The sequence below is a fragment of the Streptomyces sp. NPDC045022 genome, assembly GCF_056432605.1.
Window position 1 is genome coordinate 531642 of record NZ_JBWKIR010000002.1, and the last position, 57671, is coordinate 589312.

34 protein-coding genes and 2 pseudogenes are annotated in these 57671 nt (G+C 72.3%); 5 read left to right on the top strand and 31 right to left on the bottom strand.

Going from position 1 to position 57671, the window contains the following annotated elements:
* Positions 1-109: 109 nt before the first annotated feature.
* Complete coding sequence (locus AC07C1_RS05630; protein ID WP_478937094.1) at positions 110-1672, bottom strand: DUF4192 domain-containing protein; 1563 nt, start codon at positions 1670-1672, stop codon at positions 110-112.
* Positions 1673-1814: 142 nt separating this feature from the next.
* Between AC07C1_RS05630 and AC07C1_RS05635 the strand changes: the two genes are divergently transcribed.
* Positions 1815-3980, top strand: coding sequence for a RecQ family ATP-dependent DNA helicase (locus tag AC07C1_RS05635; protein ID WP_478937096.1), 2166 nt, complete (start codon positions 1815-1817; stop codon positions 3978-3980).
* A 265-nt stretch (positions 3981-4245) separates the two neighbouring features.
* Positions 4246-4866 carry a hypothetical protein gene (locus AC07C1_RS05640; protein WP_478937098.1) on the top strand — a complete coding sequence of 207 codons (621 nt, stop codon included), beginning with the start codon at positions 4246-4248 and terminating at the stop codon, positions 4864-4866.
* Positions 4867-5286: 420 nt separating this feature from the next.
* Here AC07C1_RS05640 and AC07C1_RS05645 read toward each other — a convergent pair whose 3' ends face one another.
* From AC07C1_RS05645 to AC07C1_RS05655, 3 genes and pseudogenes are all read right to left on the bottom strand, one after another.
* A complete protein-coding gene (locus AC07C1_RS05645) occupies positions 5287-5919 on the bottom strand; it encodes a hypothetical protein (protein ID WP_478937099.1) in 633 nt (210 codons plus the stop codon).
* 68 nt (positions 5920-5987) lie between these two features.
* Positions 5988-6689, bottom strand: a complete 702-nt coding sequence (locus tag AC07C1_RS05650; RefSeq protein WP_478937100.1) for a ribonuclease HII — start codon at positions 6687-6689, stop codon at positions 5988-5990.
* Between the two features lie 81 nt (positions 6690-6770).
* Positions 6771-7419: pseudogene (locus AC07C1_RS05655) on the bottom strand (TetR/AcrR family transcriptional regulator).
* 459 nt (positions 7420-7878) lie between these two features.
* On the opposite strand from AC07C1_RS05655, the gene AC07C1_RS05660 reads away from it, so the two are divergent.
* Positions 7879-8109: a DUF6269 family protein gene (locus AC07C1_RS05660; protein ID WP_478937101.1), complete on the top strand. Its 231-nt coding sequence runs from the start codon at positions 7879-7881 to the stop codon at positions 8107-8109.
* A gap of 55 nt (positions 8110-8164) precedes the next feature.
* Here AC07C1_RS05660 and AC07C1_RS05665 read toward each other — a convergent pair whose 3' ends face one another.
* Positions 8165-10264: an AfsR/SARP family transcriptional regulator gene (locus tag AC07C1_RS05665; RefSeq protein WP_478937102.1), complete on the bottom strand. Its 2100-nt coding sequence runs from the start codon at positions 10262-10264 to the stop codon at positions 8165-8167.
* 87 nt (positions 10265-10351) lie between these two features.
* A complete protein-coding gene (locus AC07C1_RS05670; RefSeq protein WP_478937103.1) occupies positions 10352-11374 on the bottom strand; it encodes a polyprenyl synthetase family protein in 1023 nt (340 codons plus the stop codon).
* Between the two features lie 660 nt (positions 11375-12034).
* Here AC07C1_RS05670 and AC07C1_RS05675 point away from each other — a divergent pair.
* Together AC07C1_RS05675 and AC07C1_RS05680 are read left to right on the top strand one after the other, a co-directional pair.
* On the top strand, positions 12035-14197 hold the full coding sequence (locus tag AC07C1_RS05675) for an MMPL family transporter (protein ID WP_478937104.1): 2163 nt from the start codon (positions 12035-12037) through the stop codon (positions 14195-14197).
* 67 nt (positions 14198-14264) lie between these two features.
* The gene (locus AC07C1_RS05680) at positions 14265-16223 is read left to right on the top strand and encodes an ABC1 kinase family protein (protein WP_478937106.1); all 1959 of its coding nucleotides are present in this window, start codon (positions 14265-14267) and stop codon (positions 16221-16223) included.
* A 78-nt stretch (positions 16224-16301) separates the two neighbouring features.
* Here AC07C1_RS05680 and AC07C1_RS05685 read toward each other — a convergent pair whose 3' ends face one another.
* The 25 genes and pseudogenes from AC07C1_RS05685 to AC07C1_RS05805 all read right to left on the bottom strand — a co-directional run bounded on the left by AC07C1_RS05685 (position 16302) and on the right by AC07C1_RS05805 (position 57647).
* Positions 16302-17546, bottom strand: a complete 1245-nt coding sequence (locus AC07C1_RS05685) for a cytochrome P450 (RefSeq protein WP_478937107.1) — start codon at positions 17544-17546, stop codon at positions 16302-16304.
* A 187-nt stretch (positions 17547-17733) separates the two neighbouring features.
* A complete protein-coding gene (locus AC07C1_RS05690; protein WP_478937108.1) occupies positions 17734-18279 on the bottom strand; it encodes a hypothetical protein in 546 nt (181 codons plus the stop codon).
* Position 18280: 1 nt separating this feature from the next.
* Positions 18281-18832: a DUF3995 domain-containing protein gene (locus AC07C1_RS05695; RefSeq protein WP_478937109.1), complete on the bottom strand. Its 552-nt coding sequence runs from the start codon at positions 18830-18832 to the stop codon at positions 18281-18283.
* Positions 18833-18911: 79 nt separating this feature from the next.
* Positions 18912-19766, bottom strand: a complete 855-nt coding sequence (locus AC07C1_RS05700) for a tryptophan 2,3-dioxygenase (protein WP_478937110.1) — start codon at positions 19764-19766, stop codon at positions 18912-18914.
* Positions 19767-19795: 29 nt separating this feature from the next.
* Positions 19796-20620 (bottom strand): ABC transporter permease, encoded by an 825-nt coding sequence (locus AC07C1_RS05705; protein ID WP_478937111.1) that lies wholly within the window; start codon positions 20618-20620, stop codon positions 19796-19798.
* On the bottom strand, positions 20617-21675 hold the full coding sequence (locus AC07C1_RS05710; protein WP_478937112.1) for an ATP-binding cassette domain-containing protein: 1059 nt from the start codon (positions 21673-21675) through the stop codon (positions 20617-20619). The genes AC07C1_RS05705 and AC07C1_RS05710 overlap by 4 nt, the downstream gene beginning before the upstream one ends.
* Positions 21644-28798: an amino acid adenylation domain-containing protein gene (locus tag AC07C1_RS05715; protein WP_478937113.1), complete on the bottom strand. Its 7155-nt coding sequence runs from the start codon at positions 28796-28798 to the stop codon at positions 21644-21646. Before AC07C1_RS05715 ends, AC07C1_RS05710 begins: the two co-directional genes overlap by 32 nt.
* Positions 28795-36699 (bottom strand): amino acid adenylation domain-containing protein, encoded by a 7905-nt coding sequence (locus tag AC07C1_RS05720; RefSeq protein ID WP_478937114.1) that lies wholly within the window; start codon positions 36697-36699, stop codon positions 28795-28797. The genes AC07C1_RS05715 and AC07C1_RS05720 overlap by 4 nt, the downstream gene beginning before the upstream one ends.
* Positions 36699-43079, bottom strand: a pseudogene (locus AC07C1_RS05725) (amino acid adenylation domain-containing protein); the annotation flags it as partial. The pseudogene AC07C1_RS05725 and the gene AC07C1_RS05720, both read right to left, overlap by 1 nt.
* A gap of 42 nt (positions 43080-43121) precedes the next feature.
* Entirely contained in the window at positions 43122-47072 is a 3951-nt protein-coding gene (locus AC07C1_RS05730) for an amino acid adenylation domain-containing protein (RefSeq protein ID WP_478937116.1), read from the bottom strand.
* A gap of 217 nt (positions 47073-47289) precedes the next feature.
* Complete coding sequence (locus AC07C1_RS05735; RefSeq protein WP_478937117.1) at positions 47290-47502, bottom strand: MbtH family protein; 213 nt, start codon at positions 47500-47502, stop codon at positions 47290-47292.
* A gap of 42 nt (positions 47503-47544) precedes the next feature.
* The gene (locus AC07C1_RS05740; RefSeq protein WP_478937118.1) at positions 47545-48168 is read right to left on the bottom strand and encodes a DsbA family protein; all 624 of its coding nucleotides are present in this window, start codon (positions 48166-48168) and stop codon (positions 47545-47547) included.
* Positions 48169-48217: 49 nt separating this feature from the next.
* The gene (fabG, locus tag AC07C1_RS05745; RefSeq protein WP_478937119.1) at positions 48218-48970 is read right to left on the bottom strand and encodes a 3-oxoacyl-[acyl-carrier-protein] reductase; all 753 of its coding nucleotides are present in this window, start codon (positions 48968-48970) and stop codon (positions 48218-48220) included.
* Between the two features lie 28 nt (positions 48971-48998).
* Positions 48999-49478 (bottom strand): 3-hydroxyacyl-ACP dehydratase FabZ family protein, encoded by a 480-nt coding sequence (locus AC07C1_RS05750; RefSeq protein ID WP_478937121.1) that lies wholly within the window; start codon positions 49476-49478, stop codon positions 48999-49001.
* The gene (locus AC07C1_RS05755; RefSeq protein ID WP_478937122.1) at positions 49475-49876 is read right to left on the bottom strand and encodes a 3-hydroxyacyl-ACP dehydratase FabZ family protein; all 402 of its coding nucleotides are present in this window, start codon (positions 49874-49876) and stop codon (positions 49475-49477) included. The genes AC07C1_RS05750 and AC07C1_RS05755 overlap by 4 nt, the downstream gene beginning before the upstream one ends.
* Positions 49876-50121, bottom strand: a complete 246-nt coding sequence (locus AC07C1_RS05760; RefSeq protein WP_478937124.1) for an acyl carrier protein — start codon at positions 50119-50121, stop codon at positions 49876-49878. Before AC07C1_RS05760 ends, AC07C1_RS05755 begins: the two co-directional genes overlap by 1 nt.
* Positions 50122-50160: 39 nt before the next feature.
* Positions 50161-51267, bottom strand: coding sequence for a beta-ketoacyl synthase N-terminal-like domain-containing protein (locus AC07C1_RS05765; RefSeq protein ID WP_478937125.1), 1107 nt, complete (start codon positions 51265-51267; stop codon positions 50161-50163).
* Positions 51268-51359: 92 nt separating this feature from the next.
* Complete coding sequence (locus AC07C1_RS05770; RefSeq protein ID WP_478937127.1) at positions 51360-51749, bottom strand: hypothetical protein; 390 nt, start codon at positions 51747-51749, stop codon at positions 51360-51362.
* A complete protein-coding gene (locus AC07C1_RS05775; RefSeq protein WP_478937128.1) occupies positions 51749-52156 on the bottom strand; it encodes a hypothetical protein in 408 nt (135 codons plus the stop codon). Before AC07C1_RS05775 ends, AC07C1_RS05770 begins: the two co-directional genes overlap by 1 nt.
* Complete coding sequence (locus tag AC07C1_RS05780) at positions 52157-52516, bottom strand: hypothetical protein (RefSeq protein ID WP_478937129.1); 360 nt, start codon at positions 52514-52516, stop codon at positions 52157-52159.
* Positions 52513-53484 (bottom strand): acyl-CoA thioesterase family protein, encoded by a 972-nt coding sequence (locus AC07C1_RS05785; protein ID WP_478937130.1) that lies wholly within the window; start codon positions 53482-53484, stop codon positions 52513-52515. Before AC07C1_RS05785 ends, AC07C1_RS05780 begins: the two co-directional genes overlap by 4 nt.
* Positions 53481-54329 carry an alpha/beta fold hydrolase gene (locus AC07C1_RS05790; RefSeq protein WP_478937131.1) on the bottom strand — a complete coding sequence of 283 codons (849 nt, stop codon included), beginning with the start codon at positions 54327-54329 and terminating at the stop codon, positions 53481-53483. Before AC07C1_RS05790 ends, AC07C1_RS05785 begins: the two co-directional genes overlap by 4 nt.
* A gap of 17 nt (positions 54330-54346) precedes the next feature.
* Positions 54347-55237: a beta-ketoacyl synthase N-terminal-like domain-containing protein gene (locus AC07C1_RS05795; protein WP_478937132.1), complete on the bottom strand. Its 891-nt coding sequence runs from the start codon at positions 55235-55237 to the stop codon at positions 54347-54349.
* Positions 55234-56385, bottom strand: a complete 1152-nt coding sequence (locus AC07C1_RS05800) for a beta-ketoacyl-[acyl-carrier-protein] synthase family protein (RefSeq protein WP_478937133.1) — start codon at positions 56383-56385, stop codon at positions 55234-55236. The genes AC07C1_RS05795 and AC07C1_RS05800 overlap by 4 nt, the downstream gene beginning before the upstream one ends.
* On the bottom strand, positions 56382-57647 hold the full coding sequence (locus tag AC07C1_RS05805; protein WP_478937134.1) for a beta-ketoacyl-[acyl-carrier-protein] synthase family protein: 1266 nt from the start codon (positions 57645-57647) through the stop codon (positions 56382-56384). The genes AC07C1_RS05800 and AC07C1_RS05805 overlap by 4 nt, the downstream gene beginning before the upstream one ends.
* Positions 57648-57671: the final 24 nt, after the last annotated feature.

The window sequence follows — 57671 nt, forward strand, 5'->3', positions numbered from 1 at the left end:
CGACGGCAGACGCCACACCCGCCAATCCCCGCCGTCAAACCACCGGCCTCCCCCACACCGACGAGTACTTGCCCGGCTGGGGGGCGGACCGCGCTCGCGTACTCCGTGGTCATCCCTCGCCCTCTTGCTCACGGTGACCGCTCCCCGTCGGGGCGCCGCTCGTCGTGCCGTCGGGCGCGTCCGCCGCGCGTGTGCGTGTGCCGCCCGTACTCCGCGTGCCGGGCCGCGGCGGTTCGGTGGCCGAGGGCCGGGGGCGGGAGCCGGTGGGCCGCCGCCGTGCGGCGGCCGGCCGACTGGTGCGAAGGCCGTCGCCCGCGTCCGCGGGCCGCACTCGGCGCCGTCGGCGCGGAATCGTCGCCGAGCCCGGTCCAGGACCCTGATCGTCCGCCGTCGGCGCATCCGTTCCGGGCGCCGGGGCCGCAGTTTCGGCAGGCTCGGTCCGAGCCTGCTCGGTCGCCGGTCCCGCATCCTCCAGGGTCTCCGCCGGGCTATGCCCCGAGCGGTCGGCGCGGAGGCAGCGGCGGATCGCCTCCGGGTCGAGGCCCTCGTTGCAGGCCTGGTGGAGCAGGCGCGCGAAAAGGTAATCGGGGTCCGCGCCCAGTGCCATGGCCAGTGCCTCGCGGGCCTCCAGTTCGTCGCCCGTCGACCAGGCGACCCAGCCGGCCAGGGTCAGTGGGGCGGCGGCATGCTCGCCGTACGGACCGACGCAGCGGCGGGCCACGGCGCGCCACAGCCGTAGGGCCGGGCCCGCCTCCTCGCCCTCCATCCACGCGGCCGCGCGGTCGCGGGTGGTGCGGTCCTGGAGTCCGAGAACGAGTGTCGCCGCCTCGTCGTGGCCGAGCAGGTCGTCGTCGCGCAGATCGGCCGGATGCGTGCCGGACACCGGTGCCGCGGCGGCGAAGCGGCGGATGATCCGCTCGGCGAGGGCGAGGGTCTCCTCCGCGACGTCCGCGCGGGCCGCCTCGTCCAGGATGCGGGGCACCAGGTTCATGCCGGCCGCGTCCAGGGCGATCTCCTGTTCCAGGGCCGCGGAGGTCTCCCAGGGGAGCAGCCTGGCGCGCAATTCCCTGAGTGTGCCGCGGACCTGGAGGCCGGCGTAAGTGGCCGCGGCGGCCAGCACGGAGGTGCCGGGCAGGCCCATCGGTGAGCCGTCCTCGGGGCAGCAGCCCTCGATCGGGCAGCAGTAACTCCAGAAGCGGCCGTCCGAGATGCACAGGGCCTCGATGACCGGCACATCGAGGTTGCCGCACTCGACGCGCAGTACGTGGGCCAGCCGCTCGAGTCGGCGCTTGACGTCGCGGCCCGACTCTCCCGGGGCCGGTTCCTGGCAGACGTAGGCCACCATTTGCTCCGGCCGGGCGCCGCGCCGCTCACTGCCGGTCACCAGTCCACGGGCCAGTTGCCGTGCGGCCGCCTCCCAGTCCTCCTCGCTCGCGGGGATGCCGAGCCTGGCCCGGCCGCCGAACCTGCCCTGGCCCTCGCGGTCGTGGAGGGCGACCAGCACCATGCTGTCCTCCGGACGGTAGCCGAGCAGGTAGGGCAGGGCGTCGGCCAGCTCGGCGGGGGTGCGCAGGGTGACCTGCGTGTCGTGTGCGGACGCTCCGGTCGACGGCTCCCGTCCCGAGATGTCGCTGTTTTCGAAGGGCCCGGTCGTTTCGCTGTGATTCGTCATGCGCAGACGATCTCGCGGATCTTGTGACTCCGCTTGGCCCTGTGGATAAGTCGAATCAGGGACACGACAAGGCTGTCGCGGTTGTCCACAGCCGCGGCCCGAGGCCGCCCGCTTGTCGGTCCCGTCCTGTTGTATGGACCGCATGGAGCACACGAGCAACGCGGACCTCCGGGCACGGGCCGACGCCGTCCTCGCCCGGCTCGTCGGGGATGCCACGGGCGCGGCACGGCTGCGCGAGGACCAGTGGCGGGCGATCGAGGCGCTGGTCGCCGACCGGCGTCGGGCTCTGGTCGTGCAGCGCACGGGGTGGGGCAAGTCCGCGGTGTACTTCGTGGCGACCTCGCTGCTGCGGGCCAGAGGAAGCGGGCCCACGGTGATCGTCTCGCCGCTGCTCGCGCTCATGCGCAACCAGGTGGAGGCCGCGGCCCGGGCCGGCATCCACGCGCGGACCATCAACTCCGCCAACACCGAGGAGTGGGAAGCCGTCCAGGGCGAGATCGCGGCCGGAGAGGTGGATGTCCTGCTCGTCAGCCCGGAGCGCCTGAACAACCCCGACTTCCGCGATCAGGTCCTGCCCAAGCTGTCCGCCGCGACCGGCCTGCTGGTCGTGGACGAGGCCCACTGCATCTCCGACTGGGGCCACGACTTCCGTCCCGACTACCGCCGGCTGCGCACGATGCTCGGCGATCTGCCACCCGGCGTCCCCGTGCTGGCGACCACCGCCACGGCCAACGCGCGGGTCACCGCGGATGTCGCCGAGCAACTGGGCACCGGCGGCACGTCGGACGCCCTGGTGCTGCGCGGGCCGCTGGACCGGGAGAGCCTGAGCCTCGGCGTGCTGCGGTTGCCGGACGCCGCGCACCGGATGGCCTGGCTCGCGGACCATCTGGGCGACCTGCCGGGATCCGGCATCGTCTACACGCTCACCGTCGCCGCCGCTGAGGAGGTCACCGCGTTCCTGCGGCAGCGGGGGCACGTCGTCGCCTCGTACACGGGCAAGACGGAGAACGCCGAGCGCCAGCAGGCCGAGGACGATCTGCTCGCCAACCGGGTGAAGGCGCTGGTCGCCACCTCGGCGCTCGGTATGGGGTTCGACAAGCCCGATCTCGGTTTCGTGGTCCACCTCGGTTCGCCCTCCTCCCCCATCGCCTACTACCAGCAGGTGGGCCGGGCCGGCCGGGGTGTCGAACACGCCGAGGTACTGCTGCTGCCGGGCAAGGAGGACGAGGCGATCTGGGAGTACTTCGCCTCATTGGCCTTCCCCTCCGAGGACCTGGTCCGGCGCACCCTGGACGTTCTCGCCCGGGCGGACGGCCCGCTGTCGCTGCCCGCGCTGGAGCCCCTTGTCGAGCTGCGCCGCTCCCGGCTGGAGACCATGCTGAAGGTCCTCGACGTGGACGGAGCGGTGCGGCGGGTCAAGGGCGGCTGGATCGCGACCGGGCAGCCGTGGTCGTACGACACCGAGCGCTACCGCTGGGTCGCCCGGCAGCGCGCGGCAGAACAGCAGGCGATGCGCGCCTATGCGTCCACCACAGCGTGCCGGATGGAGTTCCTGCAGCGCCAGCTGGACGACGAGGGTGCCAAACCGTGCGGCCGTTGCGACAACTGCGCGGAGCCGCGTTTCACCGCCGACATGTCCACGGCGGCGCTGGACGCCGCGCGGAGCGACCTGGGCCGTGCCGGAGTCGAGGTGGAGCCCCGTCGCATGTGGCCGACCGGCCTGCCGGTCATCGGCATCGACCTCAAGGGCCGCATCCCGGCCGGGGAACAGGCCTCGCAGGGGCGGGCTCTGGGGCGGCTTTCGGACATCGGCTGGGGCAATCGACTGCGCCCCCTCTTCGCGCCCCAGACACCGGACGCTCCCGTACCGGACGACGTGGCGCGAGCCGTGGTCGACGTGCTGGCCGACTGGGCCAGGGGCCCCGGCGGCTGGGCCTCCGGCGCGACCGATGCTCCGGCCCGGCCGGTGGGTGTGGTCACCATCGCCTCGCGCACCAGGCCCCGCTTGATTCAGTCCCTGGGCGCCCGGATCGCCGAGATCGGCCGGCTGCCCCTGCTCGGCTCCGTGGACTACGCCGAGGACGTGCCCCGGGTGCCGCGCAGCAACAGCGCGCAGCGGCTGAAGGCCCTCGACGGTGCGCTGACGGTGCCGCCCGTCCTCGCGTCGGCGCTCGCCGAGGCCCAGGGGCCCGTCCTGCTGGTCGACGACTTCACGGAGACGGGGTGGACTCTCGCGGTCGCGGCACGCCTGCTCAGAAAGTCCGGCGCGCGGGGGGTGTTGCCACTGGTCCTCGGCGTTCAAGGATGACCTTGCGACCGCTGGTGGCAACCGAACGTGAGGTGACCCGACGCCCCAGGCGTCGGCAGCCGTTCCGGTGGGTAGGGATATAACCCCCGCACCATCAGATAAGCGGCGGTGGCGCCAATTGCTCGTTGCCGCATCCCAGTTCGGCAGGAAGAATTGAGATCCGCTCCCCGTACGGCTCGTCCGTGATCCGGCTGGGCTTCACTGCGGTGCGCGCTCCCCCGAATCCGACCTCGCCCGCAGTGGGCGCGTAGCCGAAGGGAGAAACGTGACCTTCGGATTCGCCTCGTCCTCGGCGGCATCCTTGTCGACGTCCGCGTCCGCCGCCTCCGCCAGTCGCCTGCTCGAGCCGGCGGAGTGGGCTGCCGCCGGAATCCCCCTGCTGCGCAACCCCCGTGAGGTCGTCAGTGGGCTGCACGCCCGTCATCACCCGCAACCGCAGACGGCGATCGTGGCCGTCCTCGATGCGGACGAGCGGCTGTGTGCCAGCGCCTCGTTCACACGCCGTCCCGCCCCTGCCGACGGCTGGATGTTCCGCAACGCGCTTCTGGACCAGTTGCGCCGGGTCATTCCGCACGACCTACGACGCCGCACACCGGTGCGCACGGCCGTACTGCTCTACTGCCGTGAGGGCGACGGGCGTTGGACGGAGGAGGACGGGGCCTGGATGTGGGGGCTGCGCGACGCCTGCACGCTGCACGGGCTGCGGTGCGGGGCGTACATCACGCTGACCCATGAGGGCTGGCAGGTGCTGGGCGAGGGACGTGGCGGGCGTCGGCCCAACGCTTTGTCCGCGCCGGAGCCGTTCGCCATGTCGCAGGCACCGCCCCTCACCCCCCGTACCGGAGGGCCGGTCTCCGAGGTCCTGCGCCGCGCGGCAGCACGCTGAAGAGACGGCACCGGGGCAGGACACCCGCACGGCCGTCCGCGCCGCCAACCGGCCTGCGCGCAGCGGAACCGCTCTCCGGCCGCCGCACCACAGGGCGTGCCCGATCGGGGCGCCGAGGAGCACGGGTCGGCTCCTGCAGGGTGTCCCGTGGCCGTACGAGATCCACTCTCGGAGTGCCCGGCGTACGACTGACACGGGCACGGCTCAGGGCCCGGCCTCGGTGGGCGCCGGCGCGTCGGCCTGCGCCGGTCCGCCGGCAACCGCCGCTCTCAGCTCCGCCGCTCTCCCGGACTGCCGGAGAGCCACCCCGCGAGTGAGGCAGTCACCGGCGGATCGGCGCACGCCGAAAGCCGCACCGTGCGGAAACCCGGCCGGCGCGGCTCCTACGTCACCCCGGTGCCCCGAGGTGCCGTACGCGGCTCAGACGCCGACGCCCAGCACCGAGTTGATCTGCTGCGGGTCGCCGCAGACGATCAGCAGCGCACCGGCCCGGGAGTGGGCCAGCGGGAGGGCGGCGGCAGCGGCGGAGGCGGGGCCTCCGTTGACGGCCACGACGACCACGGGGCGGGTCCCGGCGCGCGAGGCGGCGGTTGCGTCCGCGTAGAAGACGTCGTCACCGGCGTCGTGCTGCGCCCAGTAGGAGGCTTCGCCGAACGACAACTCGTGCTCGGCCCACGGGTGCGGGTCACCGGTGGTGAGCACGAGCAGGTCGCCGGGGGCACGACCCGAGTCCAGAAGCAGGTCCACCGCCTCTTCCGCGGCGTCGAGCGCGCCCTCGGCGGAGGCCGGGATCAGCTGGATCTGGGGGCTCGCCGCAGGTGCGGCGGGAGCGGCCGGGCCGGACAGGCCCGGCTTGGCCGGAGTCACGTCACGCGGCGTGCGCTGCGCCGGCGGCGTGGGCCGCTGGGGGCCGGGACGACCGGGGCGGGACGGAGCCGCGGGGCGGGGGCCGGGTACGGGGCGAGGGGTCGGCGCGGTGCGGCCGCTGGCCGCGGTGGCGCGGGGACCCTGGGCACTCTCGTGAATCTGAGGCTCCTCGGGAATGAGAGGCATGAGCTGATATTTATCAAACGTTGGTGCGGCGCGGATGGCCGGGTGGCACATCAGTGCGAGCGGAATCGTCAGAAGTCGAAGCCGAGCTGACCCTCGATTTCCGGAACGCTTCCGTCCGCCCAGCTGCGGACCTTCTTGAGGTGCCGCCACTGAGGCAACGCATCAAGATACGCCCACGACAACCGGTGATGCGGGGTGGGCCCCCGCTCCGCCAGTGCGGCCTTGTGCACGGGCGACGGATACCCGGCGTTGTCCGCGAATCCGAAGTCTGCATGGTCGACGCCCAGTTCGGCCATCATTTTGTCGCGCTGAACCTTGGCGATCACCGACGCCGCCGCGACGGCCACACACGAGCGGTCACCCTTGATCACCGTGCGCACCTGCCAGGGGGCACCGAGATAGTCGTGCTTCCCGTCGAGGATCACGGCGTCGGGCCGGGCCGGCAGAGCGTCCAGGGCACGGACTGCGGCGAGCCGGAGCGCGGCCGTCATCCCCAGGTCGTCTATCTCCTCGGGGGAAGCATGCCCGAGCGCGTAGGCAGTCACCCATGTCCGCAGGATCTCGGCCATTGCCGTACGGCGCCTGATCGTCAGCAGTTTGGAGTCGGTGAGGCCCTCCGGGGGCCGACGCAGGCCGGTGATCGCCGCGCAGACGGTGACGGGTCCGGCCCAGGCGCCGCGCCCCACCTCGTCGACACCGGCAATGAGCTTCGCTCCGGTCGTGGCGCGCAGCGAGCGCTCGACGGTGTGAGTAGGTGATTCGTACGGCATGGCGCCCTTAGGGTACGCCGCCGGGATCGTCACGCGACACCCCGGTCGCCCGTCCCTTACCGAGATCGCCGGCCCGGACCGTCAACCGCCGTGGGGACGCAGCAGCGGGAGCATCGGCTGGCCGATCATCTCCTCGAGCTCCCGGTCGCTCCATTCGCTTGCGCACACTTTTGATCGGTACGCCATCATGGCCGGGATGACGTCGAAGACATAGCCGTTCGCCGCGTCCGAGCGGACCTCCTGTCGCTCTATGCCGCGCGATGACCTCGCGGAGCAGCTCGACAGTCGGCTCCACGACCCCTCCGACGATCACGCCCTGGAAACGTTGCGCTTGCACTTGATCGCACTTGTGAATCACCACGCGCAGCGCGGCACCGGGAGCCGAGTACATGATCTGCCGCATTTGCCGGCACAGGGTGAGGAGATCCGCACGTACACTCCGGAGGTCCGGGGCCGCCTCGACCCGGGGCAGTCCGGCCTCCAGCGCGTCCGCGAGGAGATCCTCCTTGGACGGCCAGCGGCGGTAGACCGCGGCCTTGCCGGTCTGGGCGCCGGCCGCGACGCCCTCCCTACACCGACTGAGCCCGAACGACCGGCCGCCGATATCGAAGACGCCCAGCGTCGCATGGGAAACGCCCCTGACCGCTGGAGACCAGCAGCGGTCGCAGGTGGCGCGACGGCCACGCAGCGGACGCCTGCGCACTTCGGGCGCCAGCCCCGGACTGGACATGGTGCCGGTGGTCCAGGTGTCGTAGACGAGCATCACGTTGTCGCCCGGCAATGCCGTTCCCGGCGGGTTCGCCGAGGCATACGACGGCGAGCAGCATGGTTCCCGATCTGCTGCACGCGATGATCAAGACGTTTGCCGATGCCCTCATGTCGGCAGAGGCCAGCGCTCTGGCCATCCCGAGCTACGGCATGGCGGTTGCTTCCCGCCACACGATCGCGGACCTCTACGACACGAAGCGCCGCCACAGCGCGGCTGGCGGCAAACCGCCCGTCGAGTTCGCCCCCAGACCGGTCACGAAGACAGGGCCGCATGACCAACGTCTCCACGCGACCAGGGGATCGGCAATCCGTACTTCCTCTGTATCCGTGCGTACAGACGGTCTGGATATCGCGTACAGCGCTCTGTGCGAGGGTGCGGGCATGAGTTCCGGTATGGGCCCGGAACCGCGAGGAGGCCAAGTTGTTCGACGAGCAGGTCCCCCTGCCTCAGGTCCATCACCCCCTGGAGACGCTGAAGGAGATCGAGAACAACGCGACACTCGACCAGGAGTCGCTGCTGCGTGACGTCGACGCACCCTGGGCGAGTCTCCTGACGGCCTTCGTGGACACGCTGAACGAAATGGCGATGCGACAGACCGGTCACATCGCCGGGTACGGCTTGGACGAGGGGCACGCGGGCGGTTGCGGTTGACGAGGGGGCACCGGCGGCAAGTGGAGGCGGTACGCGTGTGCGGGCGCCCGGCGCGTCAGCCGACCCGGCCCGGGGGCAGGGGGCTGACCGTCGCCCACGCCTGCCGGTGCCGCCTCGCGTAGAGCCGCACCAGCGACGGCAGCCGGTAGCTCGCGGGGCCGTCAGGCCTGGTGACGTCTTCGGGCCGGACTTGCAGGAGCTGGGTGTCCACCAGTTGTTCCAGGAGTTCCTCTGCGTCGTCGAGGGCGTGGCCGAGCAGGGGGGCCGCGTGCGCCGCGGTGAAACAGCTGAGGCCGGCCGACGCGAGCACATGAAGGGCGGTCGCCGCGCCCTCGGGAAGCAACTCCAGCGCCAGGCACATGCCCCGGGTGACGTCCAGGCATCCGATGCGCAGTTCCGCGAGCCTGCGCGCCTCCTCCGCCAGTCGGTCGGCGAGCCGGGCGACGGACCAGTGCGGGCGGGCGGCGAGCCGGGCGCCGGCGATGCGCAGCGCGAGCGGTAGCCGGTCGCAGAACTCGGCGACACGCAGCGCCGCTTCGGGTTCGGCGGCGAGCCGCTCCGCGCCGGCCACCGAAGCGAGGAGCGCCGCCGCCTCGGCCGGGGCCATCGGGCCGAGACGGACCAGCCGTACCGCGTCGAGTGAGGCGAGCGCGGGGTGCACGCCGGTGACGACCGTGCGGCTCGCCCCGCCGCCCGGCATCAGAGGGCTCACCTGGAGGTCGTCGGCGGCGTTGTCCAGGACGATGAGCATGCGGCGGCCGGCGACGAGGGTACGGAAGAGCTGTACGCGCTCGTCCGTCCCGGCGGGCTGTCGTTCCGCCTCGGTGCCGAGGGCGCGCAGGAACCAGCCGAGCACCTCGTGCGGGCGGCGGGGGCGGCCTTCCGCGGTGCGCATGTCCGCGTACAACTGCCCTTCGGGAAAGTCCCGCCGGCATCGCTCGGCGACCCACAGGGCAAGCGACGAGGTGCCGGTTCCGGGCGGCCCGGTGATCACGACGTCGCGGCGGTCGCGCAGTGCGGCGGCAACCGTCCGCGCCGCGTTGGTCCGACCGATGAGGTCCGCGGACGCCGCCGGCAGCAGGGCGGGCACCGGTGTGCGGCCTGCGGCCGCGGAGGCCGCGGGCACGGTGGACTCCGCCTGCAGGTGTCCGGCATCGGTGGTGGGGTACGCGGCCGCCGCAGGATCGTCCGGGCCGGCGTCGGCGAAGTGTGTCACGGAGGGGGCGGCAGCACGGAGGGTCGCGTCGGGCAGGGCTGGTGCCGTGAGTGCCCGGCGCGTCACCACCGCCCGATGAACCGACATCGCGGGCCCGGCCGGCGTTCCGGGCGCGGCCGGGCGCCCTGCCGGACCTGCGGCGCCCTCCGGATCGCCGGCCGCCGGCCCGCGCACCGCGATCGCCGGGCGTTCGGGGGCCTCGGGGCCCGGTAGGGTGCCCGTGAGGATGCTCTGGTGGAGGGCGTGGAGTTCGGGGCCCGGGGCGATACCGAGGTCCTCGCCGAGGAGACGGCGGCCGTTGTCGTAGACGGCCAGTGCGTCGGCCCGGCGGCCGCTGCGGAACAGGGCGGTCATCAACTGACCGCGCAGCCGGTCGCGCAGCGGATGGCCGGCGACGTGCCCGGTCAGGCCCGGGACCAGGTCCTCATGGCGGCCGAGAGCGAGCGCCGCGTCGATGTGGTGTTCCACTGCCGTCAGACGCGCCTCCTCCAGGCACGGCCCCTGCGTGGCGGCGAGTCGCTCGGTGACGCCGCCGAGGGCCGGCCCGTGCCACAGTGCGAGGGCGCCTGCGAGGCTGCGCTCGGCCGACGCGTACCGGCCGCTGCGCAGCGCCGCGCGGCCCTCCTCGACAAGTCTCCGGAAGGTCTCCCAGTCGAGGGTGGCGCGCCCGAGCTCCAGGCGGTAGCCGGTGCCCTGCCGGGTGAGGCCGGTCTCGGGTCCCAGTCGGGTACGCAGCCGCGACACATACGTGTAGAGCCGGCTGGTGCCGCCCGCGGGCGGGTCCGCGCCCCAGAGCAGGTCGGTCAGCGCCTCGTCCGTGACGACCCGACCGTGCGCGATCACCAGAGCGGCGAAGGTGGCCCGCTGCTTGGCCCCGTCGAGCGGGACACAGCGCCCGTCGCGCTGGGCGCTGACAGGACCCAGAATCCTGAACTCCATGGTGAACACCCCCCCGTTGGCGGGTTCGCTGCCACGACGCCGGGTGCCGTGCGCTGCCGCACGGTCGCCGGCGGCAGGGCGACCCGGTCAGCTGCTTCGCACGGCCACGTAGTCGCACAGCGCCAACAACGCATGCCGGGCGGGAAGTTCTGGCAGCGGGCCGAGAGCCGCCCGGGCAAGGTCGAGGCGGCGGTGCAACGCGGCCTCGCTCTCGGCGAGCGCAGGCGAACGGGCGAAGAGTTCCAGGGCGCGGGCCGCGGACTCCTCCGGTACGGGTCCCGCGGCGAGCAGTTCTCGCAGTTCCGCGTCCTGCGGGTGCCCGCCCGCCAGGGCCAGCAGGACGGGGAGCGTGGGCACGCCCGCCAGCAGGTCCCTGCCGTGTTCCTTGCCGCTGGCCCCGGCCGTGGAGCACATGTCGAGGAGGTCGTCGGCGATCTGGAAGGCGACGCCCAACTCCTCGCCGAACCCGGTCAGCGCTGCCACGTGCTCCTCGGGCGCGCCGGCCTGCAGAGCGCCGATGCCCAGGGACATCGACAGCAGGGCCGCCGTCTTGCCCGACAGCACCCGGAAATAGTGATCGACCTGGCCCTCGCCCTCCGTCGGCCCGGTCAGCTCCAGGAGCTGCCCGGCGACCAGGCGTTCCGCGGTCGCGGCGTGCAGGAGAAACGCGGCGGGGCTGAGGTCGGCGGCCATCCGGGCGCCGCGGGCGAGCAGCCAGTCGCCGCTGAACACGGCGGTCGGGGCGCCGAACCGGGCGTGAACGCTGGCCACCCCGTGCCGCAGGGGGGCATGGTCCATGACGTCGTCGTGGTGCAGGGAGGCGATGTGAACCAGTTCGGCGACGACAGCCGCCTCGGTGACGCCCGCGCACCAGGGTGTGCCGAACTCGGCGCCGAGCAGGACGAGCAGCGGGCGCAGCCGCTTGCCTCCGGCGCGGGCCAGGTGCCCGGTCGCCTCGGCGATCCGTGGGTCGGCGGTGTCCTGTGTGGTGGCAACGAGTAGCTTCTCGGCCTGTTCCATACCTGCCCGCAGCCGTCTGCCGAGGTCGGGACTGTCCAGGGCGAGGCGCTCGACAAGCCCTGCTTCCCTAGGGAGTGGGACGTCTGCCACAGCCATGGGAATACGTCGCACACTCATGGGCACCTTTCCGGGACACGGTGGAGCACTGCGCTCTCCCTACATCCGGGCGACAACTCTCCCCCTCGCCGACGAAAGTCCTCAACGGGCCTGACATCAACGTGCCATCGCGGCGGAAGGCGCCGGTCGGGCCCGTAGCCCCTCCTTCCTGCCGCACCGCCGGCCGCCGGATCGCGGGCCGGGACCCGCTCGGCGACGTGCGCCCCGCCACGCCCGGGTGTCCCGCCCGGTGCCTTCCGCCGCGCGGCCAGACCCGAGCCGTACGCACCCGCCGGGCGGCTGGCAGATAGCTGCCAGCCACCACCGTCGGACGCACCGGACCTGCCTAGACTCGCCCGCACCCCCACTCGCACCAACCCACCGGAGGTGCTCCCCCCACGGAGCCGCCGGGCGTTTTCCGCGGACCGATCACGAGCCGGCCCTGAGCCCCACCGCGGATTCCGCTTGGCCGGGCCCGACAGGCTCCGACCCACAACCCGCCGGCCGGGATCCTTGCGCTCAGTCGCCGTCGAGTGCCGCGACGCATTCCACAGCCGTGGCGCCGGCTCAGCGGCGTGTCCCGTACGAGGACACCGGACGCCGCACCCCCAACCGCCCGGCAGCACAGATTTCACACGTTTGCTAAGGAGTCCCATGTTCGGACGGATCGGACAGGCTGTCGTCCGCCGCCCCTGGTTGACCATCTCCGCCTGGATTGTCGCTGCGGTCGCGCTGGCCGTCTTCGCCCCCCAGCTGAAGTCGACCAGCGACCAGGCCGACTTCCTGCCCTCGCACTACGAGTCGGTCCAGGCAGAGAAGATCCAGGAGAATGCATTTCCGCACAACGAACAGCCCGCGGCCATCGCGGTGTTCGAGCGGTCCGACGGCACCACGCTGAAGAAGGCGGACCGCGAGGAGGTCGTCAAGGTCTCCGCCGGCCTCCAGCGCCTCGGCATCAACAAGATCAAGCAGATCGGGACCAGCCCGGACGCGATCTCCCCGAACGGTGAGATCGCGCTCTCCAGCGTCATAGCGACCACCAAGGACGCCTACGACCCGGGTCTGATGGACTCGGTCAAGAAGCTTCGCGAAGAGGCGAAGTCGATGCTCAAGGGCAGCGACCTGAAGGTCGGCTTCACCGGTTCGGCCGCGAGTGCGCTGGACGCGAAGGAGTCCTCCGGCGACACCGACTCGATGATCATGTCGGCCACCCTGCTCCTCATCATCCTCCTGCTGCTGATCATCTTCCGCAGCCCGCTGATCGCGGTGCTCCCTGTGGTGATCATCGGCCTTGCCTTCATGGTCGCCACCGGCCTGATCGCCACCGCCGCCGAACTCGGCGGTCTGAAGGCCGACGACTCCATCTCCGCCATCCTCATCGTGGTGCTGTTCGGCGTCGGCACCGACTACATCCTGTTCCTGCTCTTCCGCCACCGTGAACTCCTGCGCCAGGGCCAGGAGCCCAAGCAGGCCATGGTCAACGCGGTCAGCCTGGTCGGTGAGACCGTGGCATCCGCGGCCGGCGCCGTCATCGTCGCCTTCCTCGCGCTGTTGCTGTCCACCATGGGCATGCTCCGCACCATGGGCCCTTCGCTCGCCATCTCCGTCGCGGTGGCCCTGGCCGCCGGGCTCACCCTGGTGCCCGCCGTCTTCTCGCTGCTCGGCACCAAGGCGTACTGGCCCTCCAAGTCCTGGAAACGGCAGCCGAAGAACGTTCTCGCCGGCCGCGTCGCCACCCTCGCCTCCCGGCGCCCCGGTGCGGTCGCCGCGGTCACCGGCGGGGTCCTTGCCGTGCTCGCCGTGGGTGTGCTCGGCTTCCGCGCCGAGTTCGACACCACCAGCTCGCTGCCGTCCAGCCTTGAGTCGGTCAAGGCGATGCAGGACATGCAGCGCGGCTTCTCCGCCGGACAGTCCGACCCGACCACCATCTACCTGCGGGGGGACGGCGACGCGAAGCTGGCGCAGAGCCAACTGGCGGCGTTCGGCAGTGCGGTGAGCAAGGTCGAGGGGGTCGGCCACGTCTCCCCCGCCCTGATCGGCAAGGACGGCACGGTCGCCGAGTACAACGTGATCCTTGAGTACAAGCCCTCCAGTGACAAGGCCATCTCCCTGGTCTCCGGACGGCTGCGGGACACCGCCCACCGGGCCGCGCCCGAGGGCACGTCGGCGGTGATCGGCGGCACCACGGCGGTGCTGGCCGACATCCGGACCGCAGTGGACCACGACTACAGGGTCGTCTTCCCGGCAGCCGGCATCGCCATCATGATCATCCTCGGGCTGCTGCTGCGCAGCGTGGTCGCCCCGCTGTACCTGATGGTGTCTGTCGCGCTCGGCTTCGGCGGCACGCTCGGCGCCACCGTCTGGCTGTTCCAGGACGGCCAGGGCAAGGACGGGCTGCTCTTCACGCTGCCGGTGATCGTCTACCTCTTCGTGGTGGCGATCGGCACCGACTACAACATCCTGATGGTGAGCCGGCTGCGGGAGGAGATCCGGCGGGGCAGCGCCCCGCGGGAGGCCGCCGCACGGGCCATCGCCGCCTCGGTGCCGACCATCGGCGCGGCCTCGGTCATCCTGGCCGGGACCTTCGGCGTACTGATGCTCGCCAAGAACACCATGCTCCAGCAGATGGGCTTCGCGGTCGCCTTCGGCATCCTGCTGTCCGCGTTCGTGATGGCTATGCTCCTGGTGCCCGCGCTGACCACCCTGCTCGGCCGCCGCGCCTGGTGGCCAGGACACAAGCCAGGCACGGCCCCCGTCGAACCCGTGGGAGCGCCCGGCGGCCACGACGCCGACCGTCCGCTCGTCCGGAACACGTGATCCCACCGAGAGGAGGGCGCCGCCCGGTCCCCGCCGCGGAAGCGGGGACCGGGCGGCGCGCGCATGCATGGAACTCACCCTGTTCCTGATCGTCGCCGCCGCCACGCTCGTCGTCTCCGTGTCCCTCCTGTCCGTCGGAGCCCGGCGGCTGCTCGGCCTGAGAGTCGGCAAGACCCGCGCCGCATTCGCCAGCCTGGCCGCCGTGGGCGCCAGCGCCCTGATCGGCTCTGCCATGGGCGAGGCCCGCCACACGCCCCTGGTCTCCGTGCAGATCGGTCTGACGCTGCTGGCGGCGGTCGGCTTCCTCGCACTGTCCGAGGCGGTGGTGCCGTCCGGTTCCCTGTCCGGGATGGTCCGCTGGCCCCGCCAGATACGCGACCGGCTGGCCCGCACTCGCCGCTACGGCCAGCTGAGCCGGATCGCGATGCGTCACGGTCTCGGCGACGCGCTGCGCGGCCGGGGTCTCAAGGGCCCCGAGGCGACGCTGGAGCGGGCACACCTCGCACGGCGACTGCGGCTCGCCCTGGAGGACGCGGGCGCCACCTTCGTCAAGCTCGGCCAGGTGCTCTCCACCCGCTACGACCTGCTGCCGCCCGAGTTCGTGACGGAACTCACCAAACTCCAGCACCAGGTGACTCCCGATCCCTGGGAGGAGGTCAAGCAGGTGCTGACGGCGGAGCTCGGCGACGAACCCGAGGCGTTCTTCGCGGAGTTCGACCCCGAACCGGTCGCCGCCGGCTCGATCGCCCAGGTGTACCGGGCCCGGCTCGCCACCGGCGAGGATGTCGCTGTCAAGGTGCAGCGGCCCGGCGCCCAGGCGGTGGTCGACCTCGACGTCGACATCCTGTTCCGGATCAGCCGCAAGATCGAGGAGACCACTTCCTGGGGCCGGGACTTCGGCACCCTCGACCTCGCGGAGGGTTTCGCCCTCTCCCTGCACGAGGAGCTCGACTTCCGCATCGAGGCCCGCAACATGGCCGCGATACGGGCCGTCGCCCAGAGCCCCGAGCAGCGATCCGGGGTGCACATGCCCCACGTGTACGAGGAGCTGTCCGGCAAGCGGGTCCTCGTCCTGGAGTGGCTGGCGGGCACGCCACTCAACGGGGCCGACGACACCATCGAGGAACACGGCCTGGACCGCGCCAAGCTGGTCCGGCAGCTCATGGAGTGCATCCTCGAACAGATCATGATCGGCGGGGTGTTCCACGCCGATCCGCACCCCGGCAACATCATGCTGCTCCGGGACGGCGAGCTTGGGCTGCTCGACTTCGGCTCGGTGGGCAGGATCAGCCGGGTGCTGCGGGAGGCGCTCGGCCAACTGCTGCTCGCCATCGACCGCGGCGACCCGCTCGCGCTCTCGGACGCCCTCCTCGAACTGGTCGACCGGACCGAGGACACCGACGAGCGGCTCCTGGAGAGGAGTCTGGGCCGCTTCATGGCCCGCCACCTCACCCCCGGCACCCGGCCGGACAGCGAGATGTTCTCCGACCTGTTCCGCCTGGTGGCCCGGCACGGTCTGACGGTGCCGCCGGAGATCGCGGCCACCTTCCGCGCGCTGGCCACCCTGGAAGGGGCGATGACGCAGCTCAGTCCCGGGTTCGACATCATCGCCGAGGCGCGAACCTTCGCGTCGGCGCAGATGCAGCACAAGCTGCGGCCCGAGTCCGTCGGCCGCGCCCTCGTCGAGGAGGCACTGACCCTCGCCCCCGTGCTGCGCCGGCTGCCACGCCGTATCGAGCGGATCACCGGCAACCTGGAGCAGGGCAAACTCGGTGTCCAGGTCAGGCTGCTCGCCGACCCCAGGGACCGGCACTTCGTCCGCAGCCTCGTGCACGACGTGGTGCTCGCCTTCCTCGGTGGGGTCACCGCCCTAATCGGAGTGATGCTGCTGGACAACGACCAGGGTCCACGGCTGGGTCACTCGCTGACGCTCTACCACCTCATGGGTTATCACGTGCTGCTGGTCAGTTCCGCGCTGGTGATCCGCGTGATGTTCCACGTCTTCCGCGCACCGAGGCGCCGGTAACGGCCGGACACGCACCCACGCACGTCGAGACGCCCGCGGCTCACCGGCACAGTGCCGGTGAGCCGCGGGCGTGGTCGTTCAGGCGGAGCGCAGGGACACGGGCGCGCTGCTGTATCCGTACAGGAAGTTGGAGTACACCCGCTCGGCGGTGCCCCGGGGCTCGACGCTCGCCACCATCTCGCGCAGCGAGGACAGCAGTGCTTTCAACTCCGCGCGGCCGAGGAAGGCGCCCAGGCAGAAGTGCGGGCCGAAGCCGAGGGTCGCGTGCTTGTTGGGGGTGCGGGCCAGGTCGTAGCGGCGGGGGTCGGCGAAGACGGTCTCGTCGAAGTTGGCGGAGGTGTTCCACAGTGTGACGATGTCCCCCGCCGGGATGGTCCGGCCGCCGATCTCCACGTCCTCCTTGGCCCGGCGGCCGAAGTGCATCGCCGGCGTGGTCCAGCGCAGCACCTCCTCGGTGGCGCTGTCGACGGTGACCTCGCCCGCCTTGAACGACCGCCACTGCTCGGGGTGTTCGATGAAGGCGAGGATCGTGCCGATGGAGGCCATCCTGCTGGATTCGTCACCACCGATGATGAGGCTGTAGCAGTTGAAGACGATCTCCTCCTCGGTCAGCGGGCGCCCCTCGATCTCGGCGGTGGCGAGGGTGCTGACGACGTCGTCACCGGGCTTCTTGCGGCGGTGGCGGGCCAGGTCGGAGAAGTACAGCAGGATCTCGTTGCGGGCCAGCCAGGCGTCCTCGGGGCTGCCGTCGCTGTTGTCCGCGCTCAGCACCTGCTTGTTCCAGTCGAGCAGCGGCTGCCGGTCCTGCGGGGGCACCGCCATCAGGTCGCAGATGGTGCCCATCGGGATGTGCTCGGCGATCGCCTCCGCGTAGTCGAAGCTCTCCCGGTCGAGGACCTGGCCGAGCAGGTCCCGGGTGCGCTTGTTCACCTGCTCCACCACATGGCTCAGGGCGCGCGGCGAGAACGACTTGAGCATCAGGGTGCGGATGGCACGGTGACGTGCGCCGTCGCTGACGGCCAGCATCTTGCCGGCTGCCGAGTCGCCGCCCTGCAGCAGGGTGGCGAGTACGTTGCCACGCTCGGAGGTGAAGCGCGCGTTGTCCTTGTAGACGGCCACCACGTCGTCGTAGCGGGTGAGGGCCCAGAACGCCGGCTTGCCGCCGGTGGGCCGGTGGTGGTGGACGGGCCGCTCGGTGCGGAAGCGCTGCCACAGGTCGTGCAGCCCGTCCGCGGTGTCGGTCACGAAGGTGCGGGGATCGGTGAGGTCAACGGCGTCCAGGTCGCCGTTCAGGGCGGGGACGGTGTCGGTGCTTGTGGTCATCTCGGCGGTTCCGGTCTCGTCGACGGTCGGTGACTGGCTTGTGGGGCTTGCGACTTGTTCGCGCCGCCAGGACCGGGCGGCCTGTTCCGTGGTGCGCCAGGTCCTGTCGTCAGCCTCCTGCCGTCCGCCCGCTCGGCAGAGCGGGCATCGCGACGCGAGGCTGGGGAAGGGAGTGTGCGGACACCCCCTAGGGCCGGGCCGCCTGTTCCTCGGCGCGCCGGCGGATGCCGTGCAACCACTCGCGGCGGATCAGGCCACTGGGCAGCCGGATGAGCGCCCAGTAGCGGGCGAAGCGGCGCCGGGCCACCTCGTCGGTGCTGATCACCCTGGTCTCGGTGGTCAGCCGCCCCTCGACGACCCGGAAGTCGAAAGCGACCTTGTAGTGGCCGGGGCGGTCGAAGGCGGCGAAGGCCTCGCCCAGCGGTTCGGCGAGGGTGGCCGGGCCCTTCGGCTCCTCGATGGACACCACCGCACCGATCACCAACTGGTCTTCGTCGCGATGGAGTTCGGTGAATCCGCCATGGGTCATGGAGGTGATGAAAGGCTCGTTCGCCTTGTCGCGTTTGGTCCCGAAGGAGCCGAACATCAACATGGCGTGGCACAGCGGCAGATCTCGCCACCTCGTCTCCTCCACCGCCCGCAGCACCCGCTCGCACGGCGCGCGCACCGCCACGTCGTGCCGCTCCCGGTGGTCCCAGCGGGGCAGGAGTCGGTCCAGTGCCCGGTCCGCCATGTCAGGCCACCTCTGCGTGTATGGCTCCGTAGGAGCGCCGGGTGCGCCGCTGGAAGCCGCGCGCGAGGAAGGTGAACAGGATCCCGCCGAGCATCCAGTACGGCTCGTACACGAGGACGCTGAAGCGCTCGTCGCCGGTCAGCGGCTTGTCACGCTGCCCGGTGAGGAAGACGGCCAGATCCACCATGCTGGGCGCCGAGTGGCAGATCATCAGCACGGCGCAGAACCAGGCGCCGCCCAGGACGAACCAGCGGGGGAAGGCCATGCCCCAGTCCTGCACCAGGGCGAGCGCGCCGACGGCGCCCACCAGGTTCATCGGGATGGCGATCAAATCGATGACGAACAGCGGCTTGTTGTCGACCAGGGACTGGTGGGGCGGCAGCCCCAGGGTTCCGCCCAGCGCCCAGTAGGTGTGGAACCCGGCGAACACGGTCATCCACAAGCAGGCGACGAAGCCCGTTCTGCGCTCCCACGTCCGCGCGGGCCGGGACCGGCGAGCCCGCTCGGCCACCAGGGTCCAGAGGCGGTCGCGTGCCGTGAGCGTGTTGTGCATCAGATTCCCATCGGAGTGAGGAGTGCCGGACAGTGCGGGCGGGCCGGCCGCCCGTGTGCGACCGGCCCGCCCCACCCTGTCAGCTTTGCAGGCCGGATCCGTGCCCCATGGGGCAACCGTAGGCGGCCTCGCCCTGCGGGCCGGTGGCCGGCTCCTCCTCGGGTGCCGCGTGCACGTGGCTGCGCGCGTCGTGCAACTCGGGGAAGAACCACTTGTCCAGAGTGGAGCGGAGAAACTCGGAGCCCGAAGTGCCGCCGCTGCCGGGCCGGGTGCCCAGCGCGCGGATGACGAGGAGCCAGTGCTGGTAGCGCCATCGGTGGAAGAGGGCGTCGTACTCCAGAAGGTCCTCGGCGGTGTCGCGCAGCTCGTCCACCAGCAGGTCGGGCCCGAACAGCTCCTCGGGGGTGAGCCCGCGGCGCTGGAGGACCTGGGTGAAGACGTCGTGCAGGCTGGGCTCCTGGAAGCGCAGCTGCAGCCGCTCCCGCTCCGCGGGGGTGGCTCCGGGCAGGTTGAGGTAGCGGCGGTCGCGCATGCCGGAGAGCATCTCCAGCTCGCGGAACTGCACCGACTGGAACCCGCTGGACTCACCGAGGGCGCCACGGAACTCGTTGAAGCCGGCCGGGGTCATGGTGGTGAGCACGTCGACGTGATCCAGCACCAGCGAGACGATCCGTATCACCCGGCGCAGGCCCCGGCGGGCGTTCCCGAAGCGCTCCCCCGCCAGCGCCTCGCGCACCTCCTCCAGCTCGTGGAGCACGCACCGGAACCACAGCTCGATGGCCTGGTGAGTGACGATGAAGAGCATCTCGTCGTGGGCCCCGGTGCGCGGGCGCTGCAACGTCAGCAGCCCGGGAACCTCCAGGTACGAGCCGTACGACAGCGGTTCGACTTCGGCCTCGGCTCGTATGCGGGGTTCGACGGCGGTACTGGGCATCACGTGAGGTCCCCCCTCGGTCGTGCCGCTCAACGAGCTGCGGCAGTACGGTACTTGCGGACGGCCATGGGCGCGACGACCGCGAGGATGACGGCCATCCAGGCCAGGCTGAGCGGCACGGGGTGATCGGCCGGAAAGGAGTGCGTGGTGGTCGCCGAGGGGTTGCCCCACAGCTCGCGGCAGGCGCCGACCACGGAACTCAGCGGGTTCCACTGTGCGGCCACCGTCAGCCAGTGCGGCAGCCCTGTGAGCGGAATGAAGGCGTTCGACAGGAACAGCACCGGCATCAGAAGCAGCGACGGCACCTGCGAGGCGGTCGCGGGGTCGCCGACCGAGAGGCCGATGAGCGCCCCCAACCAGGCCATGGTGAAGCCGAACAGCAGCAGGACGCCGAACCCGGCGGCGACCTTCGCCGGGCTCTCGTGCGTACGCCAGCCGATGCCGAGGCCGACGGCCGCCATGGCGACGCAGCCGAGGGCGCGCAGCACGGTGTCGCCGAGGGTGCGGCCGAGGAGGACCGCGGCGCCCGACATGGGCAGCGAGCGGAAGCGGTCGACGAGCCCGTTGCGCAGGTCGTCAACGGTGCCGACGGCGGTGCCGGGGACGGCGCTCATGACGCCCTGGATGAAGATGCCCGCCATGATGAACTCGGCGTATCCGCCGTGCGGGACGTGGATGACGCTGCCGAACAGCACTCCGAAGAGCAGGACGAACACGGTCGGCAACAGCACCGCGTTGACCAGCTGGCCGGGCTTGCGCCGCAGGTGGCGCAGGTGCCGTTCGAAGCAGATCAGTCCGTCGCTCACCGCCGACAGCGGCCGCTCGCCCGCCATGGGCTGCGCTGTGGCGCTCATACCGCGCTCCTCTCGTGGGTCGGGTGCAGAGTGGGCGTGCCGGCCGGCGCGGGTGGTTTGCCTGCGCCCGCGCCGTCCTGGGCGCGCCCGGTGAGGCTGAGGAAGACGTCGTCGAGGGAGGGGCGGCGGACGGCGAAGTCCGTCACCGGCACCTGGGCGGCCCGCAGTGCGAGGGCGGCCTCGGTGACGTCATGCAGCCCGCCGACGACCGGCACGGACAGCGTGCGGCCGTCCTCGCTGGTCACCGGCATCGTGCGCAGGGCCTGAGCCAGGGCGGCGTGCGCGGTGGGCTGCCAGGCCGGGTCGGCGAGGCCGACCTCCAGGCGTTCGCCACCGACCGTGCGCTTGAGCTGGTCCGAGGTCCCGTCGGCGATCACCTGACCGGAGTCGATCACCACGATCCGGTCGGCCAACTCGTCGGCCTCCTCCAGATACTGGGTGGTGAGCAGCACGGTGACACCTGCGGCGACCTGCTCGCGGATCATCTCCCACAGGTCGAGCCTGCTCGCCGGGTCGAGCCCGGTGGTCGGCTCGTCGAGGAAGATCACGGAGGGCCTGGCTATCAGGCTGACCGCCAGGTCGAGACGGCGACGCATGCCGCCCGAGTAGGTGCCGGCGGGCCGGTCGGCTGCGTCGGTGAGGCGGAACCGTTCGAGCAGTTCGCTCGCCCGCCGCTTGGCCGGCCCCCGGCGCATCCGCTGGAGCATGCCCACCATCCACAGGTTCTCGGCGCCGGTGAGCGTCTCGTCGACGGCCGCGTACTGGCCGGTGAGACCGATGGAGCGCTGGACCTGCCGGCGGTCGCGCTGCACGTCGTACCCCGCGACCCGGGCGGTGCCCGCGTCGGGTTGGATCAGGGTGGACAGGATGCGCACCGTCGTGGTCTTGCCCGCGCCGTTCGGGCCGAGCACTCCGAGCACGGTACCGGCCGGGACGTGCAGGTTCAGGCCGCGCAGGGCCTCGTGGTCGCCGTAGCGCTTGCGCAGTCCCTCGGCTTCGATCGCCAGGTTCACTTTCAGCTCCTCACTCGCCGCGGAGTCGGTCCGCGACCACATGGCCGATCCGGGAGATCGGTTCGGGACGGGTCATCTCGTCGTGAGTGCAGGCGACTTCGTGGATCTCCAGTCGCCCCGTCACGTACGCCTGCCAGGACTGCACGCTCGGCGCTCCCGCGTCGCGCCCTTCCGTGGCGAGGAAATACAGCACGTCGCCGCGGAACTCGCCGGGCCGCAGAACGTCGCCGACGGCCTGGTTGTTCGCGGCGACCCGTTCGATCGCCGCCACGTGGCGGGCCTCCAGGCCGGCCAGGGCGTTCTCGCCACCGCTGAGCAGCTCGGCCACGGCGACGTGGTCCAGCCCGGTGCCGTCCTCGGCGGGCGCCTGACCGGTGAGCGAGGCGAGTTCGCGCAGGAACTCGTCGCCCTGGAACTCCGCGCGCCGGCGCCCGGTCGGGTAGGCGTCCATCAGGGCCAGCAGCGCGACCTCCTCGCCCTCGGCCTGGAGCCTGGTGGCCATCAGGTGCGCCACCAGACCGCCGAAGGACCAACCGAGCAGGTGGTATGGGCCCTCGGGCTGGATCCTGCGGATCTGTGCCAGGTAGTCGTCCGCCATCTCCTCAGGACCGGCCGGCAGTTCGCCGTGCCCGGTCAACCCGCGGGCCTGCAGAGCGTAGAGCGGCCGGTCGCGTTCCAGCGCGGGGACGAGACCGGAGTACACCCAGCCGACACCGAGCCCGGGGTGCACGCAGAACAGCGGGGGCAGGTCACCGCCGGCACGCAGCGGCAGCAGGACGTCCAGGGCGTCGTCGAGGGTGTCGGAGCCGAGCCGCGGTTCGAGGCGGGCGACCGTCGGGGCCTCGAAGAGGGTGCGGATCGTGAGGTCCGCGCCGAGTGTCTCGCGGATCCGGCCGGCCAGCCGCAGGATCAGCAGGGAGTGCCCGCCCAGTTCGAAGAAGTCGTCGTCGATGCCGACCGGTTCGGTACCGAGCACCTCGGCGAACAGCCGGCACAGCAGCTCCTCGCGTTCGGTGCGCGGCGCGCGGAACTCCCGCTCGGAGCTGAAGCCGGGCCTCGGCAGCGCGGGTACGTCGAGCTTGCCGTTGTGGGTCAGCGGCAGCTCCTCCAGGGCGACGAACGCGGCCGGGACCATGTACTCGGGCACCGACTCGGCGACCAGCGTGCGCAGTTCCTCCGCCCCGGGCACCGGGTCGCCGGTGACGTAGGCGACCAGGCGCTGGTCACCCGGGATGTCCTCGCGCAGCACCACCGCGGCCCGCCGCACGCCGGGATGCCGGGCGAGCACGGCCTCCACCTCGCCGGTCTCGATACGGAAGCCGCGCAGCTTGACCTGCCCGTCGGCGCGGCCCGCGTAGACGAGCTGGCCCTCGCGGTTCCAGTACGCCAGGTCCCCGGTGCGGTACATCCGGGTGCCGGCCGGCCCGAAGGGGTCGGCGACGAAGCGCTCGCCGGTGAGCGCGGCCCGGTCGAGGTAGCCGCGCGCCAGGCTGCGGCCCGCGATGTACAGCTCGCCCCGCACCCCCGCCGGCACCGGGCGCAGCCAAGCGTCCAGCACGTAGGCGCGCGTGCCGGCGAAGGGGCGCCCGATCGGTACCGGCCCGTCGGGCAGGTCCGCGCCCGGCTCGATGCGGTACTGGGTGCAGTTGACGGTGGCCTCGGTCGGCCCGTAGACGTTCACCACGGTGGTGCCGGGGCGACGGTTGCGGAATCCGGCGACGGCCTCCGCGCCCAACGCCTCGCCGCCGAGGAGGAGCTCACCGGAGGGCGTGTGCGCCTCGGGGAGGGTGGCGAGCTGCGGCAGGTGGCTCGGGGTGGCCTTCAGGAAGGTGACGTCGGTGCCGGGGTCCGGCGCGTCGTCGAGCGCGGCGAGCCGGACGTGGCCGCCGGTGACCAGCGGCGTGTACAGGGCGGTCACGGTCAGGTCGAACGTCACCGGGGAGTGCAGCAGCGCGGCCCCGGCGGCGCTCGGATAGGCGGCCGACGTCCAGCTCAGGTAGTCGGTGACCGAGCGGTGTTCGACCACCACGCCCTTGGGGCGGCCGGTCGAGCCCGAGGTGTAGATGAGGTAGGCGGGGTGCGCCTGCGCCAGCGGGGCGATCCGCTCCGCGTCAGTGAGGTCGGCGTCGCTCAACCCGGTGAACAGCATCACGGTCATCGAGTCGTCGGTCGTCTCGCGCGCCTCGCCGGCCGCCAGGGCGGCGAGGGTGTCGAGGTCGTCGAGCGAGTCGATCTCGTCGAGCAGCAGCCTCGGGGTTCCGTCGGCCGGCAGACCGGAGGCGGTGCCCGACTCGGTGACGACGAGCACGGGGCGGGCGTCGGACAGCACGAACCGGGTGCGCTGCACCGGGTGCTCCGGGTCGAGCGGCACATAGGCGGCGCCGGACTTCAGCACGGCGAGAAGGGCGACGACCAGGTCCACCGAGCGCGGCAGGCAGATCGCCACCGTCCTCTCGGGCCCGGCGCCGCGGGCCACCAGCCTGCGGGCGAGCCGGTTGGCGCGGGAGTTCAGCTCCTCGTAGGTCAGCCGCTCCTTGGCGGTGCTGACGGCGGTGTGCTGCGGGGTGCGCCGCACCTGGGCCTCGAACAGCTCGGGCAGGGTGCCCGTCGGGCCGCCGCTGCCGCCGTCGCCGTGGGCCAGCAGTGCATGGCGCTCGTCGCCGGTGAGCACGTCGAGGGTGTTCACCGGGGTGTCGGGGTGGTCGGTGGCGGCGGTGAGCAGGGTGCCCAGACGCGTGGCGAGCCGTTCGGCGGTGGCCGGGTCGAACAGCTCCGTGTTGAACTGCAGCACCCCGTCGATGCCGTCCGGGGTTCCCGCGGCGTCGAAGCGTTCCCCGAGGTGCACGGCCAGGTCGAACTTGGCCACCTCGGAGTCGGCGGCGTACGGGCTGGTCGTGGTGCCGTCGAGGTGGAAGTCGGCCTCGGCGTTGTTGTGCACCGAGAACAGCACCTGGAACAGCGGGTGCCTGGCCAGCGACCGGGTCGGATTGAGCACCTCGACCAGGCGCTCGAACGGCAGGTCCTGGTGTGCGTACGCGGCGAGGTCCGTCTCGCGTACGCGGGCGACCAGTTCACGGAAGGTGGGGGTGCCGGAGGTGTCGGTGCGCAGCACCAGGGTGTTGACGAAGAAGCCGACGAGGTCGTCGAGGGCGTCGTCGGTGCGTCCGGCGACCGGGGTGCCGACGGGGATGTCGGTGCCGGCGCCCTCCGCGGTGAGCACGGCGGCGAAGCCCGCCTGGAGCACCATGAACATGCTGGCCCGGGTGTCGTGGGCGAGCCGGGCGAGCCGGGCGTGCAGCCGGGCGTCCAGGGTGAAGCGGACGCCGTCGCCACGGTTGCCGAGCACGGCCGGACGCGGCCGGCTCAGCGGAAGCTCCAACTGGTCGGGCAGCCCGGCCAGGGTGCGCTTCCAGTGGGCGATCTGCTGGGCGGCGACGCTGCGTTCGTCCGCCTCGTCGCCGAGGAGGCTGCGCTGCCAGAGCGCGAAGTCCGCGTACTGCACCGGCAGCGGCTCGAAGCGCGGCGCCGAGCCTTCCCTGCGGGCAGCGTAGGCGGCGGCGAAGTCGCGAGCCAGCGGAGCCATCGACCAGCCGTCGGTGGCGATGTGGTGCAACACCAGGAGCAGCACGTGTTCTTCGGGACCGGTGCTGAACAGCAGGGCGCGCACGGGGAGTTCGCTGGTCAGGTCGAAGCCGCGGGCGGCCTCGGCGGCGATCAGCCGCTCCAGCTCGTCCTCGCCGGCGGAGGCGAAGGTGAACACGCTCCGGCCGCGCTCCAGCGGCAGCACCTCCTGGCGGGGCTCGCCGTCGGTGGCGGGGAAGACGGTGCGCAGCGACTCGTGCCGCTCCGAGAGGTCGGCGAGCGCGGTGTTGAGGGCGGCACGGTCGATGGTGCCGTGCAGGCGTATCGCGAGCGGGATGTTGTAGGTCGCGCTCGCGCCCTCCATGCGGTTGAGGAACCACAGCCGCCGCTGGGCGAAGGACAGCGGCACGGTCTCGGGCCGCTCGACGGCGCGCAGCGGCGGTCGGGCGCCGCCGGCGGCGACGATCCGCTGGGCCAGCTCGGCCGGGGTGGGCGCCTCGAACAGGGCGCGGATGGCGAGCTCCACGCCGAAGTCGGAGCGAACCCGGCTGACCAGGCGGGTGGCGAGCAGCGAGTGGCCGCCGAGCGAGAAGAAGCTGTCCTCCACGCCGACCGCGTCCAGGCCGAGGACATCGGCGAAGAGCGCGCAGAGTGCCTCCTCCTCCGGAGTCTCGGGAGCCCGGCCGCCGCTGGAGGCGGCCATCTCCGGCGCGGGCAAGGCCTTGCGGTCGACCTTGCCGTTGGGCGTGAGCGGGAACTCGTCCAGAACGGCGATGGCGGACGGCACCATGAACTCGGGCAGCACGGCGCCGATGTGCTCACGCAGCACCTCGGGTTCGGGACGCTGCTCGCCGGCGGCGAGCACGTAGCCGACGATGCGCTTGTCACCCGGCTCGTCCTCGCGGACGACGACCACGGCGTGGCCGACACTCTCGTGCCCGCCGAGCACCGACTCGATCTCACCCAGCTCGATCCGGAAGCCGCGGACCTTGACCTGGTTGTCGGCGCGGCCGACGAACTCCAGCTGGCCGTCGGGTCGCCGGCGGCCGAGGTCGCCGGAGCGGTACAGGCGGGCGCCGGGCGGGCCGAACGGGTCGGCGACGAACCGCTGCGCGGTGAGCGCGGGCCGGTCGTGGTAACCGCGGGCGAGACCGGGGCCGGAGAGGTATATCTCGCCTACGGAGCCTTCGGGCACCGGGCGCAGCCAGCGGTCCAGCAGATACACCCGCGCGTTGACGAATGGGTGCCCGATGGGCGGGGTGCCGCCCACGGAGAGCGGACCGCTCATGGTGGCGCCCACGGTGGTCTCGGTGGGGCCGTAGCCGTTGAGCAGGCGCCGGCCCGGCGCCCAGCGGGCGACCAGTTCGGGGGTGCAGGCATCACCGGTGGAGACCAGCGTGGCGCCGACGAGGATGTCCTCCTCGGCCGGAAGCGAGGCCAGCGCCACCGGCGGCAGCGTGGCGTGGGTGATCCGGTGGCGGCGGACCAGGGCGGCCAGCGGGTCACCGGGCAGCAGTTCGTCGGAGGGGGCGAGAACCAGGGCGGCTCCGGAGAGCAGGCCCATGGAGATGTCCCAGAAGCCCGCGTCGAAGCTGACCGAGGCGAACTGCAGGACCCGGCTGCCGGGGCCCGGCTGGACGGCCGCGGCCTGGGTGGCGACCAGGCTTGCCAGACCGTGGTGCGCGACGACGACGCCCTTGGGGCGGCCGGTGGAACCCGAGGTGTAGATGACGTACATCGGGTGCGCGGTGGTCAGCGGGGCGCGGCGCTCGGCGTCGGTGACCACCGAGGAGTCCCGGGCCCGCAGTTCGTCTCTGGTGCCGGGCGCGTCCATGACGAGGCGGGGCACCTCGGGTGCCAGGCCGTCCAGGAGCGCGGCGGTCCCGGTGGTGGCGATCAGCAGTCCGGGCCGGGCGTCCTCCATCATGAAGGAGAGGCGGTCCACCGGGTACTCGGGGTCGAGCGGCAGGTAGGCGGCACCGGACTTGATGACCGCCCACAGCGCGACGATGAGGTCGATGGAGCGCGGCACCGACACCGCGATGAACTGCTCCGGCGCCGCGCCGAGTTCGATCAGCCTGCGGGCCAGCCGGTTGGCCCGCTCGTCCAGTTCGCGGTACGAGACGGTGGTGTCGCCGAAGATGAGCGCCGGCGCGTCGGGGGCCTCGGCGACGCGGGCCTCGAACAGCTCGGGCAGGGTGGCCGGGGTGACCCCGGCGTCGGCGGCGCCGTCGTTGTAGTCGCGCAGCAGCCGGCCGCGTTCGGCCGGGGAGAGCAGGTCGAGGCGGGCGACGGTCTGCCCGGGGTCGGCGGCGACGGCTGTGAGCATCCGCACCAGCCGGTCGAGTACGGCGCGGGCGGCCGCCTCGTCGAAGAGGTCGGGGGCATAGCACAGGCGCAGGTGCAGGTCCTCCCCCATGAGCCCGGCGGCGAGGTTGAGCGGGTAGTGCGCGCCGTCGCGGCCGTCCACCCCGCTGAACCGCACGCCGCCCACGACGAGTTCCTCGGTGGTCGGGTCGACCGGGTAGTTCTGGTAGACGAGCGTGGTGTCGAACAGCTCCTGGTGCCCGGAGAGCTGCTGTACGTCGCTGAGCCGGACATGCTGGTGGGCGAGGAGTTCGCTCTGCTCGCCCTGGAGCCGGGTCAGCGCCTGCGCGAGCGTCTCCTCGGGCCGGAACCTGATCCGTACCGGCAGGGTGTTGATGAACAGTCCCACCATGGTGTCGACACCGGGGATCTCCGGCGGCCGCCCGGAGACGATGGCACCGAAGACGACGTCGTCTCGTCCGGTGAGCGCGGTGAGCAGCAGGCCCCACACGCCCTGGACGACCGTGTTGACGGTCAGCGAGTGGCTCCGGGCGAAGCGGAGCAGGCCCTCGGTGATCTCCGGCGGCACCTGGTGCCGCGCCCAGCCGGGTCGCACGAGTTCCCGGCCCCGGTGCACGGGGGCGACCAGGGTCGGCTCGTCGATGTCGCTCAGGGCACCGGTCCAGGCCTCGCGCGCCGCCAGCGGGTCCTGCTCGGCGAGCCAGGCCAGGTAGTCGCGGTACGGGGTGACGGGGCGCAGCACCGAGGGGTCGCCCTGGCTGCCGTAGAGGTCGAACAGCTCGCGGACGAGGACCGGCACCGACCAGCCGTCCAACAGGATGTGGTGCTTGGTCAGCATGAGCCGGAACCGCTCGGGACCGAGCCGGAAGACGGTGAAGCGCAGCAGCGGCGGGCGGCCCAGGTCGAAACCGAGGGCCCGGTCCTCGTCGGCGCGGCGGGCGAGTTCGGCGAGGCGGCGGTCCTCGTCGAGGCCGCTCAGGTCGACCTGCGCCCAGGGCACCCGGACCTTGCCGTGCACGAGTTGGAGAGGTCCGGCCGAGCGGTCGCGCCGGAAGCCGACCCGCAGGTTGGCGTGCCGCTGGAGCAGGACTCGCGCGGCACGGTGCAGGGCCCTGACGTCCAGGGGGCCCTCGAGGTCCAGGAGGAGCTGGTGGACGTAGAGGTCCGGTCCGTCCTCGTCGTAGAGGGCCTGGAAGAGCATGCCCTCCTGAAGTGGCGAGAGGGGGAGGATGTCCTCCACCGCGGGCTTGCTCACTTGGCCATCTCCCAATCGTCCGAGAAGTCGTCCTCGTCGTCCCAGTCGTCCACGTCGAGGGGCTCGACGCTCGCGGTGACGGCGTCGAGTTCGTCCTGGCTGAGGCGGACCAGCGAGAGGTCCGAGGGGGTCAGTCCGCCGATGTCGCGGCGCCCCGCGTGGGCCGCGAGAGCCCGTACGGCACGCGAGAAGCAGGAGCTGATCTCGCGTACGTCCGTCTCCCGCAGCAGGGTCTGCGGCCAGGACCAGACGAGCAGCAGCCTCGGCCCGTCCGGGTGATCCTCGGTCATCGCGTTGACGGCGAGGGCGTGGGTCAACGGGGTCTGCGGGTCGGGGCGGCCGCCGGAGAGGTCGGCGCCGCCGACCATCTCCGCGTCCGCGACCGGTGTCCAGGGCGCAGCCTCGCCGGCGCCGGCCGAAGCAGACCTGCCCAGGTAGTTGAAGCTGATCTGCGGGCCGATCAGGTCGCTGAGCACGTCCCGGGTGCCGTGGTTGAGGTAGCGCAGCAGCCCGAAGCCGATGCCGTTGTCGGGCAGGGCCCGCAACTGCTCCTTGATCCGCTTGAGAGCCTCGCCGACCTCCGGTCCGCCCTGCTCCAGGGCGGTCAGGTCGCAGGTGCCCGGGTCGAGGCGCACCGGGTGGAGGCTGGTGAACCAGCCCACGGTGCGGGACAGGTCGACCCCCTCGACGAGGTCCTCGCGGCCGTGCCCCTCCAGGTCGACGAGCACGTCACTCTCGGCCTCGTCGTCCCGGCCGGCCCGCCAGTCGGCGACGGCCAGGGCGAGCGCGGTGAGCAGGACGTCGTTGACGCCCGCGTGGTAGGCGGCGGGCAGGGACGTCAGCAGCGGCCTGACGTGCTCGGCCGACTCCGTGGTGGTCAGGAAGCGCATCGTCTCGAAGACGTCCTGGCCCGGGTCGAGCGGACGGTCGCCGAGCAGCTCGTCCGGGTACTCCAGCATCTCCTCCCACAGCGGGAGCTCGGCTTCGCGCTGCGGGGTGTGGGCCAGCTCGACCAGGTGCTCGGCCCAACGCCGCATCGAGGTTCCGGTCGGCTGCAGCTCGGGCCTCTTGCCGTCGGCGAGGGCCTCGCAGGCGGCGGCGAGGTCGGGGACCAGGATCTGCCAGGAGACGTTGTCGACGACCAGGTGGTGGGCGACGAGCAGCAGGCGCCCCGGGCGTCCGGGCCCGGCGTCGAACCACACCGCCTGGAGCATCCTGCCCTCGTCCGGGTTGATCCGGCCCCAAGCAGCCTCGCTCTGGTGCGAGGTGAGCGCCCGCAATGCGGCGGTGTCACAGTCGGCCGCGTCGATGCGCAGCACGAGGTCGGTGGCGTCGACGGTGCCGCGCGCGGGGACTTCGAGGCGCCACTGGCCGGTCTCCCGGATCAGCCGCATGCGCAGGGCGTCGTGGTGGTCGAGCACCGCCTGGAGGGCCTCGACGAGCTGCTCCTCGGTGAGGCCGGCCGGCGCCTGCAGCAGCGTCGACTGGTTGAACCTGGCGATGGGGCCACCGCGTTGGCGCAGCCAGTGCACGGTCGGGGTGAGCGGGATCTCCCCGATGCCGAGGTCGGGTCCCTCACCGACGACCTGGTCCAGGCTTCCGGCGACGGCGGCGAGCGCGGCGACCGTGCGGTGCTGGAAGACCTGCCGCGGGGTGAGGACCAGGCCGCGCTGCCGTGCGCGGCTGACCAGCTGGATGGACAGGATGCTGTCGCCGCCGAGGTCGAAGAAGCTGTCGTCGAAGCCGACCGTGTCCAGGTTCAGCAGTTCCCGGAACAGGCCGCGCAGCGTCTCCTCGCGGGTGTCGCGGGCCTCGCGCCCGTCGCCGCCGGTGGACAGATCCGGCGCGGGCAGCGCTTTGCGGTCCAGCTTGCCGTTGGGAGTCATCGGGAACTCGTCGAGCACCATGACGGCCGCCGGGACCATGTAGTCGGGAAGTTCCGCGGCCACCCGGGCCCGCAGCTCGGCGGGTTCGACCGCGGCCGTCTCGTCACCGGCGTGACTCGGCGCCACGTAGGCGACGAGGCGGCGCACGCCCGGCTGGTCCTCGCGCACCAGCACGGCCGCCTGGCCCACGCCCTCCTGCGCGGCGAGGACTGCCTCGACCTCACCCGGCTCGATGCGGAAGCCGCGGATCTTGACCTGATCGTCGGCCCGGCCGACGTAGTCCAGCTGCCCGTCGCGGCGCCGGCGCACCAGGTCGCCGGTGCGGTACATCCGCTCACCCGGCCCGGCGAACGGGCAGGCCACGAACCGCTCCGCGGTCAGCGCGGCGCGGCCCAGGTAGCCGCGGGCCAGCGAGGGACCGGCCACGTACAGCTCACCGGTCACACCCGGGGGCACCGGGCGCAGCCGGCCGTCCAGGACGAACAGCCGGCCGCCGAGCACCGGATGGCCGATCGGCACCGCCCCGCCTGCGGTCAGGGCGCCGCTCATCGACGCGCACACGGTGGTCTCCGTGGGCCCGTAGGCGTTGATCAGGTTGCGGCCGGCCGACCAGCGGGAGACGACCTCGGTGGACAGTGCCTCGCCGGCCGAGACCAGGGTGCCCTGCGGCAGCAGGTCGGCGTCGGCCTCCATCGCCGCCAGCACCACCGGCGGCAGGGTCGCGTGCGTGACGCCGTACGTCTTGAGGGTGTGGGCCAGCGGTTCGCCAGGTTGAGTGCCCTCGGCGCCCGCGACCACCACGGCCGCCCCGGAGAGCAGGCCCATGCACAGTTCCCAGAACGCCGCGTCGAAGCTCGGCGAGGCGAACTGCAGCACGCGGCTGCCCGGCCCCACACCGAGGCGCTCGGCCTGGGTGTGCAGCAGGCCGGCCACACCCGCGTGCGACACCACCACACCCTTCGGGCGCCCGGTGGAACCCGACGTGTAGATCACGTACGCGGAGTTGGCGGCCGTCAGCGCCGCCTCGGGTGCCTGCTCGGCGAAGCGCGAGAGGTCGAGTTCGTCGAGCAGGACGGTCTCGGTGCCCTCCGGCAGCCGTTCGCCGGCCTCGCCGGTGGTGAGCACCAGGGCGGGCTTCGCGTCGTCGAGCATGTAGGCGATGCGGTCCTGCGGGTACTCCGGGTCCACCGGCAGGTAGGCGCCGCCGGCCTTCCACACCGCGAGCACCGCGACCACCAGGTCCGCCGAGGAGCGCGGCAGCATCAGCGCGACCAGGGACTCCGGGCCGACTCCCAGCACTTCCAGGAAGCGCGCCAACTGGTTGGCTCGTACGTCCAGTTCGGCTGCGGAGAGGGTCTGGTCACCAGTCACCAGGGCGGGCGCCTGCGGCTCCGCGGCCACCCGGCGCGTGTACAGGTCGGCGGCGGTCAGCGGCTCGATCTCCCGCGCGGCGTCGCCCTGGTCGGTCAGGATCTGCCGCCGCTCCTGCGCGGTCAGGATGTCGAGTTCGCCGATCGGGGCGCCTGGGTCGGCGACGGCGGCGGCCAGCAGCCGCAGCAGGCGGTCGACCAGCAGGGCGACGGTGGCGTGGTCGAACAGGTCGCTGCTGTACTCGACCAGGCCGTCGAGGCCGCCGGAGGCCCGCTCGGTGAACTCCAGGCCGAGGTCGAACTTGGCGGCGCCGGTGCCGACGGGGATCGACTCGACGTCCAGGCCGAGCAGTTCGGGGGCGATGCCGCCGGTGTTCTGCAGGACGAGCATCACCTGGAACAGCGGGTGCCGCGCCTGCGAACGATCCACCGCCAGCGCGTCCACCACCCGCTCGAACGGCACATCCTGCTGCGCGTACGCCGCCAGGTCCCACTCCCGCACCCGACCCAGCAACTCACGGAAACTCGGATCACCCGACACGTCCGTACGCAACACCAACGTGTTCACGAAGAACCCGACCAGATCGTCCAGCGCCTCGTCCTGACGCCCGGCGATCGCACCACCGAGCGCAATGTCCTCACCCGCGCCCATCCGCGACAGCAACGCCGCAAGACCCGCCTGCAGCACCATGAACAACGTGGCGCGCGACTCGCCCGCCAGGGCGGCCAGCGAGCGGTGGAGTCCAGGAGTTACGGAGAAGGTCAGCATGCCGCCGCGGTGGCTGGCGATCGCGGGGCGGGGACGGTCGGTGGGCAGCTCCAGCATCTCCGGCACACCCGCGAGCACCTCCCGCCAGAAACCCAGCTGACGCGACAGAAGACTCTCCGGATCCCCCTCCTCACCCAGCAACTCCCGCTGCCACAACGCATAGTCCGCGTACTGCACCCCCAACGCCGACCACCCCGGCACCCCACCGGCCACCCGCGCCTCGTACGCCACCGCCAGATCCCGCCCCAACGGCACCAGCGACCAGCCGTCCGCCGCCACGTGATGCACCGTCAGCAACAGCACCTGCTCCTCGCCACCCAGCACGAACAACACCGCACGCACCGGCAGCTCACCCGCGAGATCGAACCCCCGACCCGCGTACTCACACAGCAACCCCTCCAGATCAACACCTTCCGCGACCTCCACGACCTCCAATCCCGGCCGCGCCGCATCCCCCGCCAGCACCTCCTGCCACGGCACACCCCCCTCCTCCGGGAACACCGTCCGCAGACTCTCGTGCCGCGCCACCACATCACCCAACGCGCCCGCCAACGCCCCACGATCCACCACACCCCGCAACCGCAACGCGAACGGGATGTTGTACGTGGCGCCGGCGCCCTCCAGGCGGTCCAGGAACCACAGCCGCCGTTGCGCGAACGACAGCGGCACCCGGGCGGGGCGTTCGGCGGGCAGCAGCGCGGTGCGTGCCTCGTCCGCTTCGCCGATCCGCTCCGCCAGCGCGGCGACCGTGGGTGCCTCGAAGAGGGTGCGGATGGCGAGCTCCGCGCCCAGGGCCGTACGGATCCGGCTGACCAGGCGGGTGGCGAGCAACGAGTGCCCGCCCAGTTCGAAGAAGTCGTCGTCGACGGTGACCCGTTCGACGCCGAGCACCTCCGCGAACAGGCCGCAGAGGATCTCCTCGCGGGCGTCGCGCGGTGGCCGCCCGGAGGCGGAGCCCGCGACGTCGGGGGCGGGCAGCGCCGCCCGGTCCAGCTTGCTGTTGGCGGTCAGCGGCAGGTGTTCGAGAGTGGTGAAGGCGGCCGGGACCATGTGGTCGGGCAGGTTCTCGGCGGCGTGTGCGCGCACGTTCGGCAGTTCGCCGTCCTGTCCGGGCGACGGGACCAGGTAGGCGACGATCCGCTTGTCGCCCGGCTGGTCCTCGCGGACGATCACGGCGACCTCGGCGACGGCCGGGTGCTGGGCGAGCACCGACTCGATCTCGCCCAGCTCGATCCGGAAACCCCGGACCTTGACCTGGTCGTCGGCCCGGCCCACGAACTCCAGGGCGCCGTCTCCCGTCCAGCGGGCCACGTCGCCGGTGCGGTACATCCGCTCCCCCGGCGCGCCGAACGGGTCGGCGACGAAGCGCTCGGCGGTGAGGTCGGGCCGGTCCAGGTAGCCGCGCGCCAGCCCGGCGCCGGCGACGTACATCTCCCCGGCGACGCCGGGTGCGGCGGGTCGCAGGCCGCCGTCGAGCACGTAGATCCGCAGGTCCGGGATGGCGCCGCCGATCATGCTTCCGGGGCCGGCCGCGGCGCCCGGCGCGTCCAGTTCGAGATGGCTGACGTGCACCGTGGTCTCGGTGATGCCGTACATGTTGACCAGGACGGGGGCGCGGTCGTCGTGGCGGGTGTACCAGTCCGCGAGCCGCCACAGGTCGAGCGTCTCGCCGCCGAACACGACGTGCCGCAGGGTCAACCCGTCCCCGAGCTGCGGGTTCTCGCGGTCGGCGCGCATCAACTGGTAGAACGCCGAGGGGGTCTGGTTGAGGATCGTGACCCGTTCGTCGACGAGCAGCCGCAGGAAGTCCTCCGGGGACCGGGTGACCTCGTGCGGCACGACGACGAGCCGGCCGCCGTGCAGCAGCGGGCCCCACAACTCCCAGACCGAGAAGTCGAAGGCGTAGGAGTGGAAGAGGGTCCACACGTCCTCGCGACCGAAGTGGAACCAGTGCTTGGTGGCGCCGAAGAGGCGGATGACGTTCTGGTGCGGGACCACCACGCCCTTGGGGCGGCCGGTGGAACCCGAGGTGTAGATCACGTACGCGGCGTGGTGGGGAAGCACGCGCACGCCCGGGTCGGTGACCGGCTCCGCGGCCAGCGCAGCCTGGGTGTCCGGTGCGTCGAGCAGCAGCCGCTCGGTGTCGCCGAGCCCGTCGGGCAGGCCCGTGTCCGAGCGGGAGACCAGCAGGACCGGGCGCGAGTCCGCCAGCATGTAGGCGAGCCGGTCCGCGGGGTAGGCGGGGTCCAACGGCACGTATGCCGCACCCGACTTGAGCACCGCGAGGACGGCGACCACCAGGTCGGGGGAGCGCGGCAAGGCGAGCGCCACGAACCGCTCCGGTCCCGCGCCGCGCCGCATCAGCAGCCGGGCCAGCCGGTTGGCGCGCGCGTCGAGCTGCGCGTACGTCAGCTGCTCGTCGCCGCACGTGACGGCGACGGCCCTGGCGCTGCGGGCGGCCTGCACGGCGAAGAGGGTGGAGACGGTGTTCGGGGCGACCGGCGCGCACCGTTCGCCGCGCTCGTTCCACTCCTCGACGATGCGCCGCAGCTCCTCCTCGCCGAGGATGTCGTAGCGGCCGGTCGGCCTGGTCGGGTCCGCGGCGAAGGCCTCGAAGATCCGCGTCAGGTGCTCACCGACGCGGCGCACCGTCTCGGTCCCGAAGAGGTCGGGGCGGTAGTCCAGGCGCATCCGCAGGCAGCCGTCGGCCACGTCGGCGATGACCCCGAGCGCGTAGTGGGTGGCGTCGGTGGCGCGCAGTGCGGTGAGCTCCAGGTCACCGCCGGCGGGCTGGAGCTCGGCGGGGTCGAGGGGGTAGTTCTCGAAGACCGCGATGGTGTCGAAGAGGGTGCCGTGCCCGGCGACACGCTGCACTTCGGTCAGCCCCAGGTGCTGATGGGCCATCAGGTCGGCCTGCCGGGACTGCAGCCGCTTCAGGGCGTCCGCGAGCGGCTCGGCGGCCGGCAGTTCGATGCGCACCGGAAGCGTGTTGATGAACAGGCCGACCATCGACTCGATGCCCGGGATCTCCGGCGGCCGGCCGGACACGGTCGCGCCGAAGACGACGTCGTCGCGACCGGTGAGCTTGCTCAGCAACAGCGCCCAGGCGCCCTGCAGCAGGGTGTTGAGGGTGAGCCCGTGCTGCCGCGCCCGCGCCCGCAGGCGCTCGGTCAGCTCCGCCGGAAGCTCCACGGTGAGATGCCGCGGCGGCACCGTGACCGGCGGCGCGTCGGCGGGCGCGAGCAGACTCGGCCCGTCGAGTCCGGCGAGCGCCTCGCTCCAGGCCGCCTCGGCCGCGTCCTTGTCCTGGGCGTTCAGCCAGCCGAGGTACTGGCGGTACGGGGTGACCGTCGGCAGCGCGCTCTCGTCACCACGGTTCGCGTACAGCTCGAACAGCTCGCGGACGAGGACCGGCATGGACCAGCCGTCCATCAGGATGTGGTGCTTGGTCAGGACCAGGCGGTGACTGCCTTCGCCGAGCCGGAACAGGGCGCAGCGCAGCAGGGGTGGCCGACTGAGGTCGAAGCGCTCGGCCCGGTCGGCGGCGATCAGCCGGTCGAGTTCGGCGCTTCGCCGCTCCGGGTCCGTCTCGGTCGACAGGTCGGTCTCCGTCCAGGGCAGTTCCACCGTCTGCGGAACGACCTGCACGGTGCGGCTGAGCCCCTCGTGGCGGAACCCCGCGCGCAGGTTGGGGTGGCGGCGCAGCAGCGCCTCGGCCGCCGCTCGCAGGGCGGCCGCGTCGAGCGCGCCCTCCAGGTCGAAGACCAGCTGCACGGTGTAGACATCGGCGGAGTGCTCGTCGTACAGGGCGTGGAAGAGCAGCCCCTCCTGCAACGGCGTGAGCGGCAGTACGTCGGCGAGTCCCGGCTTGGTCATTACGAGGTTCTCCAGTCGGCTTCCAGCAGGTCGATCTCGGCCTGGGACAGTGAGACGAGGGTCAGATCGGAGGGGGTACGCCCACCGGCCTCGGGCACGCGGGCGTGGTCGGCCAGTACGGCAAGGGCGCGGAACCAGGTGTCGGCCAGGTCGGCGATCTCGGCCTCGGTGAGCAGGTCCCTGGCCCACGACCAGGTCGCCACCAGGCGTGGGCCGTCGGGGCCGTCCTCGGTGAGCGCGTTGAGCTCCACTTCGTGGGTGAGCGGCATCCCCGGGTCGCTGCCGCCGCCCAGCGCGTCGGCCTCCGGGGCCGCGGTCCACGGCTGCCCGGCGCTGTCGGCGGCCGGAAGGCGACCCAGGTAGTTGAAGCCGAGCTGCGGCGGTGAGCTGTGCGGCAGCAGTGTGGCGGGCGTGAGGTAGCGGAGCAGTCCGTAGCCGATGCCCCCGTCGGGCACCGCGCGCAGCTGCTCCTTGATCGCCTTGAGCACCTCGCCGACGGCCGCCCCGCCCCTCCAGAACCCGGCACGATGTGCGCTGCCCGGGTCGAGGCGTACCGGATGCAGGCTGGTGAACCAGCCGACGGTGCGGGACAGGTCGGCGCCCGGCACGACGTCCTCCCGGCCGTGCCCCTCCAGGTCGAGCAGCACCGCTGGGTCGCCGCCCCGCCCGCGCCGCTCCCGCCAGTCCGCGACGGCCACCGCGAAGGCGGTCAGCAGGACGTCGTTGACCTTGGTGTGGAAGGCGGCGGGCACCTGGGTCAGCAGGGCCGAGGTGTGCTCCGTGGACAGGCTCCGCTCCAGGGTGTTCTCGGTGGCGAAGGTGTCCCGAGCGAGGTCCAGGCGCCGGCTGCCCAGGATCGGGTCGCCACCCGCCAACTGGCTGCGCCACAGGTCGAGTTCGCCCGAACGCCGGGCCGCGGCCTCGCCCAGCGCCTCGGCCCAGGCGCGCAGCGGGGTGGCCACCGGGGGCAGCGCCGGCTTCTCGCTCCGGGCGAGGGCGTCGCAGGCGGCGGCGAGGTCCGGCACCAGGATGCGCCAGGAGACGCCGTCGACGACCAGGTGGTGGACCAGCAGCAGCAGTCTTCCGCTCCGGTCGGGTCCGGCGTCGAACCAGACCGCCTGGAGCATCACCCCGGCGTCGGGGTCGAGCCGTCCGGCGGCCGACTCGGCGTTCGCGGCGATGGCCGCGCGCCGCACCTTGTCGGACGCGCCGGGCAGCACGGTCCGGCGGATCAGCGCGGCCGCGGAGACCGTGCCCGGCTGGGGCACCTCCAGCGCCCAGTCGTCCTCGCGCACCAGGCGGGCGCGCAGCGCGTCGTGCCGGTCCAGCAAGGCCTGCACCGCGCCGGTGAGCTGGTCCTGGGTGAGGCCGCCCGGGGTGTGCAGCAGCATGGACTGATGGAAGCGGCCGACGGGCCCGCCGCGGTCGCGCAGCCAGTGCACGATCGGCGTGGCGGGTACCCGGCCGACGCCGCTGCCCGCGGTGAGCGGGCCCACTTCCGTCTGTCCGGTGCTGACGGCCACCCGTGCGAGCGCGGCCGGGGACTTGTGCTCGAAAACGTGCTGGGCGGTGACGACGAGGCCGGCCTGTCGTGCGCGGCTGACCAGTTGGATGGACATGATGCTGTCGCCGCCGAGGTCGAAGAAGCTGTCCTCGGCGCCGACCGCGCTCAGGCCGAGCAGTTCACCGAAGAGCCCGCAGAGGATCTCCTCGCGCGCCCCGCTCGCCGCCCGTCCGCCGCCGGCGGACAGGTCGGGGGCGGGCAGTGCCCGGCGGTCCAGCTTTCCGTTGGGGGTCTGCGGGAACGCGTCGAGCACCACGATCGCTGCCGGAACCATGTAGTCGGGCAGCGACTCGCCCACGTACGCGCGCAGCCCGGAGACGACCGCCTCGGCCCCGGGGCTCGGGACGACGTAGGCGACGAGGTGCCTCACGCCCGGCTGGTCCTCGCGCACCAGGGCGGCGACCTGACCGACCGTCTCGTGCCGGGCCAGTACGGCCTCGACCTCGCCGAGTTCGATGCGGAAGCCGCGGATCTTGACCTGGTCGTCGGCCCGGCCCGCGTACTCCAGCTGCCCGTCGGGGCGCCACCGCGCCAGGTCGCCGGTGCGGTACATCCGCTCGCCCGGCCCGCCGAACGGACAGGCGACGAACCGCTCCGCGCTCAGCCCCGGGCGCCCGAGGTAACCGCGCGCGAGTCCCGCTCCCGCCAGGTACAGCTCGCCGAGCACCCCGGGCGGCACCGGCCGAAGCGCGGCGTCGAGCACGTACAGCCGGGTGTTGTCGACGGGCCGCCCGATCGGCGGCGCGGTGCCGGCGGTCACCGGGCCGCTCATGGAGGCGCAGACGGTGGACTCGGTCGGCCCGTAGGCGTTGATCAGGTCGCGGCCCACCGACCAGCGGTCGGCGACCTCGCCGGCGAGCGCCTCGCCGGCGGACACCAGGGTGCCCTGCGGCAGCAGGTCGTCGTCGGCCGCCATCGCCGCCAGCACCACCGGCGGCAGCGTGGCGTGCGTGACGCCGTACGTGCGCAGCGTGCCGGCCAGCGGCTCGCCCGGCTGGAGATCCGCGGCACCGGCCACCACCACAGCCGCTCCGGACAGCAGGCCCATGCACAGTTCCCAGAACGCCGCGTCGAAGCTCGGCGAGGCGAACTGCAGCACGCGGCTGCCCGGCCCCACACCGAGGCGCTCGGCCTGGGTGTGCAGCAGACTGGCCACACCCGCGTGCGACACCACCACACCCTTCGGGCGCCCGGTGGAACCCGAGGTGTAGATGACGTACGCCGGGTGCGCCGGCAGCACCGCGGGCGTGGGTGTGCTGTCCGGCTCTCCGCCGCAGTCGGCGGTGTCGGTGTCGTCGTCGAGCAGGAAGGCCTCGGTGCCCTCCGGCAGCCCCAGCACCGTCTCGCCGGTGGCCAGCACGAGCGCCGGGCGGGCGTCGTCGAGCATGTACGCGATCCGGTCCGCCGGGTAGGCCGGGTCCACCGGCAGGTAGGCGCCGCCGGCCTTCCACACCGCCACCGCGGCGACCACCAGGTCCACGGTGGACCGGGGCAGGGCGAGCGCGACCAGTGACTCCGGGCCCACCCCGAGCAGCGTCAGCCGGCGGGCCAACCGACCGGCCCGCGCGTCGAGTTCGGCGGCCGAGAGGATCCCGTCGGCCGAGATCACCGCGTCCGCGCCGGGAGCGGCGGCCACCCGGCGGGCGAACAGCTCCGGCACCGTCAGCGGCTCAAGCGCCGCGACCGCGTCGTTCCAGCCGCTCAGGACGTTGTGGCGCTCCTGCTCGGCCAGGATGTCGTGCGCGCCGACCGGGGCGGCGGGGTCGGTGGCCACCGCCTCCAGGAGCCGGACCAGGCGGGTGGCGAGGCTCGCTACGGTGGCGGCGTCGAAGAGGTCCGTGGCGTATTCGAGCAGGCCACCGATCCTCCCGTCGGGGTGCTCGGTCATCTCGAAGGCCAGGTCGAACTTGGCCGCACCGGTGTCGACCCGGCTCATCTCGGTGTGCACGCCGGGGATACGCAGTTCGGCGGCGGCGGTGTTCTGCAGGACGAGCATCACCTGGAACAGCGGGTGCCGCGCCTGCGAACGATCCACCGCCAGCGCGTCCACCACCCGCTCGAACGGCACATCCTGCTGCGCGTACGCCGCCAGGTCCCACTCCCGCACCCGACCCAGCAACTCACGGAAGCTCGGATCACCCGACACGTCCGTACGCAACACCAACGTGTTCACGAAGAACCCGACCAGATCGTCCAGCGCCTCGTCCTGACGCCCGGCGATCGCACCGCCCAGCGCAATGTCCTCACCCGCGCCCATCCGCGACAGCAACGCCGCAAGACCCGCCTGCAGCACCATGAACAACGTGGCGCCGGAGTCCTTGGCCAGCGTCCCGAGCCGCAGGCCGAGAGCGGCGGGGATCTCGAAGGCGTGCCCGGCGCCGCGGTGGCTGGCGATCGCGGGACGGGGACGGTCGGTGGGCAGCTCCAGCATCTCCGGCACACCCGCGAGCACCTCCCGCCAGAAACCCAGCTGACGCGACAGAAGACTCTCCGGATCCCCCTCCTCACCCAGCAACTCCCGCTGCCACAACGCATAGTCCGCGTACTGCACCCCCAACGCCGACCACCCCGGCACCCCACCGGCCACCCGCGCCTCGTACGCCACCGCCAGATCCCGCCCCAACGGCACCAACGACCAGCCGTCCGCCGCCACGTGATGCACCGTCAGCAACAGCACCTGCTCCTCGCCACCCAGCACGAACAACACCGCACGCACCGGCAGCTCACCCGCGAGATCGAACCCCCGACCCGCGTACTCACACAGCAACCCCTCCAGATCAACACCTTCCGCGACCTCCACGACCTCCAATCCCGGCCGCGCCGCATCCCCCACCAGCACCTCCTGCCACGGCACACCCCCCTCCTCCGGGAACACCGTCCGCAGACTCTCGTGCCGCGCCACCACATCACCCAACGCGCCCGCCAACGCCTCACGATCCACCACACCCCGCAACCGCAACGCGTAAGGCAGGTGGTAGGCGGCACCGCCGTTGCCGAGGCGGTTCAGGAACCACAGCCGGCGCTGCGCGAACGACAGCGGTACCCGCTCGGGACGGAGGGCGGGCAGGACCGCCGGGCGGGCCGTCTCCGCCTCGCCCAGCCGCTCCGCAAGGGCGGCGACCGTGGGCGCCTCGAAGACCGTGCGCACCTGGAGCTCGACTCCGAGGGCGGCCCGGATCCGGCTGACCAGGCGGGTGGCGAGCAACGAGTGCCCGCCCAGGTGGAAGAAGTCGTCGTCGATGCCCACCGACGGCACCGCGAGCACGTCGGCGAACAGGCCCGCGAGCTGTTCCTCCTGCGGGGTCCGGGGACCCCGGCCGGAGGCGGCGGAGGCGAAGTCGGGCGCCGGCAGCGCCCTGCGGTCCAGCTTCCCGTTGGGCGTCAGCGGGAAGCTGCCGAGGGTGACGAAGGCGCCCGGGACCATGTAGTCCGGCAGGGAGCGTGCGGCCAGTTCGCGCAACTCGTCGGCGGACGGGCACACGGTGCCCGGGGCCGGGACCAGGTAGGCCGCGAGAAGCGGCGAACCCGGGCGGTCCTCGCGGGCGACCACGGCGGTCTGGGCGACGGCCGGGTGCTGGGCGAGCACCGACTCGATCTCACCCAGCTCGATCCGGAAACCCCGGACCTTGACCTGGTGGTCGACCCGGCCGAGGTAGTCCACCTCACCGTCGGGACGCCTGCGGGCCAGGTCGCCGGTGCGGTACATCCGCTCCCCCGGCGCGCCGAACGGGTCGGCGACGAAGCGCTCGGCGGTGAGGTCGGGCCGGTTGCGGTAGCCGCGCGCCAGGCCCTCGCCGGCGATGTAGAGTTCGCCTTCCTCGCTCGGGCGCAGCCGCTCGTCGAGGATGTGGACGCGGGTGTTCCAGATCGGGCCGCCGATGTTGGGCAGCACCGACCCGTCCGGAACGGCCGCGGCAGTGGACCAGACCGTGGTCTCGGTCGGCCCGTAGAGGTTGGTGACCCGGCTGCCGAGGGCGCCCATCGTGTCCGCGAGGGACGGCGCCAGGGCCTCGCCACCGACCAGCATCCGCAGCCCGCGCAGGGCCTCGGGCTGCTCGGCCGTCAGGGCCTGCCACAGGGACGGGGTGGCCTGCATGAGGGTGGCGCCGCCTCCGGTGGCGAGGGCGGCGAGGCGGGCCGGGTCGATGACGGTCTCCCGCGGGGCGAGCAGCAGCCCGGCCCCCGTGATCAGCGGCAGGTAGAACTCCAGCACGGCGATGTCGAAGGCGACGGTGGTGACGCCGAGCACCCGGTCCGCGCCCGTCATGGGGAAACGGTCCGCCATGCAGGACAGGAAGTTGAGGACGTTGCGGCGGGTGATCAGGACGCCCTTGGGCCGGCCCGTGGAGCCGGAGGTGTAGATCACGTAGGCCGGGTGCTCGGGGCGCAGGGGGCAGAGACGGTCGGCATCGCGGAGGTTGCCGTCCGGCCGGCCGGCCGCCTCCGCCTCGACCGCGGCGAGCAGTTCGCCGTCCAGGTGCAGGGCGGGGCGGGCGTCCTCGCGGATGTAGCGGATCCGCTCTTCCGGGTAGTCGGGGTCGAGCGGCACGTACCCGGCCCCGGATTTGAGGACGGCCAGCAGCGCGACCAGGAGGTCGAGGGAGCGCGGCAGGCTGACCGCGACCAGACGCTCCGGCCCGGCGCCGCGGGCGACCAGCACCCGGGCGAGCCGGTTGGCGCGTGCGTTGAACTCGGCGTAGGTGAGCCACTCGCCGTCGAAGACCACGGCCGTGGCCCGCGGAGTACGGGCCGCCTGGGCCTCGATCAGCTCCGTCAGGTCGGCGTCCGGCAGCGCGCACGCGGTGTCGTTCATCATGTCAACCCCCCTTGAATGACGCTCGGTTGAGCCGTGGCCCGGTCAGCCGCCGGCCGCGGGCGCAATCCGGGCCGCCTCGATCTCGCGCAGCTCCGCCGCGAGGATCTGGCCGATCTCGGCCAGCGCCGCCGGCTTCATCAGGTCGTTGTGGTTGCGGTCCAGGTAGTGCGCCTTGATCTCGCCCCCCACGTACGGGCGCCAGGTCTCCGGCGTCGGGGAGATGTCGACCTTGTCGAGGGAGGCCACCAGGACCGTCGCGTCCCCCGGGTAGAGGCTGGGCTCGACCTCGTGGACGAGCGTGCGCCCGTTGGCGTACACCCGGCCGATGGCCTCGATGTGGTGTGGTTCGAGGCTGGCCAGCGAGCTGCCGAGCTTGCGCAGGATCCCCATGACCTTGTCGTACGTGAGCGGTTTGCGGCCCAGGTAGCGGCGGTCGTGGCCGACCCAGCGCAGCAGGTCGGCGAGGATCTCCTGCTCGCCCAGCTCCGCGAGCCGCTGCCCGGGATAGGTGTCGAGGATGCCGAGGAGCCCGACCTCCTCGCCGGCCGCCACCAGTTCGCAGGCGATGACGTGCGCGGCGATGCCGCCGGAGGAGTAACCGAGCAGGTGGTAGGGCCCCTGTGGCTGCACCTTGCGGATCTGCTCGATGTAGTCGGCGGCCATCTCCCCGAAGCTGGACGGCATGGCATCCACACCGTTCAGGCCCCGGGCCTGCAGGGCGTACACCGGAACGTCCCGGTCGAGGTGCTTGATGATCCCGGCGTAGGACCAGCCGAGCCCGCCGGCGGGATGGATGCAGAACACGGCCGGGCGGCTGCCGTGCGGGCGCAGCGGCAGCACCACGTCGAGTGGGTTGCCCTCACTGACCTCGCCTGCGATCCGCTCCTCCAGCAGAGCCGGCGTGGGCGCCTCGAAGACGCTGCGGATGGTGAGTTCGGCGCCGAGGGTGGCGCGGATCCTGGCGATCAGTCGGCTGGCGAGCAGGGAGTGGCCGCCCAGGTGGAAGAAGTCGTCGTCCATGCCGGTGCGCGGCAGGCCCAGCACCTCGGCGAACAGCTCGCACAGGATCTCCTCGCGCGGCGTGCGCGGGGCCCGCCCGGAGGAGGCGGCGCGCTCCGGCGCCGGCAGCGACCTGCGGTCCAGCTTGCCGTTGGCGGTCACCGGCAGCTCGGACAGGACCACGAACGCCGACGGGACCATGTAGTCGGGGAGTTCGGCGGCCAGGTCCGCGAGGAGGGCGTCGGTGTCGGGCGTGGAGCCGTCGACCGGCACCAGGTAGGCGACGATCCGCCGGTCTCCCTCCTTGTCCTCCCGGGCCAGCACGGCGGCGGCGCGCACGGCCGGGTGCCGGGCGAGCACGTTCTCGATCTCGCCGAGTTCGATGCGCAGCCCGCGGATCTTGACCTGGTCGTCGGTGCGGCCGAGGTAGACCAGCGCGCCGTCCTCGTCCCAGCGGGCCAGGTCGCCGGTGCGGTACATCCGGCTGCCGGGCGGCCCGTACGGGTCGGCGACGAAGCGCTCGGCGCTCAGCCCCGGGCGGCCGAGGTAGCCGCGGGCCAACTGGACACCGGCGAGGTACAGCTCACCGGGAACGCCGGGCGCGACCGGGTGCAGCGCCGAGTCGAGCACGTGGGCGCGGGTGTTCCAGACCGGTCGGCCGATCGGCACCGGACCGGTGGCCGGCGGGCACTCCCAGCAGGTCACGTCGACGGCTGCCTCCGTGGGCCCGTACAGGTTGAACAGACGGGCCCCCGGCAGGGACAGCAGGAAGCGGTCGCACAGCTCCCTGGGCAGGGCCTCGCCGCTGCACACGACCCGGCGCAGGCCCGTGCAGCGGACCGCGTCCGGCTCCTGGAGGAAGAACTGGAGCATCGACGGCACGAAGTGCGCGGTGGTGACCGACTCGGTGCGGATCACCTCGGCCAGGTACGCCGGGTCCTTGTGCCCCTCGGGACGGGCGACGACCAGGGTGGCGCCGGTGATCAGCGGCCAGAAGAATTCCCAGACCGACACGTCGAAACCGGAGGGCGTCTTCTGCAGGACCCGGTCGGCGGCGCCGAGGCCGAAGCGGTCCTGCATCCACAGCAGCCGGTTGACGATGGCCCGGTGCGAGACGACGGCGCCCTTGGGGCGGCCGGTGGAGCCCGAGGTGTAGATCACGTACGCGGGGTGGTCGCCGGTCGGAACGGGACCGCCGAGAGGCTCCTCGGGCTGGGCGGCGAGCAGCTGCGCGGTACGGGTCCCGTCCAGGACGAGCGAGGGCACCGGCAGGCCGTCCGGCAGTCGCCGCGCCGTCTCGGCGGTGGTGAGCAGCAGCAGCGGCCGGGCGTCGGTGAGCACGAACCGGATGCGCTCGGTCGGGTAGTCGGGGTCGACGGGCAGGTAGGCGGCGCCTGTCCGCAGCACCGCGAGAAGCCCGACCACCAGCTCCTGTGAGCGGGGCACGGCCAGCGCCACCAGGCTCTCCGGACCGATTCCGCGCGTGCGCAGCACGTGGGCCAACCGGTCGGCGCGAGCGTGCAGTTCGCGGTAGGTGAGGGAGTCGCCCTCGAAGCGGAGCGCCTCGGCCTCGGGAGTGCGCCGGGCCTGCTCCTCCAGGAGCGCGGTCAGGGTGGTGTCCGGCACCGGGTGGGCGGTGTCGTTGTGGGCACGCAGGACGACGTCGCGTTCGGTGCCGGCGGCCAGGTCGAGGCGCCCGACGGCGGTGTCGGGGGCGGCCGTGGCCAGCCGGTCCAGAAAGCCCATGAAACGGCGCTGGTGGGCGGCGATCTCGGCGTCCGAGTAGAGCGCCGGGTTGGCGTCGAAGTCGACCTGCAGGCCCCGGCCGTCGGAACGCTCGTAGACGATGACGGAGAGGTCGTCGGAGGGACCGATGGAGAGGTTGTGCACCACCGCAGCGCAGTCCCCGAAGCGCAACTGGTAGTCGAACATCATGATGTTGATCTCGGGACCGGTGAGCCGCCCGCCGCCGTTCAGCAGCCTGCGGTCCCGGGCCAGGTCCTCGTAGCGGTAGTGCTGGTGCTTCACCACGGCGCGCAGTTCGGCCGAGACCTGGGTCAGCAGCTCTGCCAGAGTGGCGCCCTGGCGGACGGGCACCCGCAGCGGCACCACGTTGGAGACCATGCCGGGCACGGAGCGGGCGGCGCGGCCCAGGCGGCAGGAGACCGGGACGCCGAGCACGACCTCGTCTACGCCGGTGGAGCGCTGGAGGTAGAGGGCGGCGGCGGTCATCATCGCGGCCGGCCAGGTCACGCCGACCTCGCGGGCGAGGTCCCGCAGGCCCTCCACGGCCTCGCCGGGCAGGAACTCGGTGTGGCGCACCAGTCCGTGCGCCATGACCGGCGACCGGTCGGACAGGCCGACCGGCTCCGGGCAGTCGGCGAGCCGCTGCTGCCAGAACTCGCGGTCGGCGGTGAAGCGTTCGCCGGCGCGGTACGCGGTGTCGGCGGCCACCAGGTCGGCGACCGAACCGAACCCGCTGTCCTCGGGCTCACGACCACTGGCGAACGCGGTGTACACGGCGGCGGCACGGCGGGCCAGCACGGCGACGGCGAAGCCGTCCACCGTGACGTGGTGGTAGCGGTAGAACCACAGGTGGCGGTCGTCGGCCACCCGCACCAGCGCGAAGCGGAACAGCAGGTCACGGCGCGGGTCGACGGGCTGCGACAACAGGCCGCGCATCCATTGCACCGCCGCCTTGTCCGGGTCGGCCTCGCCACGCAGGTCCCTCCGCTCCAGGGTCCAGGAGGGGTCGCGCAGGGCGATCTGCCGCAGGCCCGCGTCGTCCTCGACGACACGCATCCGCAGCGCCTCGGTCTCCCGCACGAGTCGGCGCAGCGCCCGCTCGAAGAGGGAGGTGTCCAGGCTGCCGCGGATCTCCAGGTATTCCGCGGCGTTGAAGACCGGGTTCTCAGGGTCGAGCTGCTGGGCGTACCAGATTCCGGCCTGGGCCGCGGTCAGCGGTATGCCGTCTCCACCAAGCACGATTCTCATCCACCCCTAGCAGACAAAGCCAACAATCCCCGACAGCCGGATCCGGAGAAATTCCGACCGACGGTTCCGGGGCGCCGACTGAACCCTCGCACCGCGCCAATTTCCGGACAACGCCCACTGCATCAACCTGCCAACCGGCCGCGAAGACGGGGAACGGGCGTTGGCAGATAGGTGCCAACGCCCGTCCCCGAGCCCACCGCCGCAACCGGTGTACCGGTCAGGCGCCCATCGCCTGGACCAGGCTGGCCGGGCGCATATCGGTCCAGTTCTCGTTGATGTGGTCGAGGCACTCCTGCCGGCTCGCCTCGCCGTGCCGCACGGTCCAGCCTGCCGGAACCTCCGCGAACGCGGGCCACAGGGAGTGCTGCCCCTCCTCGTTGACGAGCACGTAGTAGTTCGCGCTGTCATCCTCGAACGGATTGGTCGCCATTTCTGCTCATACCTTTCTAGTCTTTGCTTTCCGCGGCGCCGGTCACTTCGCGATCTTGGCCCGCGCTGTTTCCACGAAATCCGGGAGCCGGTCGACGCCCCAGTACTTCTCGAAGCCGACGACGAAGAAGGGGACACCGAACACCCCGTCCCGGTGAAGGGAGTTCAGGGCGGCCATGCCCTGCTCCCGGATCCCCGGGTCGCGGTGCGCGTCCGCCAGGGCCTGCGGATCGACGCCGATCTCCTCGCCGATCGAGACCATGGTGCCCGGCTCGGAGATGTCCTCGCCGATCTCCCAGCGGCGCCGGTACGTCGCGTCGATGAACTCCCGTCCGACGCCGAGCTGTGCGGCGGCGAGGTAGGCGAGGTGCGCGACCTCCCAGCGCGGCGCGGTGTCCACCGGCCAGACCATGTCGAGGTCACGGGCCCGGGCGAGCCGCCGTACGTCCTGGAGGATGTACAGATGCTTCTCCTTGGACATCGGGACGTAGGGCAGCCGCACTCTGTCCCGCTCCAGTTCCTCGATGGTCTGCTCGTCGGGCTCCCAGAACGGCAGCCATTCGATCGCCTCGGCCACGTCCGGGTAGTGCTTCATCAGGTCCCGGTAGGCCATCCAGGAGTAGGGGCTGCGGAAGTTGAAGTACCAGCGCGGTCCGCGTCGTGCCATCACCGTCTCCAAGGGTCGTCTGTACGGGCTTGTCCGGTGGAGCCGCAGGTCAGAGGGTGATGCCGCCGTCGATCTGGAGCACCGCGCCGGTGATGTACGCGGCCCGGTCCGAGACCAGGTAGGCCACCAGGTCGGCGACCTCCTCGGCGGTTCCCATGCGGCGCAGCGGGATCGACTTGAGGGCGTCCGTGCGGGCCTTGTCGTTCATCTCGGCGACCATGTCGGTGTCGATGAAGCCGGGGGCCACCGCGTTGACCCGGATCCCCGAGCGTCCGGTCTCCTTGGCCAGGGCGCGGGAGAAGCCGATGATCCCGGCCTTGGAGGCGGAGTAGTTGGTCTGGGTGCCGTGCCCGTAGACCCCGGCCACCGAGGAGATGTTGACGATGGCACCGCTGCGCCTCTTCATCATGCCGAACACCACGGCGCGGCAGGCGTGGTAGACGCCGTCCAGATTGGTGTCCAGGACCTGCCGCCACTGCTCGTCCTCCATGAGGACGAGCGGGTTGTCGCGGGTGATGCCGGCGGCTGTGACGCACGCGTCGATGGGACCGAGGGTCTCCTCGACGGTCTCGATCCAGGAGCGCACCGCGGCGCCGTCGGCGACGTCGACGCGGGTGCCCAGCACCCGGACGCCCCACGCGTCGGCCTCCTTCTCCAGGACGCGGGCCGCCTCGTCGTCCGAGCGGTAGCAGAAGGCCACATCGTGGCCGTCGCGGGCGAGGGCGCGGACCGTGGCCCGGCCGATGCCGCGCGAACCACCGGTGACCAGCGCCACCGGCGGGGTTCTCGTGCTCTCAGTCATCTCACGTTCCTTGTTCTATGACGGGTCGTCAGCCATCGGTGGGCCGCAGCGCTGAGGCGGGACGGAAGGCCATGACGATCCGCTCCACGGTCATCACCGTCTCGTCCCCCGACAGGGACTCGCCCTCGAACAGCACGTTGTCGTCGATCAGGTGGCTCTGCCGGACCCGGTGCGTCAGGACCTCGCCCGGCAGCACAGGCCGGTGGAACTCGACCCCGGTCATGCCACCGAAGAGCATCACCCGGCCCTGCAGCACGTCGGGGTTGGGCGCGTCCCAGGTGGCGAGGACGCCCGCGGCCTGGCACCAGGACTCCACGAGCAGCGAGGACGGGTACGCGAAGTCCTCCTCGGCGCTGTCCGGGCCCAGCTTCTCGTACCACGGCTCGTTGCAGCTGACCGCCTTCAGCGCGACCAGCCGCTCGCCGGGCACGACCTCGGTGAGCCGGTCGACGAGCAGCATCGGGAAGCGGTGCGGCAGCCGGGCCCGTATCTCACGCTGTCCGATCACCGCTGCGCTTCCTCACTGCGGCGCGCGGCGTAGCGCAGCCGCACGCTGGCGGCCGGGCCGCCGGCGGTGCTGAGGTTGGCCCGGCACTGCCACTGGCCGTCGGCCGTCTGCTTCCACCGCATGGCGATGTCCACCCGGTCTCCGGGAAAGACCGGCCCGGTGAACCGGGTGGACTCGACGGCGACCAGCGCCGCGCCCTTCGCGCCCTTCGGCGCGGTGGCCAGCGCGCCCTGGTGGGTGCCCTCCACCAGGCAGACTCCGGGGAAGATCGGGAAGCCGGGGTAGTGCCCTGGCAGCACGGTCTCGCCGGAGCCCACCTCGAACCGGGCCGCGGTGGCGAACTCGTCCTCGCCGGGCAGCGCTTCGACCGTCCCGGTGAGCGGACTGGCCGCGGCCATCAGGCCCGCACCGCTGCGGACTTGCTCAGCAGCAGCTCGTAGGCGCTCTGCAGGTTGACGATCTGCTTGAGATCGGACTCCGGCAGCTTGATGCCGTACTTCTTCTCCAGGACCACGACGACCTCCAGGGCCATCAGCGAGTCGACTTCCAGGTCGTCGACGAACTTCGCCTCGTCGGTGATCGCGGCGACGTCGACGTCCAGCACCTCGGCCACGAGAGTGCGCAGTTCTTCCTTGTCCAGCATGTGAGTTCCCTTGGTTCGATGGGTTGGGCAGGAGGTCGCTCAGCGCAGGCCGAGCAGGGCGCAGCCGACACTGCCGGCACGGTCAACGGAGGTGATCACGCCGATCCGTCCGTCCGGCCGGTCGGCCGCGTACGAGAGGAGCGCGGCCGTCTGGAAGGCGGCGGCCGCGGCACCGGTGTCACCGATCAGTGGAGTGGGCGTGCAGTCGGCGACCTCGTGGCCGCCGAACACCTCGCGCACCGCCGCCGCCTCGCCGGCGCCTTCCCGGCCGGGGGCGCCGCAGCGGGCGACGGCTGCCACCTCGGCCGGCTCGGCACCGGCCCGGCGCAGCGCCGCACGCAGGCAGGCGACGAGGGCGGGGGCGGGGTCGCCGTCGAGGACGACACCGAGTTCTACGGCGCGCACCTCGGCGAGCACCGGCTGCTCGGGGTCGGCCGGGCCCGGCGGTTCGAGCAGGAACATCGCACAGCCCTCGCCGAGCGGGGGCACCTGGCCGCGGTCGGTCTCCGGCTCCGCGCTGTGGTGTTCCAACCAGGCCCGGGCCTGCGAGAACTCCTCGGCAGCGCCGCACAGCACGGTGCGAGCCCGACCGGAGCCGAGCAGGCGGCGCGCATAGTTGAGGGCGTGCAGCCCAGCCGTGCGACCGCCCGCGATGGTCGCGTTGGGGCCCTTGAGCCCGTACCAGATGGCGCTCTGTCCAGCCGCGCAGTTCATCACGGTGTTGGGGAAGCGGGCCGGGTCGACGAAGAAGGGCTGCTGTGAGGTGAACGAGTCCCGGGTGAAGTCCATCATCGACTGGGCGCTGCCGGTGGTGGTGCCCAGGACGAAGGCGGCGCCCTCTCCGGTGCCGACGGCGCGGTTTCGCGCGGCGTCGTCGAGCAGCGCGCCGGCCGCGGCGACCGCGAGCCCTGTGACCCGGTCCATGGACCGGGTGCCCTTCCTGCCGAGCGCCTTGCGGACGTCGAAGCCCGGCACCAGGCAGCCGACGCCGTCCGGGGTGATGCCGCTCTCGACGTCGAGGCCGGTGACGGTGGCGCGCCGTTCGCGCAGGCCCTCGGCATACGCGTCCCTGCCGATGCCGTACGGCGACACGGCCGACCAGGCGGTGATCACCGGGTGTCTGGTGCCCGTGGTGACAGTGGTCATGACCGTCACTTGTTCCTTCCGTTGAGCAGGTCGAGGTCTGGGGAGCGGGCGCGGCCCGCTCGGTCGGCGACGCCCGGCGGGCGCGCCCGGGATCAGAGGAAGAAGACCATCCGGTACTCCCCCCAGCGCGCCGCCATCTCGTCCTTGCCGGCGAGCCGGATCCCCTCCAGCACCGGTCGGGGCGAGCCGAGCGCCGTGAGCGCGGGCTCCTCGACCCAGACGCCGACGCCCGCGTCGAGCAGCCCCCGCAGCCCGCTTCGCGGATCGCTCAGGGTGGCGATCGAGCGGTTTCCGACGCGCAGGGCCGGCGGCGGGACCGCGGCCAGTGCGTAGCTGGCCGCCGATCCCCGCAACAGCAGGTCCAGCCCCCCGAGTTGACGGTGCAGCTCGGTAGCGAGGTACAGCTCGTCGAAGAACTGCTTCTCCAGGGCACCCCGGTAGCCGCGCTCCACGATCGCGAGAACGCGTTGTTGTTCGTCCATCAGATCACTCCGACGAGAAGCGTCTTGTCGGATGCGGCGACGTTGGCGGCGTAGCCGGCGGGCGGCCTGAGCACCACCTGCGGCAGGTGCTCGGTCACCCCCCGGTCGTCACTGCAGAACCGGCAGCCGTACCAGTGAAGACGGTCCGGGAAGGCGGCGAGGAGTTCCCCGGCGAGGCCCGGCGGGGACAGGTAACTCCCGTTCCAGTCGGCCAGGTTCCGGGGCTTGTCCGGGCCTTGGCCGCGCTGTGTCAGCAGCGTCGCGTACCCGCAGGTCCACACCTGCACCGACGCACCGCGCTCCAGCAGCGCCTGGGCGAGCCGGAGGGCGCTGGTGACCTGGTCCGAGGCGTGGGGCGCGCCCATGAGAGTGAGCAACACGTCGGTGTGCGGAATGCTCCTGGCCACTCAGTGCCACACCACCCGGGTCGTCGGGTCGAGGACCCAGGCCGCCACGTCGTCCATGCCCGCCACCCGCAGCCCGGGGCGGAGTCTCGCGTCGTCCAGCCCGCGCTGCGTGAGCGAGAAGCCGTCCGCGGCCAGGACCCCGCCTTCCTCCTGGAAGCGGTCCAGGTCGGCGTCGCTGCCCGCCACCGCGAGCAGCACGCCGTCCTGCACGAGGAACAGGACGGTGGACCGGCCCTGGCGCAGCTGGACGACCGCGTCCCGCCGGAAACCGGCGGGCTCTCCGGCGCCCTGGCTCTCGATCAGCACGAGGCTTCCGGGGGCGCCGCCCCCGGGCTCCTCGTGCACCCCGTTCTGTGTCACGCCCGCGTGGCCTTGCCGTTGAGGGCGTCGAGGACCCGCTGGTCGAAGTTGACCAGCTTCCAGTCGCGGCGGTTCTCGATCAGCGCGTAGCCGTGCACGATGCGCCCGGTGGCGGTCTTCACCAGCTTGCCGTCGCGCAGCACGTACCAGTCCATGCGCGAGGTGTACGTGAAGTCCTTGAAGACCTCCTCCACCGTGTAGACGGTGTACAGGTCCTCCTCCATCAACGCCTCGTCGAGGATGCGGATGTCGGAGCGCGGCACCACGGGGATCCAGCGGCGGTCGTCGAGCAGGGTCTTGATGGAGATGCCGCGGTCGGCCACGAAACGGTCCTTGCCCTCCTCCATCAGCCGCAGGTAGCCGGACATCTGGATGCGCTCGGTGAAGTGGCAGTACGGGTACGGGATGTTCCACTTCCAGGCGTATGCGTTCCGCCCCTCGGTCAGCGAGGCGAGGATCGCCTCCTCGTTCGGGGCCGCGGTGCCCGCTTCGCGCTCCAGGTCGTCGCCCAGCGCGGCCACTGCGAACCGGGCGAGCGGCTCGGGGACCTCGCCGGCCGCCTCCAGGTAGGTGTCCCGCCGGAGCGAGACGCGGACCTTGGAGGTGACGGCCTTGACCCGCTCGCCGTCGCGCTCGACCTCGATGGTGACCTTGAACCCCAAAGTGGTGTCGTCGTCCTTGGTCCACGGCACGACCACGGCCTCGGCGACGTCGTCCATGTGGAAGGCGTGCAGGATGCGAGTGTCGAGGCCGACCAGGTCGAGGCCGAGGCCGTGCTCCTCGTACAGGGCGCGGGCGGGGAGCCCGGCCTGGCGGAACGTGTCCAGAACCGCTTCCTCGACCATGTAGTTGACGTGCTTGAAGCCGATCCAGGTGCAGATGTTGGAGCCCTCGTAGCGAGGACGCACCTGCGTGGTGGTGGCGGTGGTGAGCAGTTCCTTGACTGCGGTGTCCGTGACGAGGGTCATCGCTGGAGCTCCAGGGTGTTGAGGGATGCGCCGCTCCGCTCGGGAGAGGCCGCGGTGTACGCGCGGACGAAGCCGCCCACCTCGGCGGCGAAGTCCTCGGCCGCCTCGAGCATCGGGAAGTGTCCGCAGCCGGGCAGGACACGGACCTCGGCCTCGGGGAGGACGCCGGCCAGCGCCAGGCCCTCCTCGGGCGGGGCCGCGAAGTCGGTCTCACCGGCCAGGACCAGCACGGGGAGGGTCAACCGGCCGATGTCCAGGGTCGGGGTGCGCAGGTAGAGGTCGAAAAAGCGCATCCACCCGTAGGGGCCGATCCGGTCCCGTACCCGCTCGGCCATGGCACGCTGCACGTCGAAGGGCGAGCGGCGGGCCGAGTGGGCACGGATCCCGGCCTCCATGATCAGGTGGAAGTCGTTGAGGTAGTAGCTGATGGTGTCCCAGTCGAACTCCTCGGCGCGGGCCCGGTAGAACGGTGAGACCAGGACCATGGCCCGGATGCCGAGCGCGCCGGCCCCGTCAACCCCCTCGCGCCGCCTGCGGTCGAGGAGGTCGAGGAGAACGTTGGCCGCCATGGAGTGGGCGACGACCACCTGCGGGCCGCCGGGCACCGCCGCGAGCGCCTCGGCGAGGCGGCCCGCGAGGTCGGGCTGCGCGCCGAGGCCGTCGACGGTCTCGGTGCGCCAGGGAAGCCGCGCGGTCCACACCTGGCAGTGCGCCGCGAGCAGGGGCACGGCGCGCTCCCAGACGCTGTCGTTGGCGGCGAGCCCGTGCAGCAGCAGCACCCGGGGCCCGTCGGACTGGGTGCGCTGCCGTACCGAGACGGGGCGCGGGTCGACGTCGTTGTCCACGGGGATCGTCCTCCTCCTCAAGCCGCTTGCGGGGCCAGGAGCAGCAGGTCCGCGCAGGCGTCGTGGCCCTCGCCGCCGGTCACGGCCCGCACCGGCTCGCGCAGCCCGGCGTCGAAGCGGCCGACGGCGGCGGCCACCTGGAGTACCCCGAGGGCGCCGGAGCCGACGCCGAGGTGCTCGGGCAACTCCCAGCGCAGGCCCGTGCCGTCCGGTTCACCCGCTCCCCTGCGGTAAGCACCGACTTCGGCGCGCACCGTGGCGGAGCGCTCGCCGGCCGCGGCCGCGGACTCCAGGACCAGGGCGGCCCCACCGTCCACGCTCCTGCGGTCGCCGAGAAGGCGGCGCACCACCTCGTTGTCGGGTTCGACGCCCAGCACCAGGAAGCGTTCGGCCCGGCCCGCGGCGATCATGGTGACCGCCCAGTGCACGGCGTCCAGGCCGGAGGTCTCGCCGTTGCAGACCATCAGGTTGGGGCCGCGCAGCCCGAAGCGGATCGCCGCCGAGGAGGCGATGACGTTGCTGGAGGCGTTCGGCAGGTCCATCGGGCTGGTGGCCGTGACGGTTTCCTCACGGATGGTGTCCAGGGCCCGCGCCACCGTGTCCAGGTTGCCGAAGTTGGAGCTGGCGACGATGCCGGTGCTCGTGGCGGGCACGGTCAGGCCCTCCTCGTCGAGCAGTCCGGCGTCCCTCAGCCCGGCCGCGCTGAGCGCGTACGCGAGTTGGGTGGCCCGGTCCTTGTAGCGCAGCCCCTTGCGGCCGACGAGGTCGGCCGGGGCAACGGGCGCGCCCACCGGGTCCGGTCCGTCGACCAGGGCCTGTACGGAGTCGGCGCCCGGCAGCAGCACGGCGGCGCCGGTGACGAGCACGGTGGCCCTGGTGGTCGCACAGGTCGGCGTGGTCGGTGTCATCGGGGGCCCTCCACAATGGCCACGGCGTTGATGCCGCCGAATCCGAACGCGTTGAACTGGGCCAGCTCCAGCCGCTGACCGGTGGCGGCCTGGCCGGTGACGAAGCGGAAATCGGCGGCCTCGTCGACGGGGTCGTCCAGGCCCACCGTCGGCGGCACCCGCCCCTCGCTCAGCGCGCGGACCCCGACGACCAGGCCCAACAGCCCGGAGGCGCCGGAGGTGTGCCCGGTCATGGACTTCACGGCGGTCATCAGCGGGGTCCCGGCTGCGTCGCCGAGCACCTCGCGCAGCGCCGCGGCCTCCGCCTCGTCGTTGAGCAGGGTGCCGGTGCCGTGCACCATCACCAGGTCGATGTCGGAGGCCTTGACCCCCGCCGCGTCGTGCGCTGCGCGCATAGCCTCGGCGATGCCCTCCGGGGAGGGGGCGGTCACGTGGTACGCGTCACAGTTCACGGCCACCCCGCGCAGCCGCCCGTACACCCGGTCGGCGCCCTCGTCGGTGCGGCGCAGCACGATCGCGGCGGCGCCGTCGCCCATCAGGACGCCGGTGCGGTTGCGGTCGAACGGACGCACTCGGTCCGGGGGTTGGGGGTGCACGCGTTCCAGCAGCCCGTACATGGACTCGGTCAGCACGTCGACGCCGGCCACGATGACCGTGTCGGGCGCGCCCTCGCCCTCCTGCGCAAGCAGGTCGCAGGCGAGCGCCAGCGCGTACAGCGAGGCGGAGCAGGCGTTGGAGAAGGTGTGGCTGACGTCGGCCTGGAATCGCTCCCGCAGCGCGGTGCCGAAGTGCAGCCCGGTTTCGGTGAAACCGACGCCGTCGCGCCACCACAGCTCCATGGAGCGCAGTTCCCGCAGACCGGTGCCGACCAGAACCGGGATGCCGCTGAGGTCCTCGCCGAGCCCCGCGTCGGCGGCGGCTTGCCCGACGGCGTCGAGCAGCAGCCGGGTGGCACGAGCGGGTACGTCCTCGCCCGGGGCCGGGCGGTCGTCGACCTCGTAGGCATGCTGGGCGCGGAACCTGGTGCGGTCGAAGCCGCGCAGTTCGGCACGCCCGGTGGTGCCCCGGCACAGGGCGTCGAAGAGCTGGTCGACACCCGTGCCGATGGACGCGACCGCGCCCATGCCGATGATGGGGCGGTTCGTCATGACGCCTCCGCGGTCGGGTCGTACCGGCCCAGCAGCACCGCCGCGTTGTTCCCGCCGAAGGCGAGGCCGTTGTTCTGGACGACCCGGAGGTCGGCCGCCACGGCCTCGTTCGGCACGCAGTCCACGGCGCACTCGGGGTCGGTGGTGACATGGTTGATGGTGGGCGGGATGAAGCGGTTCTCGATGGCGAGGGCGCAGCCGATGGCGCCCAGCGCGCTGGCCGCGCCCATGGCGTGACCGAGCATCGACTTCATGGAGACCGTGCGCGGCGGGGTGTCTCCGAAGACCTGGCGGATGGCGCCCGCCTCGGTGATGTCGTTCGCACTGGTGCCGGTGCCGTGCGCCGAGACGAGGTCCACCTCGTGCGGGGCGACCCCCGCGTTGTCCAGGGCGAGCCGCATCAGGTCCGCGACGCTGTTCTGAGCGGGCGCCACCTGGTGATGGGCGTCGCAGTTGAGTCCGTAGCCCAGTACCTCGGCGTAGATGTGGGCGCCGCGCTCCAGGGCGGACTCCAGCCGCTCCAGGACCAGTACGCCCGCGCCTTCACCGGTGAGGATGCCCTTGCGGTCGGCGTCGAACGGCTGGCAGCGGTCCGGCGCGATGGTGCCCAGGCGGTAGAAACCGGTGAAGGTCTTGCGGCACATCGCGTCCGCGCCGCCGCAGAAGGCGAAGTCGGCCTCGCCCGAGCTGACCGCGTCGAAACCATAGCCGATGGCGTAGTTGCCCGCCGAGCACGCGGTGGGGATGGTGAGCGCCTCCACGTTGGTCAGGCCCAACTCCTGGGCGACGGCGACCGACAGTCGCCCGGCCGGGATGCGCCGGGCGACCGTGGACGTGAACGCCCCGATGCCGTCGGCGAGTTCACTCTCGACCAGCTGGTCGAGGTCGTAGCTCTCGCCGTCGGTGGTGCCGATGGAGATCAGCCCGCGTCGGGCGCGCAGCCGGTCCAGGTCCAGTCCGGAGTCCTCCAGGGCCATCCGGGAGGCCGCCGTCGAGAACTGCGCGGCCCTGCCGAGCTGTTCGGGCTCCAGTGTCCTGATCCAGTCCCGCGGGTCGAAGTCGGTGATCTCGCACCCGTTCGCGTAGGCGAAGCCCTCGGTGTCGAACACCGTGATGGGCCGAGCTCCGCTGCGGCCCTCCCTGAGCCCCTGGAGGAACTCCTTCGCACCGAGTCCGATGCTGGAGACCACCCCGAGCCCGGTGAGGACCACCCGATGCCGCTCCGGCCGTGTCCCGCCGGGGCCGCGCACTGCCGTCGTCATGCAAACCTCCCAGTCCGCGACGCG

Bases quoted from the DNA above. Each gene is read 5' to 3' on its own strand.
- AC07C1_RS05730 (WP_478937116.1), bottom strand. From the start codon at position 47,072: ATGAGAATCGTGCTTGGTGGAGACGGCATACCGCTGACCGCGGCCCAG.
- AC07C1_RS05630 (WP_478937094.1), bottom strand. From the start codon at position 1,672: ATGACGAATCACAGCGAAACGACCGGGCCCTTCGAAAACAGCGACATC.
- AC07C1_RS05770 (WP_478937127.1), bottom strand. From the start codon at position 51,749: ATGGACGAACAACAACGCGTTCTCGCGATCGTGGAGCGCGGCTACCGG.
- AC07C1_RS05760 (WP_478937124.1), bottom strand. From the start codon at position 50,121: ATGCTGGACAAGGAAGAACTGCGCACTCTCGTGGCCGAGGTGCTGGAC.
- AC07C1_RS05695 (WP_478937109.1), bottom strand. From the start codon at position 18,832: ATGCACAACACGCTCACGGCACGCGACCGCCTCTGGACCCTGGTGGCC.
- AC07C1_RS05690 (WP_478937108.1), bottom strand. From the start codon at position 18,279: ATGGCGGACCGGGCACTGGACCGACTCCTGCCCCGCTGGGACCACCGG.
- AC07C1_RS05795 (WP_478937132.1), bottom strand. From the start codon at position 55,237: ATGACACCGACCACGCCGACCTGTGCGACCACCAGGGCCACCGTGCTC.
- AC07C1_RS05645 (WP_478937099.1), bottom strand. From the start codon at position 5,919: ATGCCTCTCATTCCCGAGGAGCCTCAGATTCACGAGAGTGCCCAGGGT.
- AC07C1_RS05680 (WP_478937106.1), top strand. From the start codon at position 14,265: ATGGAACTCACCCTGTTCCTGATCGTCGCCGCCGCCACGCTCGTCGTC.
- AC07C1_RS05735 (WP_478937117.1), bottom strand. From the start codon at position 47,502: ATGGCGACCAATCCGTTCGAGGATGACAGCGCGAACTACTACGTGCTC.
- AC07C1_RS05805 (WP_478937134.1), bottom strand. From the start codon at position 57,647: ATGACGACGGCAGTGCGCGGCCCCGGCGGGACACGGCCGGAGCGGCAT.
- AC07C1_RS05685 (WP_478937107.1), bottom strand. From the start codon at position 17,546: ATGACCACAAGCACCGACACCGTCCCCGCCCTGAACGGCGACCTGGAC.
- AC07C1_RS05720 (WP_478937114.1), bottom strand. From the start codon at position 36,699: ATGACCAAGCCGGGACTCGCCGACGTACTGCCGCTCACGCCGTTGCAG.
- AC07C1_RS05800 (WP_478937133.1), bottom strand. From the start codon at position 56,385: ATGACGAACCGCCCCATCATCGGCATGGGCGCGGTCGCGTCCATCGGC.
- fabG (WP_478937119.1), bottom strand. From the start codon at position 48,970: ATGACTGAGAGCACGAGAACCCCGCCGGTGGCGCTGGTCACCGGTGGT.
- AC07C1_RS05700 (WP_478937110.1), bottom strand. From the start codon at position 19,766: ATGCCCAGTACCGCCGTCGAACCCCGCATACGAGCCGAGGCCGAAGTC.
- AC07C1_RS05635 (WP_478937096.1), top strand. From the start codon at position 1,815: ATGGAGCACACGAGCAACGCGGACCTCCGGGCACGGGCCGACGCCGTC.
- AC07C1_RS05675 (WP_478937104.1), top strand. From the start codon at position 12,035: ATGTTCGGACGGATCGGACAGGCTGTCGTCCGCCGCCCCTGGTTGACC.
- AC07C1_RS05665 (WP_478937102.1), bottom strand. From the start codon at position 10,264: ATGGAGTTCAGGATTCTGGGTCCTGTCAGCGCCCAGCGCGACGGGCGC.
- AC07C1_RS05765 (WP_478937125.1), bottom strand. From the start codon at position 51,267: ATGACCACTGTCACCACGGGCACCAGACACCCGGTGATCACCGCCTGG.
- AC07C1_RS05705 (WP_478937111.1), bottom strand. From the start codon at position 20,620: ATGAGCGCCACAGCGCAGCCCATGGCGGGCGAGCGGCCGCTGTCGGCG.
- AC07C1_RS05755 (WP_478937122.1), bottom strand. From the start codon at position 49,876: ATGGCCGCGGCCAGTCCGCTCACCGGGACGGTCGAAGCGCTGCCCGGC.
- AC07C1_RS05740 (WP_478937118.1), bottom strand. From the start codon at position 48,168: ATGGCACGACGCGGACCGCGCTGGTACTTCAACTTCCGCAGCCCCTAC.
- AC07C1_RS05650 (WP_478937100.1), bottom strand. From the start codon at position 6,689: ATGCCGTACGAATCACCTACTCACACCGTCGAGCGCTCGCTGCGCGCC.
- AC07C1_RS05710 (WP_478937112.1), bottom strand. From the start codon at position 21,675: ATGTGGTCGCGGACCGACTCCGCGGCGAGTGAGGAGCTGAAAGTGAAC.
- AC07C1_RS05785 (WP_478937130.1), bottom strand. From the start codon at position 53,484: ATGACCCTCGTCACGGACACCGCAGTCAAGGAACTGCTCACCACCGCC.